At 41.3% G+C, this 57671-nt stretch carries 57 protein-coding genes and 2 pseudogenes (1 of these 59 running past the window's edge); 38 read left to right on the top strand and 21 right to left on the bottom strand.

Annotation, left to right across the window (positions count from 1 at the left end; translation table 11 throughout):
- The 3 genes from FTV04_RS12225 to FTV04_RS12215 all read left to right on the top strand — a co-directional run.
- Window positions 1–121, top strand: the 3' portion of a protein-coding gene (locus FTV04_RS12225) for a pirin family protein (RefSeq protein WP_180039790.1). Its footprint begins 827 nt before the window's first position; only the last 121 of its 948 coding nucleotides appear in the window; its start codon lies off the left edge, out of view; its stop codon occupies window positions 119–121.
- Window positions 122–189: 68 nt separating this feature from the next.
- The gene (locus tag FTV04_RS12220) at window positions 190–588 is read left to right on the top strand and encodes an OsmC family protein (protein ID WP_111885787.1); all 399 of its coding nucleotides are present in this window, start codon (window positions 190–192) and stop codon (window positions 586–588) included.
- Between the two features lie 151 nt (window positions 589–739).
- Window positions 740–1417 (top strand): glutathione S-transferase family protein, encoded by a 678-nt coding sequence (locus tag FTV04_RS12215; RefSeq protein WP_180089708.1) that lies wholly within the window; start codon window positions 740–742, stop codon window positions 1415–1417.
- Here FTV04_RS12215 and phoR read toward each other — a convergent pair.
- The 3 genes from phoR to FTV04_RS12200 form a co-directional block, all read right to left on the bottom strand.
- Complete coding sequence (gene phoR, locus FTV04_RS12210) at window positions 1414–2772, bottom strand: phosphate regulon sensor histidine kinase PhoR (protein ID WP_078191505.1); 1359 nt, start codon at window positions 2770–2772, stop codon at window positions 1414–1416. The genes FTV04_RS12215 and phoR overlap by 4 nt on opposite strands.
- Before the next feature lie 23 nt (window positions 2773–2795).
- On the bottom strand, window positions 2796–3506 hold the full coding sequence (phoB, locus tag FTV04_RS12205) for a phosphate regulon transcriptional regulator PhoB (RefSeq protein ID WP_078191504.1): 711 nt from the start codon (window positions 3504–3506) through the stop codon (window positions 2796–2798).
- A gap of 228 nt (window positions 3507–3734) precedes the next feature.
- Complete coding sequence (locus FTV04_RS12200; RefSeq protein WP_180089706.1) at window positions 3735–4418, bottom strand: TetR/AcrR family transcriptional regulator; 684 nt, start codon at window positions 4416–4418, stop codon at window positions 3735–3737.
- A gap of 224 nt (window positions 4419–4642) precedes the next feature.
- Here FTV04_RS12200 and FTV04_RS12195 point away from each other — a divergent pair, with 224 nt between their 5' ends.
- From FTV04_RS12195 to FTV04_RS12155, 9 genes are all read left to right on the top strand, one after another.
- Window positions 4643–5473, top strand: coding sequence for an SDR family oxidoreductase (locus tag FTV04_RS12195; protein ID WP_180010800.1), 831 nt, complete (start codon window positions 4643–4645; stop codon window positions 5471–5473).
- Between the two features lie 881 nt (window positions 5474–6354).
- Window positions 6355–7836, top strand: coding sequence for a carbohydrate porin (locus tag FTV04_RS12190; RefSeq protein ID WP_180089704.1), 1482 nt, complete (start codon window positions 6355–6357; stop codon window positions 7834–7836).
- A gap of 33 nt (window positions 7837–7869) precedes the next feature.
- The gene (locus FTV04_RS12185; protein ID WP_180089702.1) at window positions 7870–8925 is read left to right on the top strand and encodes an ABC transporter substrate-binding protein; all 1056 of its coding nucleotides are present in this window, start codon (window positions 7870–7872) and stop codon (window positions 8923–8925) included.
- Between the two features lie 9 nt (window positions 8926–8934).
- Window positions 8935–10188, top strand: a complete 1254-nt coding sequence (locus FTV04_RS12180) for an MFS transporter (protein WP_180089700.1) — start codon at window positions 8935–8937, stop codon at window positions 10186–10188.
- Window positions 10185–11033 (top strand): ABC transporter permease, encoded by an 849-nt coding sequence (locus tag FTV04_RS12175; protein WP_168378821.1) that lies wholly within the window; start codon window positions 10185–10187, stop codon window positions 11031–11033. Before FTV04_RS12180 ends, FTV04_RS12175 begins: the two co-directional genes overlap by 4 nt.
- A complete protein-coding gene (locus FTV04_RS12170; protein WP_180089698.1) occupies window positions 11030–11824 on the top strand; it encodes an ABC transporter permease in 795 nt (264 codons plus the stop codon). Before FTV04_RS12175 ends, FTV04_RS12170 begins: the two co-directional genes overlap by 4 nt.
- Window positions 11825–11836: 12 nt before the next feature.
- Complete coding sequence (locus tag FTV04_RS12165) at window positions 11837–12892, top strand: ABC transporter substrate-binding protein (RefSeq protein WP_180089696.1); 1056 nt, start codon at window positions 11837–11839, stop codon at window positions 12890–12892.
- 2 nt (window positions 12893–12894) lie between these two features.
- Window positions 12895–13728 carry an ABC transporter ATP-binding protein gene (locus FTV04_RS12160; protein WP_078191496.1) on the top strand — a complete coding sequence of 278 codons (834 nt, stop codon included), beginning with the start codon at window positions 12895–12897 and terminating at the stop codon, window positions 13726–13728.
- A 20-nt stretch (window positions 13729–13748) separates the two neighbouring features.
- Complete coding sequence (locus FTV04_RS12155; RefSeq protein WP_180089694.1) at window positions 13749–14579, top strand: ABC transporter permease; 831 nt, start codon at window positions 13749–13751, stop codon at window positions 14577–14579.
- A gap of 173 nt (window positions 14580–14752) precedes the next feature.
- On the opposite strand, the gene FTV04_RS12150 is transcribed toward FTV04_RS12155, so the two are convergent.
- Entirely contained in the window at window positions 14753–15847 is a 1095-nt protein-coding gene (locus FTV04_RS12150) for a sigma-54-dependent Fis family transcriptional regulator (RefSeq protein WP_078194038.1), read from the bottom strand.
- Window positions 15848–16077: 230 nt separating this feature from the next.
- Between FTV04_RS12150 and FTV04_RS12145 the strand changes: the two genes are divergently transcribed.
- Together FTV04_RS12145 and FTV04_RS12140 are read left to right on the top strand one after the other, a co-directional pair.
- Window positions 16078–16293: a molybdopterin-binding protein gene (locus FTV04_RS12145; protein ID WP_067765474.1), complete on the top strand. Its 216-nt coding sequence runs from the start codon at window positions 16078–16080 to the stop codon at window positions 16291–16293.
- 45 nt (window positions 16294–16338) lie between these two features.
- Complete coding sequence (locus tag FTV04_RS12140) at window positions 16339–17163, top strand: ABC transporter ATP-binding protein (protein WP_180035131.1); 825 nt, start codon at window positions 16339–16341, stop codon at window positions 17161–17163.
- A gap of 163 nt (window positions 17164–17326) precedes the next feature.
- Here the strand turns inward: FTV04_RS12140 and FTV04_RS12135 are convergent, their stop codons facing one another.
- The 3 genes from FTV04_RS12135 to FTV04_RS12125 all read right to left on the bottom strand — a co-directional run bounded on the left by FTV04_RS12135 (window position 17327) and on the right by FTV04_RS12125 (window position 21613).
- Entirely contained in the window at window positions 17327–18691 is a 1365-nt protein-coding gene (locus FTV04_RS12135) for an LLM class flavin-dependent oxidoreductase (RefSeq protein ID WP_180035132.1), read from the bottom strand.
- A gap of 252 nt (window positions 18692–18943) precedes the next feature.
- Window positions 18944–20311: an MATE family efflux transporter gene (locus FTV04_RS12130; protein ID WP_180089692.1), complete on the bottom strand. Its 1368-nt coding sequence runs from the start codon at window positions 20309–20311 to the stop codon at window positions 18944–18946.
- Between the two features lie 147 nt (window positions 20312–20458).
- Window positions 20459–21613 carry a methionine aminotransferase gene (locus tag FTV04_RS12125; protein ID WP_180089690.1) on the bottom strand — a complete coding sequence of 385 codons (1155 nt, stop codon included), beginning with the start codon at window positions 21611–21613 and terminating at the stop codon, window positions 20459–20461.
- 230 nt (window positions 21614–21843) lie between these two features.
- On the opposite strand from FTV04_RS12125, the gene FTV04_RS12120 reads away from it, so the two are divergent.
- From FTV04_RS12120 to FTV04_RS12105, 4 genes are read left to right on the top strand one after another with little or no spacing between them, the layout of a single operon-like run.
- A complete protein-coding gene (locus FTV04_RS12120) occupies window positions 21844–25158 on the top strand; it encodes a type VI secretion system Vgr family protein (RefSeq protein WP_180089688.1) in 3315 nt (1104 codons plus the stop codon).
- Between the two features lie 11 nt (window positions 25159–25169).
- Window positions 25170–25751 carry a hypothetical protein gene (locus FTV04_RS12115; protein ID WP_180003511.1) on the top strand — a complete coding sequence of 194 codons (582 nt, stop codon included), beginning with the start codon at window positions 25170–25172 and terminating at the stop codon, window positions 25749–25751.
- Window positions 25735–28044 (top strand): hypothetical protein, encoded by a 2310-nt coding sequence (locus FTV04_RS12110; protein ID WP_180089687.1) that lies wholly within the window; start codon window positions 25735–25737, stop codon window positions 28042–28044. Before FTV04_RS12115 ends, FTV04_RS12110 begins: the two co-directional genes overlap by 17 nt.
- Before the next feature lie 3 nt (window positions 28045–28047).
- The gene (locus FTV04_RS12105) at window positions 28048–28668 is read left to right on the top strand and encodes a hypothetical protein (RefSeq protein ID WP_180089685.1); all 621 of its coding nucleotides are present in this window, start codon (window positions 28048–28050) and stop codon (window positions 28666–28668) included.
- 49 nt (window positions 28669–28717) lie between these two features.
- Here the strand turns inward: FTV04_RS12105 and FTV04_RS12100 are convergent, their stop codons facing one another.
- Window positions 28718–29638 carry a Dyp-type peroxidase gene (locus FTV04_RS12100; protein WP_180010769.1) on the bottom strand — a complete coding sequence of 307 codons (921 nt, stop codon included), beginning with the start codon at window positions 29636–29638 and terminating at the stop codon, window positions 28718–28720.
- Between the two features lie 159 nt (window positions 29639–29797).
- Between FTV04_RS12100 and FTV04_RS12095 the strand changes: the two genes are divergently transcribed.
- Complete coding sequence (locus tag FTV04_RS12095) at window positions 29798–30418, top strand: LysE family transporter (RefSeq protein ID WP_180089683.1); 621 nt, start codon at window positions 29798–29800, stop codon at window positions 30416–30418.
- A 105-nt stretch (window positions 30419–30523) separates the two neighbouring features.
- Here the strand turns inward: FTV04_RS12095 and znuB are convergent, their stop codons facing one another.
- From znuB to FTV04_RS12080, 3 genes are read right to left on the bottom strand one after another with little or no spacing between them, the layout of a single operon-like run.
- The gene (gene znuB, locus FTV04_RS12090; RefSeq protein ID WP_180089681.1) at window positions 30524–31324 is read right to left on the bottom strand and encodes a zinc ABC transporter permease subunit ZnuB; all 801 of its coding nucleotides are present in this window, start codon (window positions 31322–31324) and stop codon (window positions 30524–30526) included.
- A gap of 3 nt (window positions 31325–31327) precedes the next feature.
- Window positions 31328–32089 carry a zinc ABC transporter ATP-binding protein ZnuC gene (gene znuC / locus FTV04_RS12085; RefSeq protein WP_373688132.1) on the bottom strand — a complete coding sequence of 254 codons (762 nt, stop codon included), beginning with the start codon at window positions 32087–32089 and terminating at the stop codon, window positions 31328–31330.
- Window positions 32090–32091: 2 nt separating this feature from the next.
- A complete protein-coding gene (locus tag FTV04_RS12080) occupies window positions 32092–32589 on the bottom strand; it encodes a transcriptional repressor (RefSeq protein ID WP_078191481.1) in 498 nt (165 codons plus the stop codon).
- Between the two features lie 139 nt (window positions 32590–32728).
- Between FTV04_RS12080 and FTV04_RS12075 the strand changes: the two genes are divergently transcribed.
- The 12 genes from FTV04_RS12075 (at window position 32729) to FTV04_RS12020 (ending at window position 42469) form a co-directional block, all read left to right on the top strand.
- Window positions 32729–33568, top strand: a complete 840-nt coding sequence (locus FTV04_RS12075) for a metal ABC transporter solute-binding protein, Zn/Mn family (RefSeq protein ID WP_180089679.1) — start codon at window positions 32729–32731, stop codon at window positions 33566–33568.
- Between the two features lie 170 nt (window positions 33569–33738).
- On the top strand, window positions 33739–34137 hold the full coding sequence (locus FTV04_RS12070; protein WP_078194025.1) for an ATP synthase subunit I: 399 nt from the start codon (window positions 33739–33741) through the stop codon (window positions 34135–34137).
- A gap of 102 nt (window positions 34138–34239) precedes the next feature.
- Complete coding sequence (gene atpB, locus FTV04_RS12065) at window positions 34240–35115, top strand: F0F1 ATP synthase subunit A (protein WP_078191478.1); 876 nt, start codon at window positions 34240–34242, stop codon at window positions 35113–35115.
- An 84-nt stretch (window positions 35116–35199) separates the two neighbouring features.
- Entirely contained in the window at window positions 35200–35445 is a 246-nt protein-coding gene (gene atpE / locus FTV04_RS12060) for a F0F1 ATP synthase subunit C (protein ID WP_000424060.1), read from the top strand.
- 38 nt (window positions 35446–35483) lie between these two features.
- Window positions 35484–35954: a F0F1 ATP synthase subunit B gene (locus FTV04_RS12055; protein ID WP_078191477.1), complete on the top strand. Its 471-nt coding sequence runs from the start codon at window positions 35484–35486 to the stop codon at window positions 35952–35954.
- Between the two features lie 12 nt (window positions 35955–35966).
- Window positions 35967–36503: a F0F1 ATP synthase subunit delta gene (locus FTV04_RS12050; protein WP_078191476.1), complete on the top strand. Its 537-nt coding sequence runs from the start codon at window positions 35967–35969 to the stop codon at window positions 36501–36503.
- A gap of 42 nt (window positions 36504–36545) precedes the next feature.
- Window positions 36546–38090: a F0F1 ATP synthase subunit alpha gene (gene atpA, locus FTV04_RS12045; RefSeq protein ID WP_078191475.1), complete on the top strand. Its 1545-nt coding sequence runs from the start codon at window positions 36546–36548 to the stop codon at window positions 38088–38090.
- 88 nt (window positions 38091–38178) lie between these two features.
- Window positions 38179–39048, top strand: coding sequence for a F0F1 ATP synthase subunit gamma (atpG, locus tag FTV04_RS12040; protein WP_180089677.1), 870 nt, complete (start codon window positions 38179–38181; stop codon window positions 39046–39048).
- 29 nt (window positions 39049–39077) lie between these two features.
- Window positions 39078–40472, top strand: a complete 1395-nt coding sequence (gene atpD, locus FTV04_RS12035; RefSeq protein ID WP_078191473.1) for a F0F1 ATP synthase subunit beta — start codon at window positions 39078–39080, stop codon at window positions 40470–40472.
- Between the two features lie 26 nt (window positions 40473–40498).
- The gene (locus FTV04_RS12030) at window positions 40499–40918 is read left to right on the top strand and encodes a F0F1 ATP synthase subunit epsilon (protein ID WP_078191472.1); all 420 of its coding nucleotides are present in this window, start codon (window positions 40499–40501) and stop codon (window positions 40916–40918) included.
- 91 nt (window positions 40919–41009) lie between these two features.
- Entirely contained in the window at window positions 41010–41918 is a 909-nt protein-coding gene (locus FTV04_RS12025) for a YiiX/YebB-like N1pC/P60 family cysteine hydrolase (RefSeq protein WP_180089674.1), read from the top strand.
- 245 nt (window positions 41919–42163) lie between these two features.
- Entirely contained in the window at window positions 42164–42469 is a 306-nt protein-coding gene (locus tag FTV04_RS12020; RefSeq protein WP_180089672.1) for a hypothetical protein, read from the top strand.
- 6 nt (window positions 42470–42475) lie between these two features.
- Here the strand turns inward: FTV04_RS12020 and FTV04_RS12015 are convergent, their stop codons facing one another.
- On the bottom strand, window positions 42476–42919 hold the full coding sequence (locus FTV04_RS12015) for an ATP-binding protein (RefSeq protein WP_180089670.1): 444 nt from the start codon (window positions 42917–42919) through the stop codon (window positions 42476–42478).
- Window positions 42920–43025: 106 nt separating this feature from the next.
- Between FTV04_RS12015 and FTV04_RS12010 the strand changes: the two genes are divergently transcribed.
- Together FTV04_RS12010 and adhP are read left to right on the top strand one after the other, a co-directional pair.
- Entirely contained in the window at window positions 43026–43487 is a 462-nt protein-coding gene (locus FTV04_RS12010; protein WP_180022168.1) for a hypothetical protein, read from the top strand.
- Between the two features lie 317 nt (window positions 43488–43804).
- Window positions 43805–44829 (top strand): annotated as a pseudogene (adhP, locus tag FTV04_RS12005) (alcohol dehydrogenase AdhP).
- Window positions 44830–44928: 99 nt separating this feature from the next.
- Here the strand turns inward: adhP and FTV04_RS12000 are convergent.
- The 4 genes from FTV04_RS12000 to FTV04_RS11985 all read right to left on the bottom strand — a co-directional run bounded on the left by FTV04_RS12000 (window position 44929) and on the right by FTV04_RS11985 (window position 47713).
- A complete protein-coding gene (locus FTV04_RS12000; RefSeq protein WP_180022166.1) occupies window positions 44929–45543 on the bottom strand; it encodes a hypothetical protein in 615 nt (204 codons plus the stop codon).
- Window positions 45544–45687: 144 nt separating this feature from the next.
- Window positions 45688–46065 (bottom strand): RcnB family protein, encoded by a 378-nt coding sequence (locus FTV04_RS11995; protein WP_180089668.1) that lies wholly within the window; start codon window positions 46063–46065, stop codon window positions 45688–45690.
- A gap of 199 nt (window positions 46066–46264) precedes the next feature.
- Window positions 46265–46810: a glutathione peroxidase gene (locus FTV04_RS11990; protein ID WP_180026136.1), complete on the bottom strand. Its 546-nt coding sequence runs from the start codon at window positions 46808–46810 to the stop codon at window positions 46265–46267.
- A 144-nt stretch (window positions 46811–46954) separates the two neighbouring features.
- Complete coding sequence (locus FTV04_RS11985) at window positions 46955–47713, bottom strand: helix-turn-helix transcriptional regulator (RefSeq protein ID WP_180089666.1); 759 nt, start codon at window positions 47711–47713, stop codon at window positions 46955–46957.
- A gap of 122 nt (window positions 47714–47835) precedes the next feature.
- On the opposite strand from FTV04_RS11985, the gene FTV04_RS11980 reads away from it, so the two are divergent.
- Window positions 47836–48717 carry a DMT family transporter gene (locus tag FTV04_RS11980; protein WP_180010747.1) on the top strand — a complete coding sequence of 294 codons (882 nt, stop codon included), beginning with the start codon at window positions 47836–47838 and terminating at the stop codon, window positions 48715–48717.
- 439 nt (window positions 48718–49156) lie between these two features.
- On the opposite strand, the gene FTV04_RS11975 is transcribed toward FTV04_RS11980, so the two are convergent.
- The 3 genes from FTV04_RS11975 to FTV04_RS11965 form a co-directional block, all read right to left on the bottom strand.
- Window positions 49157–49726: an L-threonylcarbamoyladenylate synthase gene (locus FTV04_RS11975; protein WP_111885874.1), complete on the bottom strand. Its 570-nt coding sequence runs from the start codon at window positions 49724–49726 to the stop codon at window positions 49157–49159.
- A 31-nt stretch (window positions 49727–49757) separates the two neighbouring features.
- A complete protein-coding gene (gene dprA / locus FTV04_RS11970; RefSeq protein WP_180089664.1) occupies window positions 49758–50939 on the bottom strand; it encodes a DNA-processing protein DprA in 1182 nt (393 codons plus the stop codon).
- Window positions 50940–51050: 111 nt separating this feature from the next.
- Window positions 51051–52205: a LysM peptidoglycan-binding domain-containing protein gene (locus FTV04_RS11965; protein WP_078191460.1), complete on the bottom strand. Its 1155-nt coding sequence runs from the start codon at window positions 52203–52205 to the stop codon at window positions 51051–51053.
- A gap of 119 nt (window positions 52206–52324) precedes the next feature.
- Here FTV04_RS11965 and def point away from each other — a divergent pair, with 119 nt between their 5' ends.
- The 3 genes from def to FTV04_RS11950 all read left to right on the top strand — a co-directional run bounded on the left by def (window position 52325) and on the right by FTV04_RS11950 (window position 55507).
- A complete protein-coding gene (def, locus tag FTV04_RS11960; protein ID WP_078191459.1) occupies window positions 52325–52855 on the top strand; it encodes a peptide deformylase in 531 nt (176 codons plus the stop codon).
- Window positions 52856–52936: 81 nt separating this feature from the next.
- Window positions 52937–53365 (top strand): DUF2946 family protein, encoded by a 429-nt coding sequence (locus FTV04_RS11955; RefSeq protein ID WP_180089662.1) that lies wholly within the window; start codon window positions 52937–52939, stop codon window positions 53363–53365.
- Window positions 53366–53437: 72 nt separating this feature from the next.
- Window positions 53438–55507 (top strand): TonB-dependent copper receptor, encoded by a 2070-nt coding sequence (locus FTV04_RS11950; protein WP_180089660.1) that lies wholly within the window; start codon window positions 53438–53440, stop codon window positions 55505–55507.
- Between the two features lie 47 nt (window positions 55508–55554).
- Here the strand turns inward: FTV04_RS11950 and FTV04_RS11945 are convergent, their stop codons facing one another.
- Window positions 55555–56760, bottom strand: a complete 1206-nt coding sequence (locus FTV04_RS11945; protein ID WP_180089658.1) for an oxygenase MpaB family protein — start codon at window positions 56758–56760, stop codon at window positions 55555–55557.
- Window positions 56761–56855: 95 nt separating this feature from the next.
- Between FTV04_RS11945 and FTV04_RS11940 the strand changes: the two genes are divergently transcribed.
- A complete protein-coding gene (locus FTV04_RS11940) occupies window positions 56856–57452 on the top strand; it encodes a TetR/AcrR family transcriptional regulator (protein WP_180089656.1) in 597 nt (198 codons plus the stop codon).
- A 108-nt stretch (window positions 57453–57560) separates the two neighbouring features.
- Here the strand turns inward: FTV04_RS11940 and FTV04_RS11935 are convergent.
- Window positions 57561–57671, bottom strand: a pseudogene (locus FTV04_RS11935) (IS982 family transposase); the annotation flags it as partial.

Raw genomic sequence — 57671 nt, 5'->3', positions numbered from 1 at the left:
ATTGAATATTGCCCGTGAGCAGTGGATTAATCAGGACGAACGCTTTGGCTCTATTCCTGACTATGATGGTCCACGACTAGAAGCACCGGCTTTCCCTGATAAAATGCGTCCATCACGTTAACTTAAAAATAAAAATGAACAGCCGTACCTGTGGTGAAAATGGTGCGGCATAACCATGAGGGAGTCATTATGGGTATCGTCGCAACGGCAACAGTAAACACCTTAGAAGCACCATGGTCAGGTGAAATTCAGAGTGGAAAACATCAACTTATTACTGATAAGCCCGAATCATTTGGCGGCGGGGACTTGGGTTTAGCACCGTATGATTTACTGTGCGCATCCTTAATCTCATGCACAATGATTACCTTGCGCATGTATGCAGCACATAAACAAATCCAATTGGGTGAGTTTCGTGTCGAGGCAGACTTTTGTGCGAACCGTGAAGGAGCTGAATGGGTTGAGCGACGCCTGCATTTTCAAACGTCCTTGGATGCAGAATTAGAGCAAAAAATCTTGTCCATTTGTGAAAAAACCCCAGTGACAAAAACTTTATTGCGCAGTGTAGACATTAAAACCACTCTAGTTTAATTTAAATGCAGGTCGCTGCTGTACTGTGCAAAATTTAGTTTTGATATAGCCCTAAGCAGTGATCTGACACTTTTTATGATTTAAGTACTTCAAAATAATAATGGCTTGCTAGAAATAAGAAAATTTTAGACTTCATATAGGAGATGAACCCATGCGGGTGCTACATCATCTAGAAAAATCTCGTTCATTTCGTATTTTATGGGCAATGCAGGAATTGGGACTGGATTATCAGGTTCAGTTTTATCCGCGACAGCCAAATTTGTCTGCTCCCCCTGAGCTTAAAGTCATCCATCCTTTAGGGAAGTCGCCCATATTGCAGGATGATGGACTGGTCTTGGTAGAATCTGCAGCGATCTTGGAGTATTTACAAGAGAAGTATGATCGGCATGATTTTTTTGCAGCCAAGGCGGAACATTCAAAACAACAATATCGCTTTTGGATGCATTATGCCGAAGGTTCTCTAATGCCGTTGTTGGTGATGCAGTTGGTCATGAGCAATGTGCCACGTCATGTACCTTGGGTCATCAAACCCGTAGCTAATCGCATTTGTGATGGGGTCAAAAAAGGTTTTGTACGACCTCGCTTAAAAGAACATATCGAGTTTTTAGAAAACCATTTAGCGGAAAATGAATATTTTGCGGGACCGTTTAGCTTTGCGGATATTCAGATGACGTTTCCATTAGAAGCCGTCATGACCAGAACTCAAGGGCGATATCCACAAATTCAGGCTTTCTTACAACGGATGCAACAGCGTCCTGCATATCGCCGTGCCAAACAACAAGAACAACAGTTGGAAGCACAGCAAGACCGGCAGGATGATTCTGCTTAGCTCACGTGATATAAGCGTTCTTTAGGGAAAACGACTTTAAACAGCGAACCACGGTTTTCTTTGGATTCAATTTCAAGGTGTGCCTGATGTTGCATCAAAACGTGTTTCACGATGGCAAGACCTAAACCTGTTCCTCCCGTTTGGCGACTACGTGCGCTGTCCACACGGTAAAACCGTTCCGTTAAACGGGGTAAGTGTTTCGGGTCAATCCCGATACCCGTATCTTCAACGGTAAAATAACCATGCGTACCATCATCATGCCAACCAATGGTCACAGTACCGCCTTTGGGGGTGTATTTAATAGCATTGGTGATGAGGTTGCTAAAGGCACTCGCCAATTCCATATCTGATCCGATCAGGTCACAGTGACTATCAATCTCGAGATTCAGTGTATGTCCATAATCCACATTGTAAGCATGTGCATCGTCATATAGTTGGTTCATTAGGCTGGGCATTTCAATGATTTGATTTTTAGCAACTTTTTTATCATTTTCCAGACGAGATAATAATAACAAGTCATTAACCAAAGCATTCATACGGCGGGTTTGAGACTGCATTTGATCGAATGCACGTTTCCAGCGTGGATTTAAATCTTCCTGATCGGTAAAGGTTTCGATATAGCCACTTAAAACCGTAAGTGGTGTGCGTAGCTCATGTGAAATATTATCGACAAAGTCTTTACGCATTTGCTCAAGGTTATGCATGCGCGTGACGTCATAAGCCACCAATAAACGACTTTCGCGACCAAAACGGGTTAATTTGACTTGTACATAATGGTCTTCAAGTACCGATGATTTCATTTTTAAACCATCGGGGGCTAAATCGATATTGGTAAAGTATTCGATAAAACTAGGCTGTCTTAAAATACTTAAAATATTGCGCCCTTGATCGAGCTGTTGAATCCCCAAAAGCTTTTCTGCGGCAGGGTTCCACCATTCGATTTGGTGTAATTCATCAATCAATACCACAGCTTCAGCAAGTGCCACTAAGGAAGATTGAGCGCGGTCGATCAGACCAACCATTTCAGCTTGTACAATGCGTTCTTGACGCTGCGCACGGTATACATTAAAGAGCAAAGCCCCCCAAATACCGTCTAAATTCGGCGGGACATCATAGGGACGGTTTGAAATCCATTCGTTGACCAAGTACAGCGAACGCATTTGCAATGCAAAGAACACTGCAAAGGCAATTAAGATGCAGATCCATAAGTACCCGATACCAAAGCCGATGAGTGCAGCAATGAGTAGGAAAAATGCCAGCAGTCTTAAATCCTGCTTGGCAAAAGTCCATAAACTGCTGTAACGGAATTTTTTATGTTCACTGGCAAGTTCAGGGACGGGATACGGTTCGTACATAGAAAATTAAAGACCTAAAATGACTAACCCATCACAGCGTCTGCACGGGTAGAGAAACGGTAACCTGTACCACGAACAGTTTGGACATAACGATCGGCTTGGAAAGGTTCAAGAACTTTACGCAAACGACGAATATGCACGTCAATGGTACGGTCCTCAATATACACGTTTCCACCCCAAACCTGATCTAATAATTGAGCACGGGTATAGGCACGTTCAGGATGAGTCATGAAGAAGGCCAGTAAACGATATTCAGTCGGTCCCATATCTAAAATGGTGTTACCAAAGCTGACACGTTGGCTGACTGGATCGAGGATTAAACCATTGGCATCAATGGTTTTTTCACCACCCAATGCATTTGAGCGACGCAGCACCGCTTTAATCCGTGACACTAACTCACGGGTGGAAAAGGGTTTGGTCATGTAGTCATCTGCGCCTGCGTCTAGACCTTGGACTTTATGGTCTTCTTCACCGCGCGCAGTGAGCATGATGACTGGAATTTCTGACAAATTTTCATCGCGTTTTAAACGACGACATAGGTCTACACCACTCACGCCACCAGGCATCATCCAATCCAATAAAACCAGTGCAGGACGCTGATCCACAATCATTTGGTGCGCTTGTTTGGCATCTTCAGCTTGCTGACATTGAAAACCAGCCATATCCAGTGAAGTATGGATCATTTCCCGAATCGGGAGTTCGTCGTCGACGATTAAAATATAGTCATCTTTCACAGCGCAATACCCTATTTTATGTAAACGGTAGACCGTTTTATATTTATGACAGGCTTATTACAAAGATTAATTATGACAGTATCATTGCAAAAATGATCTTTCATTGGGGTTTAGAAAGAAATTGTGACAATTTAAATCCTGAAATATTCAACAACATGGGCTTTGCATCATGCTGTTGTCACAAAAAATCATTCAAAAAATTGTAAAGATCAGTGTTGAGGACAAAATTTATTTCCTGGGTTTTTCAGAAAAAGCATCCAACAAGGCCAAAAAGACCACGCTACATGACGATAAAACTTCGTCAATCGGTTGTTTATAATCACTCATGACCCAGCGAATCGCGATTTGGGTGACATAACCATTGAGACCTGTTGCGACCATTGAAATTTCGCGTTCTGAACGATCAATATTCGGCATCATGAGCATGACAAAGGCATGAATCATACGGTCAAAGCGCATCATGGTTTCATGAATTGTGGCTTGGTTATGTAGCTCTTGTACCAACATGGCATCGATGTAAATGATGCGCGCCATATGGGGATTATTTTTTAAAGTTAACAATAGGGCGGTTAAACCCGCTTCAATCATTTTTTTAGAATCGGTAGATGCTTGCATGATGGCTTGCATCACATTTTGTTGCAGTTCATCGATTAATTTTAAAAAGATGGTCTGGAACAGTTGCTCACTTTTCTTAAATGATTCATAAAAATAGCGTTCGGTCAGCTTGGCTTCCAAACAAATATCTTTCACAGTCACTGAAAAAAAGCCATGTGTTCCATAGGCTTCTATACCGGCTTCAATCAGTTTTTCACGTCGCGCTTGCTTACGTTCACTGAGAGAAAGCCCTTTAAATTGACGTTCCTTCACATTTTTTGCCTGTTGTTGTTCTGTGTGATTTGTTGCATCTGTCATGAAAATATACGCTGAACTAAAGCAGAATTTTGTCTTATTTTAGCAATAATTTCAGTTTAAACCTATGTTTAAGCATTGGCGATTTCAACAGCTTAGCACGTCCCAAGATGACATTGACAATATGTATTGTCAAAACTATATTAAGTCGACGAACTGCACACATTGGCAAATGAGATCACGCTGTGATAAAGCCAAGCGGCAGCATAAAGGAATAAGGAATCACAATGAAAAACTTCAAAAATAAAGTGGCTGCCATTACAGGTGCAGGTTCAGGTATTGGTCAGCAATTGGCTGTGCTTTTGGCTAAACAAGGCTGCCATCTGTCTTTAAGCGATGTGAATGAACAGGGGCTTGCGGCAACCGTTGAATTGGTGAAAGCCAGCAATGTACGTGTAACGACGCAAAAACTCGATGTGTCAGACCTTGCAGCAATGAAAGCATGGGCAGCACAGACTGTTAAAGATCATGGTTCGGTGAATATGATTTTTAACAATGCGGGTGTGGCATTGGGTACGACCGTTGAAGGGGCAAGCTATGAAGAACTGGAGTGGATTGTCAATATTAACTTTTGGGGCGTGGTTTATGGCACCAAAGAATTTTTACCGTATATCAAGCAAAGTGGTGAAGGTCATATCATCAATATTTCCAGCTTGTTTGGCTTAACAGCACAGCCAACACAGTCGGCATATAATGCCACTAAATTTGCAGTACGTGGCTTTACCGAATCTTTACGCCAAGAATTGGATATTGAAAACTGTGGCGTGAGTGCGCTATGTGTACATCCGGGCGGGATTCGTACCAATATTGCCAATGCCGCAAAAATGAATGACAGCTTGAAAAGTTTAGGCATGAACCCACAAAAATCGGCACAGTCGTTTAATAAATTCTTGCGTTGCCCACCTGAAGAAGCGGCTCGTCAAATCATTGCAGCAGTACAAAAAGATAAGCGCCGTTTATTGATTGGTAATGATGCAAAAGCGATTGATTTAATTCAACGTTTGCTACCGACGGGTTATCAAAAATTAACTGCCATGGCGACTAAATTTGGTCAATAAGCGGTAATTAAAATCAATTGAAAAGAGCCCACGTCAGTGGGTTTTTTTATGCTCTAGTAATATCAGTAGCGCAATTTGATCCAAATAAAAGAACGATACGCGGTAGTGTCATCCGCAATTGTTTGAGACAAGACGATTTTTAATCAAAAATGTTTTTGCGATCCTTTGAATCATTTGATGGTATTAAACGAGTTTTGTCGGTAAGGTGTATTGCACCGCAAGATGGTTTCCTTGCGAAGCACGCTTCTCATTTTGTCGAATGAGAAACAACGTTTCGTAAGAGTACCTCCAGCCGAAGGCTAATCCCGTTATTCAATCCCTAGATGTAAGACTCCATCGAATAGATTTAAAAATCATTTTAAAAATCCGAAATTACTTTTACAGGCGTAACATCAGTTATTAAAAGCCCAAAGCGTATTTCTTATTTCATAAAATGAGATATAAAAATGGAAATAACTGATGATTTGAAATAAGCAACTGTTGAATAACCAACAGTTTTTTGGCGTTAAAACCAACAGAATTTATCAGATTTAAATAATAAAACTTTAAAAAAATAAATACTTAAAATGTTGGCACAGTTGTTGCCATATTAGAGTGAACAAAACTCACCACTGTATGGAACATTTATGAGTACTTTTACGCATCGATATCTTTCTGCTTTTCGTGTCCTACAACAGGCATGTTGTTGTGCTATGACACTCGCGATGATGCGCGCTTAAATTCTAAAAGCTGTCTTCGAGTTTCGGTCGTGCATAAGTTGAATAAAACCTACGACCACTCAGATTAATTTTTAAAAAACCCACGCAGTACATTCACTTCATGCACCTTGCATGGGGTTGGGGGATTTTGCGCTTTGGGAAAAATGTTAGTGAAACCAAATCATGAAAAAAACCACATTAACCGTTGCGGTCGGACTGATTTTATCCGCAACCAGTCAGCTGAGTTTTGCATCGGATGAAGCACTTCAGCAAGAACTGAGCAGCTTAAAACAACAAATTGAGAGTTTGCAAAAACGCTTAAATGCCGTGGAATCTGGTGCGATGAAAAGCCAAGTCGTCGAAACGGCCGCTGTGACGACAGACGATACGAGCAACGCCGCTGATGTTGAAGGTGAAACGCAAGTTGCAGAAGTGACCACAGCAACATCCGAAGATATCGATGGCTTACGTGCAGATATTGAAAACTATAAGTACGATCAGTCACGTCAATATGAACGTCAAACCACCAAATCGACTCGTGATACAACCCTGTATGGCACGGTTCAACTACGTGCGAGTGCGCTCGATGAAACAGGTGTCTTAGGTGCAACCAAATCGACATTTGATATTGGGACTGCGCTGATTGGTGTGCGCGGGAATTTATTTCGTGATTATAACGAAGGCAAAAACCTCGATTATCAATTGTCCTTTGGTTATGGCAAACGCAATGATGGCACCAATAACAGTAACTTTAACTTACTAGATGCCTTTGTTCGCTATAACGCTTTTGCCACCAATGCGGGCCCTGAAACTGCCAAACTCAACTTTACGCTCGGTCAGCAGTTATTGCCCTTTGGTCTAGATGTGCAGTCTCCTGAAGATTTGCGTCCGACCATTAGTACCGCTGCAGCTTCGACCTTTTTAGGACTGTTTAACCGTCAAAATGGCTTTATCGTCCGTGGTGATGCCAAACCTTTTGTCGACTTTGCATCGAACTACCGTGCGCCGCTGTTTGAGTATGCCTTAGGGGTAACCAATGGGAATGCCAGTAATAAGGCGGATGACAACAACGGCAAAGATTATATCGGTCGTGTGGCTTTTACCTTGCCAGTAGACTACGCCAGCATTTTCCGTGAATTGAAGTTCGGTGCCTCTTATATCAAAGGCGAATCGAAAATTTCAGCCGGGGGAATCACTGACGATGCTGCAAAACGTGATCGTTTGGGTTTCGATATTTATTATAACCACGCCCCATTTGGTGTGACTTATGAATATGTGCAAGGCAAGACCGATTATGTCGACACCGTAGCCCAAGACATCAAAGAAGCCAAAGCGGAAGGGCATACTTTTACCGCTTTTTACACCTTGGGCGATCAGTTCTACAACAGTATTAAATCCAATGCCAAATTTGATGATTTCTGGCCAAAGTCAGTCCAAGGCTATTACCGTTTTGACCGCTATAACCCGAATAAAAACAACGCAAGCTATCTCGACACCGCGAGCGGTCGTATTGGTGAATATGACATTCACTCTTTGGGTTTAAACCTATTTTTTGCGCAAACCACAAAATTCCAATTACAGCTGAATCACTACCTGTTCGATGTCGAAACGGCAAATCAAAAAGACACCAATGAGCTGCAAGCTCAGGTTCAGTACACCTTTTAATTCAAATATTTAAACCATTAAGGAACATTTAAAATGAAAATTATCTCTAAAAAAATCGCAGCCACATTCTTGGCACTTTCAGCACTTGGTTTAAGCGTTCAATTGCATGCTACCAATCCCAAAGAAATTCGTATTTCTGTATCAGGCGCGGGTGAGGGGGGTAAACCCAAAGTGGGCGGTAGTTTTGTAGCTACAGCACATTTACGAGGTGTGCTCGAACAAGAATTTAAAAAAGATGGCATTAAGGTGAATTGGCTGTTCTTCCCAGGAGCAGGCCCTGCAACCAATGAAGCTTTAGCCAATGGCAAAGTGGACTTTGCATTGCATGGCGATTTGCCCTCATTGGTTGGACGTTCGACGGGATTAAAAACCAAAGTGTTGTTTTCAACAGGGCGTTTTGGCCCAACTTATGTGGTGGTGCCTGCCGGCTCTAATGCCAAATCCTTTGCAGATCTCAAAGGCAAAAAATTCTCCGTCTTTAAAGGCACCAATGGTCAGATCGTCTTTAACCGTGTATTAGCAAAATACAATTTAACTGAGCGCGATTTACGAGTGATTTCGCAAGATGCCTATTCGGCGCGTACTGCGTTAGCGACAGGTGATATTGATGCCACGATTACTTCACCGTTTAGTTTGCAAGCGCGTGGTGTGGCAAAAACATTACTAGAAATTAAACATCCCAAAGTTGCGCCGATTGCGCACTTTTGGGTGACAGAAAGTTTTGAAAAACAATATCCAGAGGTAGTGCAACGTGTCGTGACGACACTGATTAAACAAGCGCAGTGGAGTTCTCAAGAAGCTAACCGTAGTGCGCAATATAAACTTTGGGCACAAAGTGGCATTCCGTTGGTGGATTATCAAAAAACGTGGGATGGCTGGAATTTAAAGGACCGTACTACACCGCTACTAGACGAGTTCCATCGTTCACAAATTGATAGTGCTTTAAAAATTGCCAAAGACGCTCGCTTAATCCGTCGTGATGTAGATACCAAAACATGGTATGAGCCGAAGTATCTAAATAATGCCTTGAAAGAGCTGAAGTTAGAGGGTTACTGGCGCCAATTTAATGCTCAAGGTCAACCGAAGTAAGTCGCAGCCATGAGTCGTCCGATTGAAAGCAATGTAATTGCCAGTCCATTAACCACCAAATTTATGAGCAGTTTTGTGCTGCTCACGATTTTGGCTGGACTGGGTGTGGGTGTCGCACGGGTATTAATTTCCTTGTATGCCGTGCATTTAGAAGCCACCGAATTGCAATTGGGGCTAATTTCTGCAGCGCAAAATTTTGGCATTTTGATCATGGCATTGCCGATTGGTGTGTTGGTACAGCGCTCTGGATCTTTGAAAATATTCTGCATCGGCAGTGTGTTGGGCGCCGTGGTGTATAGCTTAACGCCACTCAAAGCCGGTGCATGGTATCTCTTTGCAGTCACAGCCTTAGTAAGTTTTGTCTTACCCATGCGCTTTGTTTCGATCAATACCGTTTTTTTGAGCAACTTAAAACGTTTAGGTCCAGCCCGTGCGGGTTGGTTTCGCGGTTCGCACATGATGGGATATTTCCTGATTGCGCCTGCATTGAGCGTGTTGTTGATCGAGCATTTCGGCTATGGCGGAAGTTTTTATGTGGTGTCTTTGCTTTTTTTAGGCACCTTGCTGTTGGCTCCGTGGTGCTTTCAACGTAGCACTCCACAAGCGACGAATCGCCCGCATTTTCAATGGCGAGATATTGTGGCGCCTTTGGCACTCATCAAAACCCATGCCTCACTGCGGATTGTCTGCATATTGGAATTTTTGAGCAGCGTGGCAAATAACTACTTTGGCTTTTTCATTGTGGTGATTGCTATCCAAAGTTTTGCACTTTCAGAGCCAATGGCGGTGATGCTGCTGACCGTACAAGGCATCGTCTTTGTGGGATCGCTATTTAGCATGGGCGGTTTGGCTGAGCTGATGGGTTATCAAAAGTTTTATTTGATTGGCCTAAGCCTGATGGCAACGGCATTACTGATTTTAGCCTTAACCAAAATCACGCTGTTGATGTGGCCTGCTTCGGTCATGTTTGGACTTGGACTCGGTATGTTGCATATCGCCAATTTTATGTCTTTCGCCCGAGTGGGTGAGCAAACCGCGATGGCTAAGATTTCTCCAATTTTAGCCCTCGTCGGACCTTCGGGTGGACTGTGGGGTGGCTTGATAGGCGCCGTATTTGGTGCACAGGTTGGACTACAAAATTTATTTTTACCGATCGGGCTGGTGTTTATTGGTCTGATTATTTTGATCAGCAAAGATCAGGAATTTATTCAATTTTTAAAACCTGATGTCTCAGAACAGAGCGTAAAAGGACAAGAATTATGAGCCTTACGGATGTATCTGCACATTCGGTTCCCTTGCAAAGTGACCGAAGTGCGTTGGATTTTTTTAAGACCTATTTAAAACTAACTTTGCAAGTGGCGTGTGGACTCCTGATGCCAGTTTTGTTGTTCGGTCTATGGTATGTGGCAACACTGAAACAGTGGTTGCCGGAGCAGATTTTACCTGCACCGAGTCTGGTGTGGCAAAGCACAGTCGAATTATGGCAAAGCGGTGAATTGAGTTTTCATTTTGCTATCAGTGCCAAACGGATTTTATGGAGCGTCTTGCTTGGTGCCAGTGTCGGGATTTTGCTTGGTACTGTGTTGGGACTGGCAAAGCGTAGTCGGGACTTTATCTTTCCGACAGTGAATCTTGTTGCGCAATTTCCGATAGTTGGCTGGATTCCATTACTGATGATTTTTTTAGGCATCGATGAAGCTTTGAAGATTGCCGCTATTTCATTGGCTGTGTTACCGCCGCTGTTGATTGCAACCTATAAGGGCATCACGCATGTGCCGAATAGTTTGATGGAAGTGGCAGAGGTTTACCAATACAGCAATTGGCAGAAACTCAAAGAAGTGATTTTCCCAGCTGCACTACCCAGTGTGATCAGTGGTTTACGTCAAGGCATTATGCAGGCGTGGTTGGCATTGGTTTTTGTCGAGTTATTAGCAAGTAGTGAAGGAATTGGTTATCTCATGGTGTGGGGACGTCAGCTGATGCAGATGGACTTGATCTTCATGGCGATCATTCTGATTGGTATTACGGGCTATGTCTTAGATACCTTTCTGGCTTGGTTAGAAAAAACAGCACGCTTTCACGCAACCCGAGTAGGAGGCAACTCATGAGCATTCTTTCATTACACGGGGCAGCGCGCCAAGTCTTAGTTAAAGCAGCAAAAGCACTCGTTCTACCTGTGGCATTTATCGCACTGTGGGCAGTGGCCTCACAGCAAAATTGGGTCGATCCGAAGTTGATTCCTAGTCCATGGCTCGTGCTGCAAAAAGCTGTGACCGTGCTCCAACAACCGAGCTTTTTGACAGGCTTTGGCGAAAGTTTGGCACGAAATTTTATCGGCTATGGCATAGGTGCGATAGCGGGTGTGCTGTTTGGGATCTTGATCGCGAGTTCACGCCTTTCGAATTGGTTATTTGCACCGAGCTTTCATGTATTGCGTCAAATTTCGCTGTTCGCATGGTTGCCACTAATTTCGACTTTTTTAGGTGAGGGGCATGGCGCCAAAGTGCTGTTTATTACCTTGTCGGTTTTTTATCCCGTGGCGTTACACACCTTTGAAGGCGTGAGCAGTATTTCACATAAATATCGTGAAGTGGCCGAAGTCTATCAATTTCCCAAGGCTTATGCGTTTCGTAAATTGATTTTGCCTGGCGCGTCGGCACAGATTTTTGTCGGTTTACAACTTGGGCTGATTTTCGCATGGCTTGCCACCATTGGCTCTGAATTTTTATTGGCGAACTATGGCAATGGTCTGGGCAATATCGTGATTCAAGGGCGTCAGGCTTTTGATGTCGAACTGATTATTTTTGGCATGTTGCTGATTGGTGCTGTAGGCGTGTTGCTCAATACGGTACTGACTTGGGTTGAACGTAAAGTTTTAGCTTGGCAGCAGGTTGGATAGGAGAACATAACAATGAAAAAAAAGACAATCCATAACATTCCCCAACTCTGGCGTAGCCTATTTTTAGCTGCCTTGATCGGTGGCACAGCCTTGGTTGGTTGCAGCACGCAGCGAGTGGATGAACCTCAGCAAGTGGCTTTAAAAGAACTACGCTATCAAAGCTATCCGGGACTGGTATCTTTGCCTGAGTTGGCACAAGACTTGGGCTATTTAGGCGACATTAAACTCAGTTATGTCGGCACAGTACAAGGTGGGCCACAAGATTTACTCACCTTGGTGGCAGGAGATGTTGATTTTGCCGGCGCCTTTAATGGCGCTGTGGTGAAAGTTATTGCCGCGGGTCTAGATGTGGTCCCCGTAGTGGCATCTTATGGCAGTGATGCTGAACAAAATGTGGGTTTCTACGTGCTAGAAAATAGTCCTATTCGTGGCCCACGAGACTTTATCGGCAAGAAAGTCGCAGTGAATGCCTATGGGGCACATTATGACTTTGTGGTGAAAGATTATTTGGCTCGCCATGGATTAACCGATGATGAAATCCGTCAGGTCGAACTGATTATGTTGCCACCCGTGAGCTCAGAACAAGCTCTACGGAATGGGCAAATTGATATTGCAGTGTTCTCTGGCATTTTGGAAAAACGTGCCTTAAAGCATGGTGGTGTACGCAGCATCTTTAAAGATATTGATTTATACGGGCCCTTTACCGCAGGCAGTTTTTCGATGCGCGGAGATTTTATTCAAGCGCATCCTGAGTTGGCTCGTACTTTTGTCAGTGGCGTGGCCAAAGCTCAAGAATGGCTACACAACACGCCAAAAGAGCAAATCATTGCCCGTATGGAAAGCATTATTGAAAAACGTCAACGCAATGAAAATACAGCACTTATTCCATATTACACAGGCACAGGTGTCCACGAAGTCGGTGGCGTGCAAAAAGATCAAGACTTTGCCCCATGGGTGAGTGCCTTAGAAAAAGAACACAAATTAAAACCAAATCAAATTGAGGTCAGTCGCATCTATAGCAATGAATTTAATCCCTATGCGCAAGACCAAAAATCAAAAGGAATATAACAATGACCAGTGCATTACATTTAGATCACGTGCGTAAGGTATTTCCTGCACAAAACCATGTCGGCAGTAAAAACTATAAGCCTGAATTTGTTGCTGTAGAAAATGTCACTTTGGATATTCAGCCGGGTGAATTTGTTTCAATCGTGGGGCCAAGTGGCTGCGGAAAATCTACATTATTAGACTTAATTGCGGGTTTAACCAAACCGTCGGCAGGGCAGATTTTACTGAGTGGCAAGCAGATTACTCAACCGGGTTTAGACCGTGGCATTGTGTTCCAGCAATATGCGCTCTATCCATGGTTAACCGCACTGGAAAATATCGAATTTGGTCTAGAAGCCAAAGGCGTAGCAAAGAAAGAACGCCGCGAAAAAGCCGAATACTATTTGCAGCTTGTGGGTCTCAGTGGCTTTGAAAAGCATTATCCGAATGAGCTTTCCGGCGGGATGAAACAGCGGGTTGCGATTGCCAGAAGTTTGGCTTATGAACCAGAAATTTTATTGATGGATGAGCCTTTTGCGGCCTTAGATGCGCAAACCCGTGAAACCTTACAAGCCGAGTTGATCAATATTTGGAAAAGCTCGAAAAAAACCATCGTTTTTATTACTCACAGTATTGATGAAGCAATTTATCTGAGTCAGCGCGTGGCGATTATGACCTCAAGACCGGGGCGGATTAAGGAAGTAATTGAAATTCCGCAAAGCCTGCGCAGTTCTAGTGAAGATGTCCGTTCATTGCCTGAATATGGCCGAATTCGCCATAAAATTTGGTCATTGCTCAGTGAAGAAGTGATTAAAGCGCAAGCCCTCGAAAAACATAAACAGCTTGCACATAACTAAAATATTCAGAGGATTTATTTATGTTATCGACTAAACAAGCCATCAGTTATACGCAAACCTATAACGACATTAAACCCAGACTACAATTCACTTGGTTAAACACGGTCTTTAAACGCACCATTGCCATTGTAACTTTTTTCTTGCTGTGGGAGATTCTGCCGCGGAGTGGTGTGGTCAATCCGGCTTTTTTACCGCCGTTATCTGTAGTGTTGGAAACCACATGGCAGCTATATCAAAGCGGTCAATTAGGCATCCATTTCTTGGCCAGTATAAAGCGTTCAATTATTGGTTTCATTTTGGCCCTAGCGATCGCTATTCCTTTGGGTCTCATCATCGGTTGGTACAAGCTCGTGGCTGAAACCTTAAATCCATTGTTAGAACTGTTTCGAAATACCACAGCACTAGCATTAATGCCGCTGTTCATCTTATTTTTAGGCATTGGTGAAACCTCAAAAATCAGTCTGTTGGTGTATGCATGCACATGGCCGATTTTATTGAACACTATTACAGGCGTACAAACGGTCGATCCTTTACTGATTAAATCGGCACGAACCATGGGCCTAAAACCCTATCAATTGTTCCGAAAAGTGATTCTGCCTGCGTCGATTCCGACGATTTTTGTCGGTATCCGTCTGGCAGGGGCGATTTCGATTTTGGCCTTAGTGGCAGTAGAAATGTTTGGTGCCAAAGCAGGTCTGGGATATCTGATTATTTATTCGCAATTTAGCTTTGAAATTCCACAAATGTTTGTGGGCATATTAGTCATTACCCTCGTGGGTTTATCCTTTAACTACTTCTTGATTGGACTAGAAAAATACTTTACAGCATGGAAACGTAACCCTGTGGAATAATCTAGACGAAATGGAAATTAAATAAAAACCTCGGGATATACCGAGGTTTTTTATTGCTGATTTTTTATATTTAAAATAATGCAATGAATAAAGAATGATGTGGATGAATATTTAATTGGAAGTTTTTTTCTGGATTATTATTTTAATGTAGAGAAAATAAAAATATGACTTATTTATAATAAGCCATATTTAATTAGGCGAGTGCGAATCACGTTCCTTGTCACTCCAAGCAAACGAGCCGTATGCACTTGATTGTATTGACAGTGCTGATACGCACTTCGGATAAATTTTTCTTCAATCAGCTCATTAATATTGTCATGCTTAAGTTGATTTGCGGCTTGAAAAATTTGTAAAAAGGTCTGCTCAAGTAACTGTCCAGCATCTTGAATATCTTTGATGTTGGCTACAGCAGAGGTGGCATTTTGTAAGTTAAAAGGTTCTGCACGCGAAAACGACGATGCACTTTGAATACTCGAAAAACTAATATCTTCTGGTTCAATCACACCTTTTTCACTGACTAAAATCGCATGTTGAATGGTATTTTCTAATTCGCGAATATTTCCCGGCCAGCTATGTAAATGGAGTTTCTTGAGCGCCAATGGGCTGAGGCGTAATGGTGTGTCATGTGGGTTGGTTTGATAGACCTGAATGAAGTGTTTAACCAAAGGCAAAATGTCACCACGACGCTCTGAGAGACGTGGAATGCGTAGCAACGCCACATGTAAGCGGTAGAATAAATCTTCCCTGAAACGCCCGTCCTGTACGGCATGCTCTAAATCGACATTGGTTGCGGCTATGATTCGGACATTAATTGGAATGGATTTGAGTGAGCCGACTCGAACGATCTCTCTTTCTTGTAAAACACGGAGTAATTTGACTTGCATAGGCAAGGACAGGTCACCAATTTCATCTAAAAATAAGGTGCCATTATGGGCTGCTTCAAACCAACCGACACGGCTATTAATTGCCCCTGTAAAGGCTCCTTTTTCATGTCCAAATAATTCGCTTTCGACTAATGACTCGGTAAAGGCACCACAGTTCACTGCGATAAATGGACCTTTGGCACGATGGCTCAATTGGTGGATTTGGCGTGCAACCAATTCTTTACCTGTGCCTGTATCACCAATGATGAGTGCATTGGCCTCACTTGGTGCAATTTGTTCAATTCGAGACAACAACGCTTGCGATAACGGATCTGCAAAGACCGTTGCTGTTGCCCGTTTATGTTTCAGTGCAGAGGGCACTGCAGGGTGGGTCAAAATAGACATATCGTTTCTTATAGTTGTTGAAAATGCAGATCATGATGAAAGATTTAAAAATAAAAGATAAATAATAATTCGATATTTAAATATCAGTTTCACCGATAAATTCATGCGTGGATTATTTATCTGATTTTAAGATAAATAAAATCGGGATAACTAAAGGATAAATCAAGATATAGCAAGTGATTGAACTGTTTTATAGTAAAGCTCTCTTAATAACAAAAGGCATAATTAAAATGGCGATTACTTCAGTAAATGTGCGAAACCAATTCAAAGGCGTGATTAATGAAATCGTAGAGGGTCCTGTGGTTTCAGAAATTGATGTGGAAACCAAAGCGGGCTTTTTTACGTCCGTGATCACGACGCGTTCGGTGAAGGATTTAGACTTAAAAGTAGGTTCAGAGGTAGTGGTGTTAATTAAATCGACGGAAGTGTCACTGGCTAAACTCTAAGGTTTAGTCCAGCAAAGTTTGTCAGCACAAATAGAGAATAATGATATGAGCGTAGAACAAGCTGGTTCGGTTTCTATTCAGCAGCTAACGAAACATTATCCCACACAAAAGCAAGAAGACTTAACCGTACTTGAGGACATTAACCTGAATATTCAGCCGGGTGAGTTCATCAGTATTGTGGGAAGTAGTGGCTGCGGAAAATCCACATTATTACGGTTGTTGGTTGGTCTAGAGCGTCAGTTTCAGGGCCAGATTTTGGTTGATGGTCAGCCTATACAGGGCACGAGTTTGGAACGTGGTATCGTGTTTCAAGATCATCGCCTGTTTCCATGGTTGACGGTAAGAGAAAATGTACGGATTGCCTTGCATAAAAGTCAGTTTAGCCGTGCAGAAGAAGATGTATTGATTGATGAGCATCTGGAGTTGGTCAAATTAACCCAATTTAAAGATGCTTATCCTTCGCAGTTGTCTGGTGGGATGAATCAACGTGTGGCGATTGCCCGGAGTTTGGTGAATCGACCACAGATTTTATTACTCGATGAACCCTTTGGCGCACTCGATGCATTGACGCGGCAAAATTTACAGGATGAATTACAGCGAATCTGGCAAAGTGAAAAAATCACCATGATTATTGTCACCCATGATGTCGAAGAAGCGGTATTTTTGGGTGATCGGGTAGTGGTCATGCAGCCACATCCGGGACGAATTAAACGTATTGTAGATATTCATTTAGCCCATCCGCGTAAACGCGAAGATGTCCGTCTGATCAATATTAAAAATGACATTTTGACTGACTTTAGTGATCCAGTAAAAGATCAGTTGCTTGAACCTTTATCTCACCGATTTGCCGATTATAAATTTGCATGGTAAGTCTGAATTGACCATCACCTAAACTTTTAAAAGCCCTGAATTCAGGGCTTTTTTAGGCTTATCAAATATAGGTCAGTATGATCATCGCTTAAGTTGGATTAATATCAGTCCATAAAAATGCCCCAGTTGGGGCATTTGTTTTTCAGTTTTATTAAACGTTGGTTTATGAGGCTTGGGAGGTATGTCTTTTTTCTAAAACATATTGGTTTTCAGGTCGTTTTAAACCTAAGTTTTCTCGTAAGGTCTTGCCTTCATAAGCCGTTCGGAATAGACCGCGACGTTGCAGTTCAGGAACGATGAGATCGACAAAATCATTTAACCCCGCAGGTGTTGTTGGCGGTAGGACATTAAAACCATCGGCAGCGTCATTCTCAAACCATTCTTGCAGTTGATCTACGACTTGTTCAGGCGTACCAATCAAGGTCCAATGTCCACGGGCTGAAGCGATATATTGATAGAGCTGACGAATACTAAAATTGTGCTTACGGGCAATATCAATCATCATTTGCTGACGACTTGAGAAATTAATGTCTGCATCTTCGATTTTCGGGAAAGGGGCATCTAGATCAAATTTGGCCAGATTAATGCCACCTGCCAAAGCAGACAATAAACTTAAACCCAATTCTGGGTGAATTAAACTATTTAAAAAGTCATATTTTTCTTGGGCTTCTTGCTCTGTCTTGGCAACAAAAATCGAAACGCCCGGCATAATTTTCAGGTCATCCGCATGGCGACCATACTTCACTAGGCGGTTTTTGACATCACGATAAAAGGCTTGCGCATCTGCTAAATTCTGCTGTGCTGTAAAAATCACTTCGGCATATTTACCGGCTAGTTCACGACCATCTTCAGATTGCCCAGCTTGAACAATCACTGGATAGCCTTGCGGTGGGCGAGAGACGTTGAGAGCCCCCAGTACCTGATAATATTGACCTTGATGATTGGGCTGATGTTGTTTGCGGGCATCAAAAAATTGCCCGGTTTCTTTGTTGTAATGGAAGGTATCATCCTCCCATGAGTCCCACAGTTTTTGAGTCACCTCAATAAATTCATCGGCACGTTCGTAACGTTCTTTGGGTTCAGGGTGCTGCTGAATGTTAAAGTTTTTTGCGGCATCGGCAGAGGCTGTCGTTACCACATTCCATGCAGCACGACCTTTAGAAATATGATCTAAAGAAGCAAATTTACGCGCCAAAATATAAGGGTCTTCATAAGTCGTGGACGCCGTGGCAATAAAGCCAATATTTTGCGTCACTGCCGAAAGGGCAGCAAACAATGTGACAGGTTCAAAGCCGACGCCTTTATCGCCCAAACCTTTTTCACCTTCGACAGCAGAACTCCAACGGACAGACAGACCATCGGCAAGAAAGTAGGCATCGAATAGACCACGCTCTGCGGTTTTTGCCAGTTCAATTGCATAATCAATATTGAGATGATCTTGTGGGCGCGATTCGGGGTGACGCCAACCCGCGACATGCTGTGAGGTGGTTGGAATAAAAGCCCCAAGCTTTATTTGACGTTTAGACATAAAAATTTCTCATCCTAATTATTCTTAAAAGATACTTGGGATAAGAACAAGAACTATGCCAAACCGTAATTGTTTGAAAATATGTAACTTTTAAATCTATTGTGTTTTAAGTGTAGATAAATCAACAGGATATAAAATCAAATGTTGAAAAATAAACAGCAGTTTAACGGCAAACTTTATGCATGGATCTGTACAAGATTTTCCATATGTAAACTTAAAGCGTGTATTGGCATTGAACGCTATTAGCAAATTTTATAGCAATACTTTGATGGCTTTTCGTTTCCATATCAGTTGGTAATACAGCCCTTGTAAAATACATAAGCTGACAAAAGCCAAAGCATAGGCATACCAAATGCCTTTTAAGCCCCACCATTCACTGAATAGGTAGGCACACGGCACTTCAATGCAAATAATCGCCATAATATTAATAATCATCGGCACGGTCACTGTTCCGCTGGCCCGCATGATGGAAGCAAAAATCGCACTGGCACCAAAAAATAAAATCGACCAAAGCACAATGAACAGCAATTCTTGACCGAGAACCACAACTTCAGGATCTGTAATAAACAGCGCCATTAAATGTTTAGAGAATAAATAGCCCAATGCCACCAAGATACCAGTAATAATGAAATTCATCCCGATGGCCGTACGTTTCACACGATTAATTAATTCAGAATGACCTGAACCGATGGCTTGTGCTGCAAAAATAGAGGCCGCAATCGCGATGGACAAGGCAGGGAATTGGATATAATTCAAAACCTGATTGACCGCGCCATATGCAGCAGTGGCATCAGCACCATGGCGGTTCACTAAACCGACAATCACGAGACCAGCCACAGAGGTCGTGACCATCTGAATACCCGTTGGAATCCCCAGTCTTAAGATAATTTTACTGAGATCATGTTGATGGCGAATATGACGGAGTAACGCGAAGTCAAGTTTGAGCGGGTGATCTTTCTTTTTTAAGTAGAAATATAAAAATATCAAAGCAATTAAAAAGCCGATATGACTGGCAATGGCAGGGGCAATAATACCTAAACTTGGAAATCCAAATTTTCCTGCAATTAGTACTGGTGTAATGATCAGCCCTGAACCAATGGTCATACCTGACGCAATCAGCGGTGTTGTACTGTCACCGACCCCACGCAAAATCGAGGTGTAAATAATATAAATAAAGAGTAGTGGGCTACCGGCAAGCATCCATTGCACATAAGGCAAAGATAAATGCATCACGTCAGGGGCTGTGCCTAAGGCCAATAAAATGGGCTTGGCAAATATCACCCCTAAAAAGGCAATAATGCTGCCACCAATCAAGGTCATAAAAAGGGTGGAACCCACCACAGTACGAACTTTTTCAAGATTCTGCGCGCCCCAAGCTTGCCCCACCAACACGGTTGCACCTGCCGAGAGTCCAATCACAAAAGCCATTAAACAGAACAAGATCGGGAAAAATACCGCAACGGCTGCAATGGCATGCACCCCAAGCATCTGACCGACAAAAACGGTGTTAATGGTCCCAGATAAATTCTGCAAAATATTGGTGGCGATCAAAGGCACCAGAAAAACTAAAAACGTTTTCCATAAATTTTGCTGAGTAACGAGGGACTGTTGTTTTGACATGCTCAGGTCCTAGACGCGGCTTTTTATGATTTTAAGTTACTGATAACACTATCATGTTGGCATTCAAAAAAGCCTTAGTTTTTGAGTAACCAAGGCTTCATTATTTCTACATGTCTGTTTTAAAAAAACGTTTGGGCAGATACGGCTTTAAACCGCGGAGAGAATCTCTGCAGCTCGATCTAAGGTGGCATCTTGTTTGGCAAAACAGAAACGTAATAAGCGTAAATTTTCCGGAGGTTTTTGATAGAACACCGAGACTGGAATCGCTACGATTTTATGTTGCTCTGCCAACAACTGACACATCTCCACATCGCTTAAATCTGGGCGTATGGCACTGTAATCAAGGTTTTGGAAATAGGTACCTGCCGATGGAATCAACTCAAATCTAGAGTGTCTTAAGCCGGCATTGAAACGGTCACGTTTGGCTTGGTAAAAATCGGCCAATTCAGCAATATGCTCAGGATGTTCTGCCATAAAGTTAGCCAGTGCCATTTGTACGGGCGTAACACCGCAGAAATTGGCAAATTGATAGATTTGGCGAAACACTTGCATCAAGGCTGGCGCTGCAATGCAATAACCGGTTTTCCAACCTGTGACGTGAAAAGTTTTACCAAATGAACCCACGACAAAACTACGTTCACGCAGCTCAGGAAATGACAAAGCAGATAGATGCTGACGACCATCAAAAATTAAATGCTCATAGACCTCATCCGACAGCACAATAATATTTTTATCTCGAATCAGTTCGATCAAGTTGAGCCAGTCCTCACGCCCCCAAACAGCACCTGTTGGGTTATGCGGTGTATTGACAATAATCATCCGGGTTTTATGGTTAATTGCAGCGGCAACACGATTCCAATCCACAGTAAAATGGGGCGTCTCTAAGGCAATGTGAATGGGATGAGCCCCAACCAATTTTACACTGGGCGCATAACTGTCATAGCTCGGATCAAAAATAATCACTTCATCATCCGCATGAACCACGGCTTGAATGGCACTAAAAATACCAATGGTTGCACCCGGGGTAATGGTCACTTCGGTGTGAGGGTCAATATTTAATTGGTCTCGATGGGCAAACAGTTGGACCAATTGCTCACGTAAATGCATCAGTCCATCGCCGGGTGCATATTGGTTAAAACCCTGTTGCGTCGCATCACTTAGCGCATTTAACAGCGCTGGAGGTGCAGGAAAATCAGGAAAACCTTGAGATAAATTCAGTGCATTTAGACGCTGCGCCATTGCGCTCATGACGCTAAAAATAGTCACACCTTGTGCAGGCAGTTTGGATTCAATTGTGATCATGGAGCTTAAAAATTTTTAATAGGTTGCATTTTGAGTGTAGCAGCATCTCAGCGACTGCGAAAAGTTAGATCCGTAAAATTGATCCTGCATTGATGATCCTATTCACTTGAATACTAAAGTGTTGCAAAAGCCAAAAAGAAGAATTCAACAAATTATTTGCAAAATGGGGTAGACGAAAAAACAATCATTTCCTAAAATGCCGTCATTAAAAAATTAAATACATAATAACAATGCTTAAAAATATTCACGCCATGGTGGAAAACTTTGGCTTTAGCGTACAGAAACGTGCGCTACACATTCATTTCTCAAATGAACACCTAAATTCTGAAGTTTTTATTCAACGGATTGAAGGTCAACACCGTATCAATCAAGGCTTTCGTGCGGAAATTATTTGTCTCTCGACCAATGCTCATCTTGCTTTAAAGCAGTTTATAGGCGGCCGAGTGGCTGTCGATCAAGTGACAGATTTGGGACAACTCAGTCGCCTGACTGGTGTGATTACTGGGGCTAGCCAAGGTCAAAGTGATGGTGCACTGACCGTTTATAAACTGGTGATTGAGGATGCGACAGCACTCTGGCATAAGCGTCGTAATAGCCGTGTCTTTATGAACAAATCGGTACGGGAGATGACCGAGATTATTTTTAGTGAATGGCAGAAAAAAAGTGCGCTGTTTGCTGCCAGTTTAAGCTTGAACTTAGAGGGGCTGGCACGTACTTATGATGTGCGTCCATTCACCATGCAGGCGAATGAAAGTGATTATGCATTTTTAACCCGCCTTTGGCGCAGTGAAGGGATCAATTGGTTAATTGATGAAGCAGAGTTATTTGTTGCATTTTCGGCTGCACCGATGCAAGCACAGCAACTGCGTTTAATTGATACGAATCAGGCTTATAGTGCTTTAGAGCGGAAAAAAATTCGCTTTCATCGGAGTCATGCCACGGAACGTTTAGACACGATCACCAGTTTTGTGGCAGAACGTTTTTTACAATCGACCACGATTCAAACGCAGCGTTGGCAAGCTCAATATTTGGCACAAGACCAAAGTAATCCGCTCTTAAGCGCCCATGCACAGAGTGAGCAACAGCACAATGAAACCTTAAGTTTAGAGCAGGCTTGGACCGTAAGTTCGGCTTGGACAACTGACCTTAAAGGTGCAGATCAGGCGACCACTTCAAATACACAGCAATTGGATCAGTTGAATCGGCAACTCAATCAATATCAGGAATTACAAGCCAAATATTTTACCGCCAGCAGTAGCGTAAGGGATGCACAAGTTGGGTATTGGTTTGAATTAGAAAATCATCCTGAAATTGATCAACATCAAACGACAGATCGTGAATTTCTCATATTGGGCAAAGCATTTTATAACCAGAATAATTTACCCAAAGATATTTTGGTTCAATTAGAGAAGTTACTTGCCGCGAGCCGTTGGCTATCTTTAGGGGATGAACGGCAGGCCAATGACCTATATGTGGTCCGTCGGCAAATTTCCGTGGTTCCTGAATATGATCCTTTATTACATCGGCCACCTGCGTTTCCACAGCGTGCCAAAGTGGTCGGTCCAGAAGGTGAAAGTATTTATGTCGATGCTTGGGGGCGTATCAAAGTTCGGTTTACGTTCACCCGCAGCGATGACCACAGTCATGATGGTGGAGCAGGGAGTAATGATAATGACAGTGACTCGGCATGGGTTGATGTACTGACCCCATGGGCGGGAGAAGGTTATGGGGCACGTTTTCATCCTCGTATTGGCGAGATTGTGGTGATCGACTTTTTTGAGGGCGATGTGGATCGTCCCTTTGTAGTAGGACGTATACATGAGGCTGAGCGATCTCAGACCATGTTTGACCTCAAAGGTCAGCTTCCTGAAACCAAAAAACTCAGTGGTATCCGCTCGCAAGAAGTTGCGGGAGCAGGCTTTAACCAACTGCGCTTTGATGACACGACGGGGCAGATCAGTACCCAATTACAGAGTAGTCATGCAGCGACACAGCTGAATTTAGGTAATCTCAGCCATCCTAAAGAACAAGACAGTAGCCATGGTCGTGGTGAGGGGTTTGAGCTGCGAACGGATGCTTGGGGAGCAATGCGTGCAGGTAAAGGTTTACTCATTAGTACCTATGCGCAGGATAAAGCAGTTGCCGATCATCTTGCTGCTGCTGAAGCTCAGTCTCTTTTAAATCAAGGGCATCAGAGCATGAATATGCTGAGCGGCGTAGCCGTAAAGCAACAGACCGATGCATTGAATGTGATTAACCGTTTGCCGAAGTTAATAAACTCTTTAGAAATCAAAAGTACTACTGAAGGTGTCAAAGCGACTTTAAATTTGTTCAAGGAGGAGCTAAGTCGAGACCCATTGGCAGCGTTAAAAAACTGCAAAAGTTTTGTCAAAGAAATGGGCTCAATCGCACATGATGTCAAAAGTACAGTAAAAGAATTTAAAGCATTTTTTAATGATGCCGAAGATGCCTTTGATAACTTAAAGTCTGTCATAGATCATATTGAAGAAAATGGTAAGGATGTGATTCAAGGGCGGGTTGCAAGTCTGAAAAGTAACCTAAAAGAAGATCCATTAAAAGTATTAAAAGATGTGGGTAAATTGATCGAAGACATCAAATTTAACCCTGATGATTTGTTGAATAATGGTGGTTTTGGTTTGCCACCAGCGATGACACCCATAAAAGCATTAGAAAAAGTACAAGGCTTTATGGAAGGCTATGCGCAAGGTTTAGAAAAATCCAATACAGCGGCAAAACAAGAACAAGGCAAATTATTCCGCCAAGCGTTGATGTTGCTTGCATCACCTAATGGTATTGCACTCACTACACCGGAAGATATTGTATTACAAGCCTCACAGGATATTGCAGAAAGTGCACAAGGTTCGATTAATTTCAGTGCTCAAAAGAATATTGTTGGTCATGCACAAGACAAAATCAGTTTGTTTGCGGCTCAAAAGGGCCTGAGTGCTTATGCCGCAAAAGGGAAAGTTGAATTACAAGCCCAAGATGATGCTATTGAAGCAATTGCACGAAAGGTGATTAAGCTCATTTCAACGGAAGATAAAATTGAAATTACCAGTCCTAAAGAAATCGTACTGACCGCAGGGGGCTCGCAACTGAAAATTAATGGCAGTGGAATATTTACAACAACAGGCGGCAAGTTTGAGAGTAAGGCGGGGCAGCATAGTTTTGTGGGGGGAGCGACTGTAAATGCACAATTGCCTAAGCTGCCTGAAAGTGGGCTGTATAGTATGAGATTTGACTTAAGTCAAATATTTGATACTAATATATTAAAAAATATGAAATATAAACTTATTAACCATTCTAAAAAAATTGAAGCTGAGTACCAGTTTGAGCAACAAAGTAGTGCACGTATTTATAGTGATGCTATTGAAAATGTAGAACTGGCATTAGTACCAGGTGCTTATATAACTCTATATCAAAAAAATGCAGCAATGGATGCAGAGTCTTTAGATGAAGAAATTCAAGGTTGCGGATGTGATGACGAAATGCATCTTTGTGATGAAATTAATTTAGAAATATAGAAGGTATTATCTTGAATAAATATATTTTAATTGGATTGTTTTTGATAAATTTCTTTTCTATCAACAATATAATATACGCCAAAGGGCCTGATTTTGAAATAGTTTCAAAATGCACAGACGAATATGAATCAAGTTGCAATATTTACAGAGTAGTTGATGGGGACAATAAATTATTGCTAGAAGATGTTAAGTCTCCAATTATCACAAAGATTAATAGTGATATATTTAGGGTTAGAGTTTCGTGTGGATCTCCATGCCAAGTAAACTTTTTTTATGGAGAAACTAGTGAAGATTCTACTAATGAATTTATTGCTTTTAATGAAAATAATCATTGTTTGATAGAAAGTGATAGTGTTAAGAAGAAAATATATGCAAGGATAATTTTCACTGGTAGGAAAAAAATTATTGCTGATTTAAATGATAAGGAATACTTGGGGTTAAATCAAAGATTTGATTATTATAATTATTTTAAAAAGAAAAGTAAATTTTTAGAAAATGGTAATTTAATATTGTTGGCAGATGATTATTCAAGTTTATTAATTAAAAAAACAATAATAAAACCATGCGGAGAAAATAATGAAGTATTCAGATGAATTTATAGCATTTGTTGCAACAATCTCTGGAGAAGCAGGTGTTTGTAGCATTACTTCAAAAAAAGCAGTTGCACATTGTATTATGAATCGATTAGGGTTTGGTGAGTGGGTAGGTCATCCAAGCATTATACAATATTTATATGATGATTTTGATGCTTTAACTGAACAAACGGCTGCTGTAAAAAAGGTTAAAGCTGAAATGAATTCTAATAAGGTTTCAAAGGATACTCAAGATATTATAGATGCTGTGTACCCTATTTACATGAGGGAAGAAGAAGATTTCACAAATGGAGTGGTATTATATTATAGCCCAAAAGCTCAAAAATTTTTGAATAATAAGGACCCAAAAAATTATAAATATCCACCAAATTTTGTCAACGAATTAACAGAAGAAGTGAAAATAAATGGTACTGAAAATGATGATATGTGCTGGATAAGGTATAAAGGAACTTCACGATTTTTTATTAAATTCATCGATCAATCTGCTAAAAAATTAATGGGATCAAGAGTCAATGTAAGTTATAAGAAGACAAAATATATTCCAACAATGAGTAATTTGTTAATAGATGAAGAGGGCTTTATTAGATCTATTTTAGTAAAGGGTGGATGGGGAGCAAGATTTTCTGTTGATGGTTCATCTGTGAAAGATGAAAATAATAAAGAATTAATGTTGATTGCTGATGGAAAAAACCATCATGTCATAATTGTAGTAGATAATGGAATGGGTGGTATAAAAACACGAACAGATAAACATAACCAGGAGCTACCACAAAATAATAAAGACGGAAGAGGAAATACTGAAAATAGTAATAATCAAGAAAATAATTCTAATAAATTGGATGTAAAATTTGATCTTAGAGTTTTAGATAGTGATGGAAAACCGATTTCAAGAATTTCTTATTTTTTAAAATATAAGGGAAAAGAGAAAAAACACTCAACTGAAAATGATGGTGTTGAAAAAGGTATTCAGGCAGAAAGTGGAGAAAAAATCGCAGTTTTAGTTAGTGGAAGAGATTCCAAACAAGAAGTTGGAATTTTCACTGTATTAAATGATAAAAAAATATATGATATACAAATTAAGTTACATAAATTTGAAATAATTTTTAGGCATAAAAAAAGTGGAAAATCTATAAAAAATTTAAATTTAGTACAATGGTACAGAGGTAAAGAATACCCTAAAAAAACTAATGATGAAGGTAAGATAATTGTAAATGCTATGCCAGGTTTTGATTTAAATTATAAATTAAGAAATGGTCAAAATTTATTAACAATAAAAGTCGATAAAAATAAAACTATTAGATTCATAGATGTTGACTCTCAGGTGTTAGAGCAAGCAAGTAAAGATTTAGATTTGATAAATGCTGAAAAAAAATCATCAAAAACCAAAAATACTAGCCAAGAACAACAAACTCGAGATGAAACTCCCAAAAGAGATCAAACACAAGCAACAAGTCAAGATGGACATCCAAAAACTGCAGTTAATGACAATAATGAAGAAGCAGAATTCAGTGTTCTTACATATGATAAAAAAACTGATCAGCTATTTAGTGGTGGTAATTATTTAATACAATATAAAGGTAATAAGAGAAACCATTCAAGTGGTACTCATGGATTAGGGAAAAAAACGCATAAAGCTATAATTGGTCAGAATATAAAAGTTATCACACTTGAATCTGAAAAGGAGATTGTCCATTTTAATGATGTAATTAGAAATGGAATGAAAGATATAGGTTTAAAAATAGATAAGCCAACATTAGAAGTTAGTGGTAGTCATTGGTACAACAGGTTTATGTTTAGCACAGACTTAAATGATCTAGCTGAACCATTTTGTAGTAATGTTAAAAAATTTGTTAATTTTCTTAAATCTGAAGGGTTTACCGTAAGAGTTAATACAACTCATAGACCCGATGCGCGTGGTTATCTTATGTATTATTCAACGATGATTTCACGAGGAAATATTGACTCTAACAATGTACCTCCTTGGGAAGGTGTAAATATAGATTGGAGTCATGGAGGTAATAAAGAAAAAGCAAAAAAAGCGGCTATTGAAATGCATGCTTTGTACCAAGTAGGTAATAATCCAATTGCGCGTCCTGGTCGATCAAATCATAATCCGGCTAAAGCCTTAGCTGTTGATATGAAAATTAGCGGAATTGATGGAAAAACCATAAAAATAAATGGTAAAAAATTTATTGTAAATACTTTGGCTGATTTGGCACCTGTTGGTAGGGAGTTTGGAGTATTTTGGTTTGGTAATAGTGATAAACCGCATTGGTCTCATGATGGGCGTTAAACTATGAAAAATATATTTATCTATGTCGTAATATTAGCTATTGTGGCTTGTTCAACAGATAAGATTTTTGAAACTAATGCTGATGAAAATACGAAAAAAAACATAAATATAGATAATTCACATAATAAAAAAATCTATGAAATTGGTAGAGTGCAAATTTTGGATTTAAGTTGTATAGGAAGTAATCAATCATTAAATAATAAAGAGGTCATCTTATTTAATTTTGATTTGGATAGTGATGGAAAAGTTAAAAAAAATGAATTAGTTAAATCTGAAGTAATTTCAAAAGCGAATCAAAATTGTATTGAAGTTTTGAAAAGATCAAGTATAGATCATGATTTTAAAAATTTTTATAAAATAAAATCACTGAATACACTTGGTGTCGTTAATCACTTTATTGTTGGCGATAAAGAGATATTTTTAAATGGACCTAAGGGTATAATATCATTAGATATTAATAATGATAAAAAACCAGATTATATAGATATGTGCTACTCATCTGAAGGATTACATTTCAATATTTGGGATTCACCACAGAAGACAAATAAATTGTTTCATGATTATGTTTATTTGAATTTTGAAACAATTGATAACTGTGGTGAAAAAGATTACGAAGAAAAATAAATTGCTACAAACTTAATAAATAAAGCCGACTCTCGTCGGCTTTATTTATTTAACCTTCTAAAACTTCTTCTAATAACTCTTCACTCGGTGCAAAGTAATACGCTCCGTCCATTGGCGTAACAAAGTGAAGTAAGCGGTCATGAATGCCGTCACCACTGGTGCCAAACATACGTACTAGCATGCTGTCGATAATGCTTAAATCATTGGTATATGCCACAAAGAACAAGCCTTGATCGCCACGGCCATCACCATAAGGGAGTGAATGACGCAAAATCGCCATTTCTTCACCTTCACCATCTTCTACAACTGTACGTGATACATGTGAGTTTTCAGGCTGTTCATCTTCATCTAACTCAATAGACTCAAGTTTAGTACGGCCAATTACATGCTCTTGCGCATCGACTTTCAGCTTTTTCCATTTATCCAAATTATGCGCATAACGCTGTGCAAAAATAAAAGAGCCATTGGCAAATACGCCAGCTTCTTCAGCTAGTAATGCTGTTTCAGCACGATCATCTGGAAATTGCGGATTTTCAGTTCCGTCAATAAAGCCGGTTAAATCACGGCCATCAAAATTGCGGAAGCACACACGTTCATCCAGTACGTCAACTTTATCTTGAATACCATCAAAGAATGCTTGGCTCAGCGCAAAGCAAATATCTGTACGCTGTGCTGCAATATGGATAAATACATCTGCTGGGGCTACAGGCATGTTAAATGAACCTTGAATTGGATCAAGTTGTTTAAAGCCTGCCGGGGATTGACTGTAAAGTTGTGCCCAAAGTTCTGGTCCAAAAGCCACAGCCGTTTTAATCTGTGCATTTGGATGTTGGGTAATCAGACGATCACGAGTATTAAGTAAGTCTTCAAGTTGTTCTTTTAATTCGCTAATCGTTAAATCTTTTAAACGTAAAACAATAAAACGAGCATGATCTGAGGGTAATGGCAAAATTACAGATTGAGCAGACATTCATGGCTCCTAAAAATTATAATTTCTGAGTGGCTGTGTGTATTGTGCCTTAAGCAGCGCTGAGAGTGTAGCCTTCATTTGGCCTTTTAGCGTGCATTATTGTCATGAAAATAGAGTAAATGTCATATAATACAGACCCATTTCAAACTTGAGCTAATGATGTCCTATCAAATCTGGATTGCATATATGTTGGCATGTTGGGTGATTAGTGTTTCCCCAGGTGCAGGTGCAATTGCGTCTATGTCGAGTGGTTTGAATTATGGGTTTAAGCATGGGTATTGGAATGCAATCGGCCTGCAATTGGCACTTTTGGTTCAGATTGCCATTGTTGCAGCTGGGGCAGGAGTCTTATTTGCGACGACACCATGGGCATTTCTGATCGTGAAATGGTTTGGTGTGGGCTATTTATTGTATTTGGCTTATTTACAGTGGACAGCGCCAACACAGTCAATTGAAATCCAACAAAATTTACCAAATAAATCACGTTTAAAATTAGTTGTACATGGCTTTTTGGTCAATATGAGCAACCCTAAAGCGATTGTATTTTTGTTGGCGGTTTTGCCGCAGTTTTTAGATTTATCCAAACCCCAATGGATTCAATATGTCATTATGGCTGCAACAATGATTAGCATCGATTTGATTGTCATGGCGGGGTATACCGGTCTCGCTGCAAAAGTGCTGCGGTTGTTAAAATCATCCAAACAACAAAAATATTTGAATCGTACCTTTGCAGTTCTATTTGCTTGTGCGGCGAGTTTATTGAGCTTAGTTCATCAATAAATCCAGTGAGATGATTCTGAGCATCGTATTTGACGTGCAAAAAAAGCCATGCAACTGCATGGCTTTTTTTTGATATGTCGCGAATTGAGCAATGAACGTTGCTACTCAAGCGACTTTCTTAAATTTTTGTAGAATAAAAATCAGGGCAAAGAGCAGCGCCATAGTTAATACAATGGTCAGTCCTGTAGAGGTGTTTAAACCAGCACTTGACCATAAACCTACAGTTACACCGACTTGGGCAATGATGAAAGACCACAGCACCATTTGCTTCGGTGAATTCGCCAATAAACGAGCGGTTAATGCAGGAATCACTAACAATGCACCCATCAGCAATGAGCCGACAGCACGTAAAGCCAATACGGTAAATAATGCCAGTAATAACATAAAAATCAGACGTTGCCATTTAGCGCTGACACCTTCACTGACCGCAATATCGGGGTCAATGGCAATCTGAATCTGCGATTGCCAACTTTTATACAGCACGGTCAGTGCCACAATGATCACCACTGCAAAGACAGGCAAATCTGACCAAGAAATGGTGAGTAAATCACCAAATAAATAGCTGAGTAATTCAGGTCTTAAGCTTGGCAAATGTTGTATGAAGAGTAAGCCTGAGCACAGGAGTGTAGCCGAACAAAGCGCGAGCAAGGCGTCATTGGGCAAGCGTGGATCGTGTAACACCCATAAGATTGCAACCAATAAGAGCGCAATCAATGTAACGCCCGTCCAAAGCGGTAGACTCATTGCACCGGCAATGGCGACACCGAGTAAGGTGCCATGTGCCATGGTGTCCGCAAAAAATGACATGCGACGCCATAACATTAAACAGCCAAGCGGTGCAGTCAGGAACACCAGCAAAGTGCCCATGATCCATGCTGGCAAAAGGAGTTGTAGCCATTCCATCATGGATTATGCTTCCGGTTCAGGGTGAATATGAGGACGAGAGTCATGCTGGCAAGGCGTTGCACTATCGCCATGCGCACAGTGATCATGATGGTGTTGATAGAACACACGGTTTGTCCCAAAGATCGCTTGATATTCAGGATGTTGCTGCACATTTTCAGGCAAGCCACTACAGCAAATATGCTTATTGAGGCAAACCACACGATGTGTTCCTTGCATGACCCACTGTAAATCATGAGAGACCATCAAAACTGCACAGCCATATTTTTCAGGCAGGCTACGCACGTAGTCATACAGTTCCGCTTCAGACTGGATATCTAGACCTTGCATAGGTTCATCCAGAACCAATACATTCGGTTGACGCAATAAAGCCCGTGCAATCAATACACGTTGACGTTCGCCGCCCGATAGTTGCTGAACTTTAGATTGTTGTAACTTGGCAATGCCTGTATCACGAATAATTTCTTGCTTAATGCTGGCATCACATTTTTCTAATGCCAATAAATCACACACACGTAGCGGTAAGCTGTGTGATGGATTAAATTTTTGTGGCACATATGAGAATTTTAATTTTTGTATGCTGATCACTTTACCAAATACAGGTTTTACAATACCCAATAACACTTTGATGAGCGTGGATTTGCCTGCACCGTTAGGACCAATCAAGGTGACAATTTCTTTTTCGTGTAAGGCGAAATCTACATTTTTTAAAATGTCACGTTCATCGATTCGGACATGAACATGCTCTAAAGCCACAATGGGCTTCATATTTAGTGTTTGCTGCGGCACTGCTGACAGATCCCTGAAATTTCAATAATACTGTGATGTGCAGTAAAGCCATCGGATGCAGACAATTCATCGAGTTGCGCCATCAAGCCTTGAGCAGATGCTTCTTTGACTATTTTACAATCGGTGCAAATCAGGAATGCGGCTTGATGTCCTTCGCGCGGATGACAACACGGGATGTAAGCATTAATCGACGTTAGACGGTGAATCAAACCTTTTTCAAGCAGAAAATCCAGCGTACGGTATACCGTCGGTGGCGCTGCAGGTCGGTCAGACTCACTTTTGATTTTAGCCAAAAGGTCATAAGCACCCATTGGTCCCGTTGCGTTCAAGATCAGTTCCAATACTTCTTTACGCAAGGGCGTAAGTCGAGCACCCGTCGCGCTACAGAGACTCTCAGCTTCAGCAAGGCGCTGTTCGACATTATGATGATCGTGTACACCATGCAAAGCATTATGATGTTCGTGTGAACATGCGCTCATAGCCAACCTCGAGTACGAAACTGTATAAAGAAAAAGACTTTAAATCTTAACATGAAGCGTAAGGACTTACGAACAGACGTAGGTTTTTTTACGATTTTGTTATATTATAACACTATTCATTTTATGGTGCTCTCTCCCCATGTCCCGTATAATTCTTTTTTGTAGTTTGGCTTTATTCAGTGTGATGAGCTGGGCGCAAGGTCTCGTTGTTTCTACACAACCGATTTATCTAATCGCAAAGGATGTACTCAAGGGTGTAGAGCAACCGAAATTACTGCTTGACCATCAATCTGGACATGATGTGAGCTTGACGCCTGCACACCGTAAAACCGTGCAAGATGCCAATCTCGTTTTATGGTTAGGTCACGCGCACGAAGCACCATTGGCAAAAATGTTGGGTGAAAGTGGCAAAAGTATCGCTATTTTAGACTCAGGTATTATCAGTGCTTTGCCATTACGTGATGTCCGTGGCAATGCATTAAAAGGCACAATCGATACGCATGTATGGCTTGAACCAAACAATGCTGTTCGAATCGGCTTTTTTATAGCCGCGTTACGTTCACAACAGTTTCCAGAACATCGTGAAAAATATTGGGCCAATGCGCGTGCATTTGCGCAGAAACTCTTGGTCACTGCACAAAAAACCGATGTGTCGAGCCGTGCTCAACCTTACTGGTCTTACCACGATGCCTATCAATATCTTGAGCGCTCACTGAATTTGAAATTTACCGGTGCGTTGACAGATGATCCACATGTCGCGCCGACATTGGCACAAATCAAATACCTGAAAGACCATCGCGCGCAGCCAAAAGTATGCTTACTTGCAGAAGCACATGCCAGCCAAAATCAGTATCAAAAGCTCGGTGGTATCGTCTTTCAGCCGGTTGACGAAACGATGAGTGGGGCAGGGGATTTTGTAACAGCATGGAAGATGTTGGCTGATGAAACCCTGAAATGCACACTAAATGCACGAAAGTAAAGTAAAAAATAAACAACTATTGATTAGTTTGAAAGCAGTTTGCCAATTTAAAAAAACACGACTAAGGTCGGGAAAAGATTGCAAGTTAAGGGGTGTAACTCTATAATGCCTGCGATTAAAAATAATCATCAGTTAAACTTGTCAAGCAGAATTGCTGTGAGTGAACAAAAATGAGTCGAACTAGTCGCATGATTGATCGACGATTAGCGAAAGCTTTAGTCATCTTACAAGCAGTAATGATTCCTGTTTCAGCCCTGATTGGTTGGGTCCTTAAAGACACAATCACAGCATATAGTGCAGCTTTGGGTGCGTTGGTATGTTGGCTAGCAAGTAGCTACTTTTCATGGCAGTCGTTTCGTGCGGCTGGTGCCCGTGCCTCTAAACAGGTGCTGTCAAACATGTATCGTGGCTTAATGGGCAAGTTTGCAATCGTGATTGTTGGATTCATTTTGATTTTGATCAATGTCAAGCCGTTGTCAGCGGTGGCATTGTTTTGTGGTTTTATGCTCGTACAAAGTATGTCGTGGGTCGCTCCTTTTTGGGCAACACGCTTAAAAAAACGAGTATAAACACAACAAAAAATTGAAAAGTTTTTTGGAGAGTAACGAGATATCAGGCAGCACGCGATATTCGTTTTCTCTATTAGTTTTGACATTGACCAGGTGTGATTTATGGCTGCTGAAGAACATGCCCTTACTTCGACCGAGTACATTCAGCATCACTTGACTAACTTGACCTATGGCAAAATGCCAGATGGTACTTGGAAGTTAGCTGAGACTGCTAAAGAAGCTCAAGAGATGGGGTTCACTGCTATTCACTTGGATTCAATGGGTTGGTCTATTGGCCTTGGTATTGTTTTCTGTTTGTTGTTCTGGGTTGTAGCGAAAGCTGCAAACTCTGGTGTTCCGACCAAGTTCCAGTCTGCAATCGAAATGATTATCGAGTTCGTTGACTCAAGTGTCCGTGACACTTTCCATGGCAAATCGCGCTTAATTGCGCCGTTAGCGTTGACCATCTTCGTGTGGATTTTCCTCATGAACTTGATGGACTTGATCCCTGTTGACTGGATTCCTTATACAGCTCAATTGATCGGTGCTAACGTGTTTGGTATGGATCCTCACCACGTTTACTTCAAAATCGTTCCATCTACTGATCCTAACATTACCTTGGGTATGGCATTATCAGTATTTGCGTTAACTATTTTCTATAGTATCCGTGAGAAAGGTCTTGTCGGATTCGGTGCAGAATTTGCACTTAACCCATTTAACCCAAGTAACCCAGTTTTAAAAGCATTACTTATTCCAGTAAACATTATTCTTGAATTAGTAACTTTTATTGCACGTCCAATCTCATTGGCTCTTCGACTGTTCGGTAACATGTATGCGGGTGAGTTGATCTTCATCTTGATCGCATTACTACCGTTCTGGATCCAGTGGGCGTTGTCTGTGCCTTGGGCGATCTTCCATATTCTTGTTATTACGTTACAAGCATTCATTTTCATGATGTTGACTATCGTATATATGAGTATGGCTAGCGAAAAGCATTAATGGTATTGCTCAACTGTCAAAGGGTGGTTGGGCACACAATTTTTTAACTTAATTTGGTATAAACCTAACCTCTGAGGAATTATCATGGAACTCACTTTAGGTCTAGTTGCAATTGCATCTGCTATCTTGATCGCTTTTGGTGCTTTAGGTACTGCGATTGGTTTTGGTCTTCTAGGCGGCCGTTTCTTAGAAGCTGTTGCTCGTCAACCAGAATTGGCTCCACAACTTCAAACTCGTATGTTCTTAATCGCAGGTCTTCTTGATGCTGTGCCTATGATCGGTGTTGGTATTGGCTTGTTCTTCATCTTCGCTAATCCATTTGTAGGTTAATCAGCTTAATTCCTAAATTAAACTATTGAGGAATAGCAATGAATATCAACCTCACATTGATTGGCCAAGCGATTGCATTTGCGATTTTTGTCGCATTCTGCATGAAGTTTGTATGGCCACCACTAATCAATGCGATTAGTGAGCGTCAGCGTAAAATCGCTGATGGCTTAAACGCTGCTGAAAAAGCAAAAGCTGACCTTGCGGATGCGCAAGCACAAGTGAAAGCTGAATTAGACGCGGCTAAAGCACAAGCGGCTCAATTGATCGAACAAGCGAACCGTCGTGGTGCGCAATTGGTAGAAGAAGCGCGTACTCAAGCTGCGGCTGAAGGTGAGCGTATTCGTCAACAAGCGAAAGAAGCTGTTGATACTGAAATCAATGCTGCTCGCGAAGAATTACGTCAACAAGTTGCTGCTCTTGCAGTTACTGGCGCAGAAAAAATTCTGAACCAGCAAGTTGACGCAGAAGCTCACAATGCCATGCTGACTCAGCTGGCTGCTAAACTTTAAGAGAGGCGGATTATGGCTGAACTCTTGACGTTGGCACGCCCATACGCTAAAGCAGCATTTGCTTACGCTTCTGAGCAAAATGCAACTGACGCTTGGTCAAATGCATTGAACTTGCTCAGTGCTGCGGTGCAAGACGAAGCATTTTCAGCTTATCTAAATCGCCCTGAGCTTACTCCTGCTGAGCAGGTAAGTGTTTTCGCAAAAGTTTTAGGTGAAGACCAGACTGCAGCAGTGTCAAACTTTTTGACATTGCTTGCCGATAATGACCGTCTGGCACTTCTTCCTGAAATTTCAGAAGAATACGAACAGCTCAAATCACAGAATAACAATACTGTGGATGTAGTGATTGAATCTGCATTCCCATTGACTTCTGTACAAGAACAATTACTTGCGCATGCATTAGAGAAAAAATTCGAAGCTGCCGTAAATGTTTCTGTAGAAGTTAACCCAGCGTTAATCGCGGGTGTAGTTATTCGTGCAGGCGACCAAGTGATAGATGATTCTGCGCTTAACAAGCTTGAAAAAATGCGGACTCGTCTTCTTGCTTAACAGCTCGAAGACTGAACTTTAAAAAGATTGAGGTATAGCGCAATGCAACAACTGAATCCATCCGAGATCAGTGCGCTCATTAAACAGCGTATCGGCGATCTGGACACCAGCGCGACCGCTAAGAACGAAGGGACCATTGTTATGGTTTCCGACGGTATTGTGCGCATTCACGGCCTTGCTGATGCAATGTACGGTGAAATGATCGAATTCGACGGCGGCTTATTTGGTATGGCACTGAACCTAGAACAGGATTCAGTGGGTGCCGTTGTCTTAGGTAACTACTTAAGCCTTCAAGAAGGTCAAAAAGCTCGTTGCACAGGTCGTGTATTAGAAGTTCCGGTTGGTCCAGAACTTTTAGGCCGTGTAGTAGATGCTTTGGGTAACCCAATTGATGGTAAAGGCCCTATTGACGCAAAACTTACTGATGCTGTTGAAAAAGTAGCACCAGGCGTAATTTGGCGTCAATCAGTGGATCAACCTGTACAAACTGGTTATAAATCAGTAGATACAATGATCCCTGTTGGTCGTGGTCAACGTGAGTTGATCATCGGTGACCGTCAAACTGGTAAAACAGCTATGGCGATCGATGCGATCATCGCTCAGAAAAACTCTGGCATTAAATGTGTATACGTAGCAATTGGTCAAAAACAATCGACTATCGCTAACGTTGTGCGCAAGCTAGAAGAAACTGGCGCTATGGCGTACACAACTGTTGTAGCAGCTGCTGCAGCTGATCCTGCAGCGATGCAGTATCTTGCTCCATATGCTGGATGTACAATGGGTGAGTACTTCCGTGACCGCGGTGAAGACGCGCTTATCATTTATGATGACTTGTCTAAACAAGCTGTTGCTTACCGTCAAATTTCATTGCTTCTACGTCGTCCACCAGGTCGTGAAGCATATCCTGGTGACGTATTCTATCTACACTCACGTTTACTTGAACGTGCTTCACGTGTATCTGCTGACTACGTTGAGAAATTCACTAACGGTGAAGTTAAAGGCCAAACTGGTTCATTAACTGCATTACCGATTATTGAAACTCAAGCCGGTGACGTATCTGCATTCGTACCTACAAACGTAATTTCGATTACTGACGGTCAGATCTTCTTAGAAACATCATTATTCAACGCAGGTATTCGTCCTGCTGTGAACGCGGGTATCTCTGTATCACGTGTTGGTGGTTCTGCTCAAACTAAGATCATCAAAAAATTGTCAGGTGGTATCCGTACCGCTCTTGCGCAATACCGTGAATTAGCTGCGTTTGCTCAGTTCGCTTCTGACCTTGACGAAGCAACTCGTAAACAGCTTGAACATGGTCAACGTGTAACTGAGCTTATGAAGCAAAAACAATATGCTCCATACTCAATTGCTGACCAAGCTGTTTCAATTTATGCATCTAACGAAGGCTACATGGCTGACGTAGAAGTGAAGAAAATCGTTGCATTTGATGCTGCGTTGATCTCTTACTTCCGTTCAGAAAATGCTGCGTTAATGCAAAAAATTGACGAGACTGGTGCTTACGATAAAGAAATCGAAGCAGCAATCAAAGCAGGTATTGAAAGCTTTAAAGCGACTCAAACTTACTAAGATTCAACTGTGTTGAATCTGGTTTTGGTTTGGTTCACGGATCAACCTTCGGAAGCTCGAAAGGGCTTTCGAATACTAGGTTAAGCGTATGGCAAATTTAAAAGAAATTCGCGCCAAAGTAGCTAGTATCAAAAGCACGCAGAAAATTACTCGCGCGATGCAGATGGTAGCAGCTTCTAAGATGCGTCGTGCGCAAGAGCGCATGGCTCAAGGCCGTCCGTATGCCGAAAATATGCACCGTGTAATTGCTCATTTGGTACAAGCGAACCCTGAATATAAACACCGTTATATGGTTGAACGTCCTGTAAAGCGCGTTGGCTATATCATTGTTTCTTCAGATCGTGGCCTTGCTGGTGGTTTGAACATTAACTTGTTCAAAAAAGTGGTAAAACACGTACAACAGCAACAAGAGCAGTCAATTGAAGTTCAATTTGCTTTAATTGGTCAAAAAGCGGTTTCGTTTTTTAAAAACTACGGCGGTAAAGTTCTTGGTGTAACTACAAACGTAGGTGATGCTCCGAGTCTTGAACAGTTAACTGGTTCTGTACAGGTGATGTTAGACGCGTTTGATAAAGGCGAGTTAGATCGTATTTATCTAGTGTCAAACGGCTTTGTCAACGCCATGACTCAAAACCAAAAAATCGAACAGCTTGTTCCTTTAGCAGCTGCTGAGGAAAGCGAAGGTCTAAACCGTCAATACGGTTGGGACTATATCTATGAACCAGAAGCTGAAGAGCTTTTAAATGGTTTATTGGTTCGTTACATTGAGTCTATGGTTTATCAAGGTGTGATTGAAAACATCGCATGTGAACAGTCTGCTCGTATGGTTGCAATGAAAGCTGCAACGGATAACGCGGGTGAATTGATCAAGAGCCTACAACTTATTTATAACAAGCTGCGTCAAGCCGCGATTACTCAGGAAATCTCTGAGATCGTTGGTGGTGCCGCTGCCGTTTAACATTATTAGTTTGAATTGAGGAGACAGCAATGAGTAGCGGTCGTATCATTCAGATCATCGGCGCGGTTATCGACGTCGAGTTTGAACGTAACAGCGTTCCTAAGATCTATGACGCTCTCCATGTTGATGGTACTGAAACTACATTAGAAGTTCAGCAGCAACTTGGTGATGGCGTAGTTCGTACTATTGCAATGGGTTCTACTGAAGGCCTTAAGCGTGGTCTTACTGTAACTAACACTGGCGCGCCTATCTCTGTACCTGTAGGTACTGCATGTTTAGGTCGTATCATGGACGTTCTTGGTCGCCCGATCGACGAAGCTGGTCCTGTTGGTACTGAAGCTCGTTTACCAATTCACCGTCAAGCGCCTTCTTATGCAGAACAAGCGGCTTCTACTGACCTTTTAGAAACTGGTATTAAAGTCATTGACTTACTTTGCCCGTTCGCTAAAGGTGGTAAAGTTGGTCTGTTCGGTGGTGCCGGTGTTGGTAAAACTGTAAACATGATGGAGTTGATCAACAACATCGCGAAAGCTCACTCAGGTTTATCTGTGTTTGCTGGTGTTGGTGAACGTACTCGTGAAGGTAACGACTTCTATCACGAAATGAAAGACTCTAACGTTCTAGACAAAGTAGCAATGGTCTACGGTCAGATGAATGAGCCACCAGGTAACCGTTTACGCGTAGCGTTGACTGGTTTGACTATGGCTGAGTACTTCCGTGATGAAAAAGACGAAAACGGTAAAGGCCGTGACGTTCTATTGTTCGTCGACAATATCTATCGTTATACACTAGCGGGTACTGAAGTATCAGCACTTCTAGGTCGTATGCCATCTGCAGTAGGTTACCAACCGACTCTTGCAGAAGAGATGGGTGTTCTTCAAGAACGTATTACGTCTACTAAGTCTGGTTCTATTACGTCAATTCAAGCGGTATACGTACCTGCCGATGACTTAACAGATCCATCGCCTGCTACTACCTTCGCTCACTTGGACGCGACTGTTGTATTGAGCCGTGACATCGCATCTTCTGGTATTTACCCAGCGATCGATCCACTTGACTCTACTTCACGTCAGTTAGATCCACTTGTAGTGGGTACTGAGCATTACGAAATCGCTCGTTCAGTTCAAAACGTTCTTCAACGTTACAAAGAATTGAAAGACATTATCGCAATTCTTGGTATGGACGAATTGGCAGAAGAAGACAAACTTACTGTATACCGTGCACGTAAGATCCAACGTTTCTTCTCTCAACCGTTCCACGTAGCTGAAGTGTTTACTGGTGCTCCTGGTAAACTTGTACCGCTTAAAGAAACAATTCGTGGCTTTAAAGGTCTTCTAGCTGGTGAATACGACCACATTCCAGAACAAGCGTTCTACATGGTTGGTGGTATTGACGAAGTTATTGCTAAAGCTGAGAAACTTTAATTAGTTACCTAATTTAGGAGATTCTCATGTCAACTATGCAATGTGACGTTGTAAGTGTTAAAGAGTCTTTGTACTCTGGCACTGTAACTATGCTAATTGCTAAAGGTGCTGGTGGTGAGTTGGGTATTATGCCTGGCCATGCACCACTAGTAACTTTGCTCAAGCCGGGCGCAATCCGCGTTCTGCTTGAAAATGGTACAGAAGAATTAATCTATGTATCAGGTGGTGTACTAGAAGTTCAACCGCACGTTGTTACTGTACTTGCAGATACTGCAGTACGTGCTGACAACCTTGATGAAGCAGCAATTATTGAAGCTCGTAAACAAGCTGAACAATTGTTAGCAAATCAAAAGAGCGACTTGGACTCAGCTGCTGCTTTGGCTGCTCTTGCAGAAACTGCTGCTCAGTTGGAAACCATCCGCAAAATCAAAAACCGCGCTCAATAAGACGCAGTTTGAGATTGAAGAAACCACCCGAAAGGGTGGTTTTTTTATGGCAAGTATATTATTGAAATGTAAAATGATTGGTACGAATTAAATGAATATTAATAATGAGAATGGTGAAATTTATAAAAATGCTCTATCTAATTTAAAAATCGGAGACGTAATTTTAGTAGAGGGGTGTAATAAGATATCGCCAAAATTAATTGCTGCACAAAAACTATTTTATATGAAGGCATGCAGTAGTCATGTAATGATTCATATAGGAGATGGAGTGGTTATACATGCAACTGGTGGTAAAGGAGTGCATCTTTCACCCCTATTCATAGAGTTGGAAAATTGCAAAGCTAATTGGAGAGTCATTAGAAATAATAAACTTGCCGAAATGGATTCGGATTTAGTATTAAAACATACACTTCAATTTTATGCTCAGAGTTACAGTACTGAAGTATATAAATCTAAAGATGTTAAGTTTGTAGAAAGTGAAAGTTCATTCTGTTCTGAGTTAGTGCATAAAATCTATTTATCTTTGGGAGTAGAGATGCAACCAACTACTATTAGGAAGCTTTTCCCTTGTGATTTAGATCGTTTGGCAGATGATATATGTCCTGAAAGTGATTGGATGATAGTTACAGATAGTTATAAAGAAATTTTCAATCTACTTGATTTAGATGATTATAAATTTAGTTTGGAAATGCATACTTTACACATGGATCTCCGTCTTAAAAAAAGATTTCACTTATCAAAATCTAGAGAGTTCACATTTGGAACAGCTTTAGCTGAAGCTCAAAAAAGTGGGTCAACTAAATGGTTAGAAACATTAGATTCGATAAAAAGTGGTTTAAAAAATAGGCAGTTGAAATTTTGGTTTGATAAGGATGCTCAATTTGGAGAGCGTCCAATACCATCAATGGTAGAGTCTATATCGGGTGTAGAGGAATTATTAAAGCTACAGTTGGAAGGTATGCAACGAATGATGGAAATAATGGCTAAATACAAAAAATAATTTTAAGGAGAGTTCTTAATCTAAACTAACTAAGAACTCCCCATTCCCTACAATTGTTACTTTAAATATTTCATCAAACCCTTCATCTAAATTTGGTACTTCTAGCTTTTTATACGTTGCTCGTACATCGACTTTAGAAATATTGTTTTTACTAAATTTAAAGTAAATGACGTGATCTAAAGTTGCATATATTTCATGCAGCTTTTGTCTTAATCTGCAATAAATCATCTGCCTAATAAATTCTTATGAACCTTATTGCCTTCGAACCCCACTTCTGGGAACTCTATCAAGACTTTGATCAATATTACTTGAGCATTGCGGTTGATCTAAGTTCTGTCGTGTCATGTTGGGATGTTGAACTCACCCATGAAGAAGTTCAACAATATGAACACCGTGGGCGTATGAGTATTCAAGAACTGGCAAAATCGATGGTCGCTGCTGCCTATAAAGGTGATTTTGCTTCATTAGAAAGTCGTTTAGTGAAACCATATGAGCGTCAGGCCATGCAATCGGCTTTTAAAAAATGGCAAGATAGCCAAAAAGCAGGTTAATGGTCGTTATTCATGCATGGGTAAAATTGAAAACTCGCCGTGACTGATAATTTTAATTTTAAAAATTTGATCAAAGCCTTCATCCCGTGACGGAACTTGAAGCTTTCGATAGGTCGCATGCACACCAACTTCTGGAATATGAGCTTTGCCTTCACGTAAACTGTTGCGCTTTAAGGTGCTGTCCAAATCGGTTTCAAAATAATAAGCAATGACTTCAAACCCTGCATCAACTGCGCGTTGGATATAGCGAGCACGAGCTTCCCGATTTGGGTTGGTATTGTCAATCACCATTTTGGTTTTGGATGCCAAACCTGCTTCAAAGATCATATTTTCCCGATGTCGGGTTTTCAGCATATCAAGATTAATACGCAAATGACTGTGATATAAATTCAACATATAAAATGTGGATTTACCCGATGCTTGTACACCGGTGAAAATAATCAGTTGCATAGTGGATGAAAAAATCTGTAGACCTTATATTACATATTAAAGCAGCTACGGGCTTTTGCTACAATTTTTGCACTGCCAATAACAACAAAATAGGTCAGGACTTTTTATGTATACACTTCGATTATGTTTCTGCTTATTGCTGGCAACGCCGCTGCTTGCCTGCCAAAGCCAATATGTCACCACACCGAATGTCGCGACTGAAGCCGCATTGGTAGCGGAATCAGTGGATAATGGCATCAGTACAGAACTTGAAATTCCCTATTTATCCGCTTTTCGCAACCTAAGACAAGCCTATAACCACTGTGTGGCGTTCACCTCAGCAGAAGCTTATGTGTATACTGACAATCGACTGGAAGAACATTTAGAGCAGGGCACGCTGATGGCGCGTACAGAAAATGGCGCTTTTCTACATAAAATGTTGGTGGAGGGAATGGGAGCTGACAAAACTCGAATTACCCTGTTTCTGCCAGCCAAATTTCATTTTGCCCAAGCCCGTTTTAAGCAAGATGTGCAACGTGCACTTGGACAAGATAAAAACTGTAATACCTATGAGTTTGCTCAATCTTAAAATAGGAAAAAGAGGCAGTTGTTTATTTTCTGGTTGGGAGATTTTCTATGCTTAAAAATTCTATGCGTTTCAAATATTTGAATATCGGTTCTTAACACTATGTGGGAAGTTTTAGATTAAAAAATATTGTGAATTTACAGCATGGCACTTTGTGATGTGTGGTCGATCAACCGATCATCAGGTACTGAATCACAAGAAGTAGCAAACCGAGAGAATTGCTTACAAATTCATCACGCCGACCAATTTATTCTTCCTCTATAGTAGAGCTAGGTTGTTTAAAAAATAATCTCAACACTTATAAGATGGAGAGAATAAATATGGCAACAATGAAAGCAGCCGTAGTGACTGCATTTAATCAACCACTACAAATACAACAAGTCGAAATTCCTAAAGTCACGCCGGGCAAAGTCTTGGTCAAAATTATCGCGACAGGTGTCTGTCATACCGACTTACATGCCATGCATGGCGATTGGCCTGTTCAGCCAACCTTACCTTTTATCCCTGGACATGAAGGTGTCGGTGAAGTAGTTGAAATTGGTGAAGGAATTGAACATTTAAAAGTTGGTGATATCGTCGGGATTCCTTGGTTATATTCAGCGTGTGGGCATTGTGATCATTGCTATGCGGGCTGGGCTTATGTAAACAACAACAGAACTCAGGCTATTCAGTCAACGGCAGCTTTGCAGAATATTGCTTAGCAGATGGTGATTACGTCGGTGTGATTCCTGAAGGTGTCGATCTATTAGAAATCTCACCTATTCTATGTGCTGGTGTCACTGTTTATAAAGGATTGAAAATGACCGAGGCCAAAACTGGGGATTGGGTCGCCATTTCCGGTATTGGTGGTCTAGGTCATGTGGCAGTGCAATATGCCAAAACAATGGGCTTTAATGTCGTAGCGATTGATGTTGATGACTCAAAACTTGAATTGGCCAAAAATCTCGGTGCCGATGTCGGCATTAATGCCTTAAAAACCGATGTAAAAGAAGCAGTGTTGCAGGCAACGGGTGAAGGCTGTCATGGTGTCTTGGTGACGGCGGTTTCTCCGAAGGCCTTTGAGCAGGCTGTTGCCATTGTCCGTCGTGGAGGTACCATGGTCTTAAATGGTTTGCCACCCGGAACTTTTGACTTGTCGATCTTTAATATGGTGCTGGAGGGAATTACGGTACGTGGTTCAATTGTTGGGACACGTCTGGATTTAAAAGAAGCACTAGATATCGCTGCGCGCGGTAAAGTCAGAGCACATATTCATGTTGAACCGCTCGAAAATATCAACGATATTTTTGATCGTATGGAAAAAGGTAAAATTGATGGCCGTATCGTGATTGATATGCGGCTTTAATGCAAAATCCCACAGGCAACATAACATAGAGCAAAATCAAGACAGACCGATTCAGTATGATTGAAAGGTCTGTCTTGCATGTTTAGAGCTAAGAGAAAATTAGCTTTCTGATGTTTTTTCTTGAGCTGAATGATCTGAAATGATCATGCTGGCAAGTTTAACCATCTCCAGTTGGATATTACCCATTTGATTTTTAATTTTCTGAATATCGACTTGAGTTAAATCCATTTGACCATTTAAAAAGGGTGAAGCCAAAACTTGCTGATTGGCAGCTTGTAAATTGCTGCGAATATCATTGATTTCAGTACTTTTTAGGTTCAGTCCACTGAGTGCCTGATTAAAACCTTTCAATTGTTGTTGCAGCTGATCGGCTGCTTTTTGTAGTTGAATCGGGTCTTGGCTATTGACTGCCGTTTCAATATCGCTTTGGGTTTGTTTCAATTGCTCAACATAGCTGCCCGCTTTCAATTGCATGTCGGCGACATCACGGACAATGTAAAACATATTGCCGCTTTTTAGATTTTGTTGCTGAGCCGCTGATTCTGTTTCAGTTGCTTCATGATGCTCAGAGGAAGCCGTATTGGATAATTCAACTTCTTCAGTGGTAGTTTGAATGTCTTGCTCAGGTGCTGTTGCAGGGTCACAACCGATCAGCACCAAAACACCACTAAAAATGGCAAAAGGGAGAAGGGCATTCTGCACTAGCTTTTTCATTCAATCATCACTATGTGTTAAGTCTATGCTTTGAATATAGGGGCAGAATGTGGATTAAAAATAGATTGTTGCAAAGCAATAACAAAATAATCGCTTGAACAAAAAAAAAGAGGGCATTTGCCCTCTTTTGATGTTTTGGTGGGTTTAACCCGCAATGATTTTGATAATGGCGTGGCTGACGGCATTCATTAAAATGTAGTCGCCATTCACTTTAATCCATTGTTGGTTTTTGCCTGGTTTAGATAATTTTTTGTATTTGGTGTGGTCTACTTTGTAGCTATGACCACGGTATTCAGAAGGTACTTTTTGTCCAGAACGCCAATCATGTGAAGGATTTACGGCTTTTTTCTTGTTCTGGCTTTGGTTTTTTACCGGTGTGTTTTGTTTAGTGTGTTGTTGAGCTTTCGTATTTTGGTTATGCGTAGGTACATGTTGTTGGCTATTTTGCGGTGCAGCCATTGCTGGAGCAGCAACAAGTGCTGTCGAAATAGATAAAACGATAGCTTTCATTAATGTATTCATAAGTTCACCTGTTTACTGCTGGATGTGAATTGATAAGACTCATCATAATGAGTATTTACAGGGAAGCTTTGAACAATGTGTATGTGAAATATTAAAATAATGGATAAAATGTGTAAATTATCAATATATGATAATTTAAAATGATCAATCTCAGTTAAAATCACAATAACCTTAACTGAGAGACTGAGACATTATCGAATTATTTGGCTAATTCAGCATTAATGGCATCGACAATACGAGCATCATCTGCCTTGATGTCAGGTGCAAATCGAGCCACAACGTCGCCTTGTTTATTCACGAGGAATTTTTCAAAATTCCATAAAACTTCAGGCTTAGGATTTGGAGTTAAACCGTATTCAACTAAATCATCCCACCATGGGCCTTCACCAATGCGTTCAGGGATGGCTTGGGTTAAGGTTTGATAAAGTGGGTGTTTATCCGCGCCTGCCACAGAAATTTTTGCAAAAAGTGGGAAATCAACCTTGTAGTTGATTGAGCAAAATTCTTGAATTTCAGCTTCAGAACCAGGTTCTTGTTCTAAAAAGTTATTGGCAGGAAAACCTAAGACTTCAAAACCTTGTGATTTCTTCTCTGTATAGAGTTTTTCTAGGCCTTCATATTGCGGTGTTAGCCCACATTTAGAGGCCACATTGACCAATAATAAAACCTTGCCTTGGTATTGATTGAGTGTGGTGTCATCACCTTGGATGGTTTTTACCGGGATATCGTAAACTGAAGCTGACATATTCGTTCCTAATTGAAGTTGTGCCTTTCATCCTTGTTTTAAAGGGAAATCTGGTGAACAGCAAGCTTTTATCGATAGGATTTTCGCATAATTTTTGTAGTAGTTTGCAGAATTCGAGCTGAGGCTTGCTTGAGTGCTTGGCATTTAACTAGTGGCACGGTGTTGGTTTGGGGTTTTTCCTGTATAGCGTTTAAAAAACTCAATAAAGCTTGAGCTGTGTTGATAGCCCAATTCATAGCTGAGAGCTTTAATAGACTGACCAGCACGGAGTTGTTGAATGGCATAAATAATTTTTGCACGGTTTCGCCATTCAGAAAGACTCATTTGCAGTTCGTTCTGACTCAGCCGCAGTAACTGACGCCCACTCAAACCGACATTGGATAAGCATCGTTGTAGGCTCAAACTAAAATGATCTACATCTGCAAGCTGCGCCAAGATCGGCTTTAACACCGCATCATGGCTTTGCGGTAAATAATGTTGATGTTTGGGTGCAGTTTTTAACTGGTCGAATAAGACCTGTAGTAGGTATCGATAGGGTGGTGTGGTATGTTGCTCTGTAGGAAAGGCCAAAATTTCTTGCACCAACAAACGAAAGAAAGGCTGGATGCTAAATACTTCCGTCTGCTTGGGGAAATTTATGCAGAGATCAGGTGCCAGTCGGATTGCCACATAATGAATAGGTTGCTCATCAATCGCGACTGAGCAATGTTCTGTATGTGGGGGAATCCACACCCCATAACTGGCAGGTGAGAGATGGTGTTGCCCTTGTATCTCATATTCGAAAATACCATCGAGACAAAAATTAAAATCACCCCAAAGACAACTGTGCGGATAGACCGTATCTAATGTGGTGTAGTGCGCTTCAAAAAGCTCGATTTGTTGTTCAATCGGTGCTGATGTCATATATGCCTAGGTGTCGATGTCTGAACTACAATATAAATGTCTGAAATCATGTATTTCAATTAAAACAGACATCACTCAAAATACCTAGACCAATCTTTGCACGATATATTGAGGAGTCAGACATGTTGCTTCAAGCGCGTTGGGCGAAATTTGCAATTTGTTTGCCTCTGATCGCAGTATTTATATGGTCGTTAAATATTACCGTCACCCGCTATGTAACTGATTATATTTCACCAGTCAGTATCAGTTTTTATCGATGGTTTATTGCATTTTTGATCCTAACCCCCTTTATGCTCAAAACCGTTTGGCAGCAAAGACAGCTTATCGGGCAGCATTGGCAGCAATTGGCTGTGCTGAGTGCTTTTGGCATGGTGTTATATCAAGGCTTGGGCTATACCGCTGCGCATTATACGACGGCGACCAATATGGGCATCATCAATGCCTTTATCCCTGTTTTTACGATTGCCGTTGCATTTTTCATACTGAAAGATGTGCCTAATCGCTATGCCATCTTGGGCTGTGCGATTTCATTTACGGGGCTATTGTTTGTCATTGCGCAAGGAGATTTCAGTCAATTACTGAATATGGGCGGACATTTCGGCGATATCCTCATGATCTTCGCAGTGTTCTTTTATGCCTTTTATGGGGTGTTTTTAAAAAAATGGCAATTGAAACTTCCGCTACTGTTGAGCTTATATGTACAAATTTTCTTTGCCGTTTTATATCACTTGCCATTCGTATTGTATTTAGGCATAGACGCGATTAATCCTGCCAATGCGCCAAGTGTATTTTATGCGGCAATTTTTCCATCACTGATTGCACCGTTGGTATGGATGTTGGCTGTACAACATCTCGGCCCGAATCGCACCAGTATTTTTATGAATTTGATGCCGGTATTTACCGCGATCGTTGCCTATTTCTGGTTGGCTGAGCAGTGGATGTTTTATCATAGTGTCGGCACAGTGATGGCGATTACTGGGGTGATCTTGGCGCAGCGTAAGTAAATCCAGTAAAAAGTTGAAAATTTACGAGAAGTGTTGATTAAAAAATAAGCAAACAAGCTTATTTTTTTTATAGGGCAAATCTTTTGAAAATGGATTTTTGAGTGTAAAACTGAATTAAAAAAACAAATGCTCGTCTTAAAAATCAATCAAAAATAGATACATATTTTGACTAAGTGGTTATAAAATCACAAATAAAGTGCTTATCAGTAGTTTTATTTATATAAAAAATCTATTTGTTAAATTTAAAAAAATATTACATAATACTTTCATCGTAAATGAGGAAGTAATTCTTAATAATTACTTGATATTTACCCAGAGATTGCAAGACCCTCTGGATGTGATTTTATACACATCCTTTTTTATGCTCAGCCATCCCTATATGGCTGAGCTTTTTTTTGTTTGTATTTTCTAAAAGGCAGGTATAGACAGGCATCCGAGCTTATGCGCGGATGATTTCACCTGTTTCAGCATCAATAATTTTGCTTGGTTCTTGGCTTAGGCCGAGATCACCATTTAAGTAATTGAGTTCATTGGCAAAATACTGATTGGCTTCTTGTAAGGACCGTGCAGGGGTTAATCCTGCAGGATTGGCACTGGTAGACACAATAAAACCATTAAAAGCTTGGCATAAAGCCACACATAAAGAGTGGGTGGTCACACGGACTGCGACTTTTGGATGATTGCCTTTAATCCATGTTGGAATATGGTCGCCAGCTGGTAATAACCATGTGGTTGCACGTTCATTGGGTTTACGGTTGGTCCACGTCGCAATGACTTGCTGACGCATATCTTCTGTTAAGCCTTGGAGCAGGTGTTCAACTTGAGCGACATTGGCAGCCAATAAAATCACGCCTTTTTCAATGGGACGTTGTTTTAAGCGCAAAATTTCGAGAAAGGCTTGCTCATTGTAGGGATCACAGCCCAATCCCCAAACAGCCTCTGTAGGATATGCGAGAACCTGACCTTTTTTAAGACAGGAAGCTGCTTCTGCAACAGAGGTGGTAATCATTTCTATAGACCTTATCTGATTCGACAAAGGACTATTGTGAACCTAATTTACCCATTCTACAACGTAAGTAGTGTCCGGCTTGTTGTGTGGCATAGCCCATTAACTCTAATTCCATCAGTTGACTGGTCAATGTCGCGGTATCAATTTTGAGTTGAATGGACAATTGATCAAGGCTTTGGCCGACCCAATCGAGTTGCCGATACAGCGCAATTAAATGTTCTGGGATGGGGTCGGGTGGTGGAGTGTCCGGTGTTGCTGTTTCGGGTGTCGCTATTTCGGTGGTTGTTAAGGTTTCGGCAGCTTGTGATTGCCACTGTGTTGCCAATGCTAAGTCTTCAATGACCTGTTGTGGATGATCAATCAAAATTGCACCTTCGCGTATGAGTTGATGGCAACCTTGATGCGACTCACTATAAATATGGCCTGGGATGGCAAAAATAGATTTGCCTTGTTCGGCAGCGCGTTGAGCTGTGATCAGTGAACCACTTTTTAATGCCGCTTCCGCCACGATGACACCAAGGCTGAGCCCACTGACGATACGATTTCGATGTGGAAAATGGTGTTGCAGGGGTGGAGTGTGTGGAAGAAACTCACTGATTACGGTCCCACCATGTTGGATGATCTCTTGTCTTAAACGCTGATGTGCGGTCGGATAAGTTTGATCTAAACCTGTGCCCATCACGGCAATGGTTCTGTGGTGTTGTATGGCAGCGCGATGTGCCGCTTCATCAATTCCTTGTGCTAAACCGCTATTGATGTAGAACCCTTGCTCACTTAGATAATAAGCAAAATCATAAGCAATTTGCCGACCTTGGGGACTAGGTTTGCGGCTACCAACAATCGCAATTTGGGGTTGCATCAAGGCTTGGGCATTACCTTGCCCAAATAGAATGGGCGGCTTGTCGCTATAAGGTAAAAGCTGTTGAGGATAGTTCAGGTCTTCAGGAATCAGTACAAAGTCACTGTATTGTTGAATATCCTTGAGACATTTTTCAAAGCTAAGCTGTCCACTTGGACTATGAAATTCTTCAAAGCGCTGTAAATGATTTTTATGCAGTCCTAATTTTTGCCAAGTGGTGATTTGATCAGGCTTAAGGGCGTGGTGTAGGACAGGATAGTGCTGCTGAATTTTATAGAAACTACGAAGTGAGTGTTGCACCACAAACCACAGGCGAATGTAATCTAAATGCAAGTCAGTTAATGAGTTGAGCATAATGAGACCTTTGAAAATGTCTTCTTTTTATGGTTTAAAATGATCAGTGATATCGTTGTTGGATAATAAAAAATGAGGCTGAAATACAGCCTCATTTTTATGGATTTGGTCTTAGTCATCCATCAGTGGTGGCTGAATCGTTGCACCCACTTTGATTGGTAATTCGCTTTCAAGTACATAAGCATAGCTTAAGTTATCAAATGTTTTGAATACCATGATGTTGCCAATACGTTGTCCTGGAAGTTGAACACGTTCTTTGGTTTTCGGATCAGTCACGATTTCACCTTTTTGGTTCACGCTAAAGACTTGACCAGATTGAACGCCTTGCAAGCTACCACGGTCGATCGTCACCACACTGTGAACCGCTGCAGTACCAATCGAGCCCATGACACGAACAATACTACCGCCAGCAGTGACATTTTCTGCATTGGTTGGATAGAACAGCGTTGGCAGCATTGGGTCATATTCAGGAAGAACACGATCGCCACGACGAACTTCGGCATTATAAGTATCGGTCAGTTCTAAAGTGGTAATGTCATTTTCACCACGAACGGCAACACCTGAAGCGACTTGAGTCAGTTCTAAACCTGCGTTGTATTTTTTGCCGTTTGCATCGGTAAAGATGTACGGTTCGCCTTCACGGTAAACAGCATATCGTTGACCGACTTGCATGCCTTGGCCGCGTGCATAAACTGTTTGGCCTTTGGCAGCTAATACACGTTGATCAGCTGTACCTAAAATGTAAGGTGTGCCTTCCACAGAATCAGCTGCAACAATCATGCTGCGCTCAAGCCATTGCTTAATATATTCCAATGGAATAACCGGAATCGCACTATTTAGGGATTCAACACGAACTTGTGGTTGAAGTTTAGTGCCACCTGTATAGCGACGAATGATACCTTCACAGCCATCACCTTCATCTTTACCGATGATTGGGCGGCCATTGTAGGTACACATTAATAGGCGGTCACCTGGGAAAATCCAATGCGGATTTTTCACGTGTTTATTGCTCGCCCAGATTTCAGGCCAGCGCACAGGATTTTTTAAGAAACGCTTGGAAATATCCCACAACGTATCGCCTTTTTTCACCACATAAACTTGAGGCGCACCTGCCTTCAATGACGGTGGATTGACGTTACGAGCAGGGGCAGCTTCTGCAACACTGACCATTCCCATCCCCACACTTACACAGACTGTAAGTGCCAATAATTGTTTTTTAAACCCCAAGGCACTAAAAGTTGGCATGCCCTTCAAAACCTTTTTCATTATCATAATTCCTAAAATTATGTATGTAACTGCGTTATAATAACGATATTACACACAATTTTTTGATGAAGCATTCCTTCATTTTGTTTTTTGATCAATGGCATAAGTGAGGACGTCGTATGGCCTTATTACCTATTTTAAGTTTCCCCGATCCCCGTCTTCGTACCATTGCAAAACCAGTCGAAGAAGTTACTGATGAAATTCGTCAGTTAGCAGCCGACATGTTTGAAACTATGTATGAAGCACCGGGAATTGGCCTGGCAGCAACACAGGTAGATCACCATATTCAGCTGATAGTCATGGATTTATCTGAAGAAAAAGATCAACCCATGGTGTTTATTAACCCCAAAATTACGCCATTGACGCAAGAGACGCAGCCCTATGAAGAAGGCTGTTTATCAGTGCCTCAAATATACGATAAAGTTGAGCGCCCGTCACGTGTAAAAATTCAGGCAATTAACCTTGAAGGTCAATCATTTGAAGTGGAAGCGGACGGACTTCTCGCAGTTTGTATCCAACATGAAATGGATCACTTAAATGGTAAGTTGTTCGTCGACTATCTATCGCCTTTGAAACGTCAACGTGCACGTGACAAAGTGGAAAAATTGGTTCGCCAACGTCAAAAAGATAAAGTCGCAGTTAAACGTTAATTGATCGCGGTTAAAAAATACCTGAGAGAAGCCCAATTTCGATTGGGCTTTGTTATACTTGGGTCAGACAAATGTTAGGGTTTGCCTGTATTGTTTCGTAGTGGAGTGCTGCTGTCCTTTGCAGCCGTTTTTTTGCAGATTGCTGTTTTTTTACAGCCATTGTTGCCCAAGCAATATCAAGTTGCTCCGGTCTGCGAAACCATTACGCGTGCACTTTTACTTCCCAATGTTCATGCTGAACATACCGCAAATTCACACCATTCATCTTCCGCTCATGTAGAGCAAGTTCAAGTCGATCATACTGCCCATGAACATGATGCCAGTCATCAATGTCAGTATTGTACGGTCTATGGCAATTTGGTTTTGCCCCCTGAACTTGATGTGAAAGAAGTGCTTGATCGAATTCAAGTTCGTTTAATTGCTTTTCAAAAAGCTTTCAAGCATGTCTGGTTTGTTCTTCAACAACTCTTTTTACTTCCGCAAGGTCGAGCCCCGCCACTCGCTGCATAAATCCGACGTTTTTTAAACTTGGGTCTTTGAGGACTCAGGTACGCCTTTATTTATGTATTTTGTGAGATAAACATGGCTCAGCCTAAATTTTTTCTACAGCCTCTTGCGGCTGCAATTTGTATTGCCTGCTATTCAACTACGGTGATGGCTGACGAGATGTCCGTAGAGATGACGGAAACCAATGCCGTACAGACTTTGGCACCGATTGTGGTGACATCACATCAGGGGAATGATGCCAATGGCCTGATTGTTCGTGCCAATCCCAAACAGCCGATTCAACCGATACCTGCCAGTGATGGGGCCGATTATTTAAAAAGTATTGTAGGTTTTAGTGCTATTAAAAATGGGGGAACCAATGCAGATCCAACCTTCCGTGGCATGTTTGGTTCACGCATTAAAATTTTGACCGATGGCACAGAAAATCTCGGGGCGTGTCCGAGTCGTATGGATGCACCAACGTCTTATATTTCCCCTGAAAGTTATGACCGAATTTCAGTGATTAAAGGACCTCAAACGGTTCAATATGCCAATACAGGTTCTGCTGCAACAGTCTTGTTTGAACGCAAACCTGAACAGTTCGATGCTGATAAAAACTACCGTGGTCAAGCCAGTGTGATGATCGGTTCTTATGGTCGTTTAGATCATAATATCGAGGCGGCCGTAGGGGATGAATACAAATATGTCCGTCTAAATGCCAGTCGTTCTGTTGCAGATAGTTACCAAGACGGAGATGGTAATACTGTGCCGTCAGACTGGGAGCGTTGGAATACAGATTTGGCTCTCGGTTGGACGCCAAACGAAGATACATGGGTAGAACTTACCGGAGGTAAAGCCGATGGTGAGGCGGTATACGCAGGCCGTTCAATGGATGGTTCGCAATTTGCCCGTGAAAGCTTAGGCCTTCGTGTCGAGAAAAAGAATGTCACAGAGGTGATTAAAAAAATCGAAGCACAGGTCAACTATAGTTTTAATGATCATGTCATGGATAACTTCAGCTTACGTGAGTTTCAACCAAGTGGCATGATGAATATGCCAATGGCATCGAATGTTGCTCGCAGAACATTAAATGCACGTATGGCTGTGACATATGAATGGGATAAGATTGACTTTGTCACAGGCATTGACACACAGAAAAATGAACATAGCATTCGCAAAGGGATGCGCAATAGCTATAAAGACAAAGCACGTGAAACCGATATGAAGTTTCAGTCATATGGCGGTTTTGGAGAAGTCAGTTATCAATTGAGTGACAACAATAAGTTGGTTTCGGGACTTCGTCTCGATCAAGTGCAAGTGAAAGATGAGCGTGCCGCTTCGAAAGCGAGTGGCTATAACACGGAGCTGAATGAAACTTTGCCAAGTGCTTTTATTCGTTTTGAAAATAAGCACCCTGAACATGACAATGGTAAAACCTATATCGGTCTAGGCTATGTAGAGCGCATGCCAGATTATTGGGAATTATTCAGCCCAAGATCAGGAAATGGTCATAACAATACATTCAATCATATTGATACAGAAAAAACGCTTCAGTTAGATATGGGTTATCAACATGAACATGGCGCTTTGAATTCCTGGGTATCGGCTTATGCAGGTTTAGTGAGAGATTATATTTTAACAAGTTATAAGTCTGGATCAGGAATGATGAAGGGTATGGAAGCACATAGCCGAAATGTGGATGCCACCATTGCGGGAGCTGAAGCAGGGATTGGCTATCAATTTAGCGATCATATTCAAGCCGATGTCAGCGCAATGTATGCGTGGGGTAAAAACACCACAGATGGCAAGCCATTACCACAAATCTCACCGTTAGAAGCACGTATCAACTTACGTTATATCCAAGATAATTATACTTTGGGAGCATTCTGGCGTGTGGTTGATGGGCAAAATCGTATCAGTGCGCACCAAGGCAATATCGTGGGTTATGACCTGAAAGAAAGTGCAGGATTTGGCACACTGTCTTTAAATGGTACTTATCATATTAATGAGGGTGTAGATGTATCTGTGGGTGTGGATAATCTCCTGAATAAAACTTATACCGAACATCTAAATAAACTGGGTGATGCAGGGACAGGTTTAGCGACTGATCAACAGTTTAATAATATCGGTCGCAATTATTGGGCACGTATTTCGATGAAATTCTAAGCCCTGACATTTGTCATCCAAAAAGCAGAGCGATCGCTCTGCTTTTTTTATTGGTGCATACTGGCTAGTTGTTTGGCCTTACTTTGATACAGTGCTAAACCGAGTTTTTGAATCGCACGGCCTTTTTGCTGTAATTTTTGATTTAAACTTGGGACATGCTTAGCGCCTGAATACAGGACAAGATTTCTAGCCAATAAATAATAGGCAAACCATGCGGCGGATTGTGGTTTGAGCCCTAATTTATGCATGCGTTTTTTGCCAATAAAAAATTGTGTCAGCTCCAGATGTTGTCGATAAGCCAGTTTTTGCTGAAATGGTCGGAGGTATTTGTATTGTCTTTCAAAAGGTTCTTTAGAGAGACTGGCGCCGAGAGCCATACTGCTTGCATCAGATTGAGGGTGTACAAATTGCATCCAATACAGCAGTTTCCAACCATCTGATTCTTTTTCAATTAACCATTTTTCATCAATACCCATTAACCACCCCACATAACGCCAAAAATGTAAAAAGCTTTCAGTTTCTTGTTTTGATGGAAAAATTCCTAAAGCGCGAATGCCCAAAAGTACCACACTGCTAAAGGCAAGATTGGTCATCGCCAAGTCAAATTGATTCATCGGCGCCCCCCACGTTGCAAAATCCCAGTCTTTGCCTTTTTGGAGTTGATGCCGTACCAAAGCATGAATAAAACGCACATAAATCGTCGATGTAAATCCCGCATGCAAACGTTCGAGTCCGCATTCTTCAGTGATATCTACCCACCATTTAGTGGTTTCAGCCAGACGTGTACCGGCTTGTTTATTTAAAGCACCGGTCAGCATGAGCGGTTGATTGAAACCGGGGAAGAGATAACCGACCATGAGTGAAAGGTCTCGCAAAATAAAGCCATTGTTAATCCCCAGGCGATGAGTGAATTCAATGGCCTGCTGTATTTTTTCTGGTTCTAACCACGGCGGTATTTGTTCAACATGCTTAAAAAAATGCTCGAGTTCAGGAATAGGAAAGGGAAGCTGCTCGACACCTTTAAATAAAGCGATTTCAAAATATTCACGATGCTGTTTAGGGTTCAGCATCATCCACGTGAGCACTTTTTCCATCTGTGGATCACCACATTGCAGGGCTTTATTGAGGGCAAGATATTGAGGGTAATTCGGCTGTGCAGCTTGACCCGTCAAATGAGACAGCAGAAAACTCAGCAGATTAGATTGCTGCGTGGCCTGAAATGAAGACAGCCGGGTATTGAAGTGGGTGGTCATGTTTTGATCTTCAATGTTATTGTTGCATACCACACTAATATGAATATTTATTCGCATTCAATTCGCATAACACTATCGCATTGGAGAGCAATAGAATGAGAAAAAGACCACAACAACAACGCGCGAAAATGATCGTGGAAAGCATTTTGCAAGCTGCGCAGTTGTGTATTGCAGAACAAGGTTTACTGGAGCTGACGACGCCCAAAATTTCGGAAAAATCTGGCGTGAGCGTTGGGTCAATTTATCAATATTTTGAAAATAAAGAACAAATCGTAGAAGAATTACTGCTCAGAAAATCAGAACAATTGGGGTTAGCACTAAAAAATATAGTCGTGGAGCAAGAGCTGCACAGTATTTATGAGGTGATCCCACTTTGTATTCAATTTGGCTTTGATATGTTGAAAGCTGATCGCGGCTTCTTCATTGAAATCTTGAAACATTGGCATCAATACAGTCAATCAGATGCCTCTCAGGTTTTGGAAAAGCATTTTTTTGAAGTCGGGATGTATTTATTTAATCGCTACTATTCGCATTGGAACTTTGAGGCGCTGAAACATCGCTCTTTTGTGATCATTAATAGTACCTTATTTACCATGATGCGCTATGTGAGCAATAATAGTTTTTTAATCACAGAACAACAGCTTAAAGTTGAATTGTCAAAGATGATTTTGGCGTATTTAGATAGTGAATAACACTGAAAAAAATAAATTTGTCTATTAAAGAATCTATTTAATTCAGATCCAAGATATGTGAAGATAGATCAATAATAAATCAATAACTTAAGATAACCCGAATCCCGCTTAAGCCAATGATTCCATAATTTGAATTGTTGGTTTATTTTGATGATTAAGTTGATATGCACATAACGATGCGTAAATCCCACTCAGAAATCCATGAATACTACGAGCTTT

The sequence above is a fragment of the Acinetobacter sp. YH12219 genome, assembly GCF_013417875.1.
Lineage (GTDB): Bacteria > Pseudomonadota > Gammaproteobacteria > Pseudomonadales > Moraxellaceae > Acinetobacter > Acinetobacter amyesii.
This window is presented reverse-complemented; position numbering and strand designations above follow the sequence as displayed.

Coding starts and splice junctions, on each gene's coding strand:
- FTV04_RS12220 (WP_111885787.1), top strand. CDS start 190: ATGGGTATCGTCGCAACGGCAACAGTAAACACCTTAGAAGCACCATGG.
- FTV04_RS12215 (WP_180089708.1), top strand. CDS start 740: ATGCGGGTGCTACATCATCTAGAAAAATCTCGTTCATTTCGTATTTTA.
- phoR (WP_078191505.1), bottom strand. CDS start 2,772: ATGTACGAACCGTATCCCGTCCCTGAACTTGCCAGTGAACATAAAAAA.
- FTV04_RS12200 (WP_180089706.1), bottom strand. CDS start 4,418: ATGACAGATGCAACAAATCACACAGAACAACAACAGGCAAAAAATGTG.
- FTV04_RS12195 (WP_180010800.1), top strand. CDS start 4,643: ATGAAAAACTTCAAAAATAAAGTGGCTGCCATTACAGGTGCAGGTTCA.
- FTV04_RS12190 (WP_180089704.1), top strand. CDS start 6,355: ATGAAAAAAACCACATTAACCGTTGCGGTCGGACTGATTTTATCCGCA.
- FTV04_RS12185 (WP_180089702.1), top strand. CDS start 7,870: ATGAAAATTATCTCTAAAAAAATCGCAGCCACATTCTTGGCACTTTCA.
- FTV04_RS12180 (WP_180089700.1), top strand. CDS start 8,935: ATGAGTCGTCCGATTGAAAGCAATGTAATTGCCAGTCCATTAACCACC.
- FTV04_RS12175 (WP_168378821.1), top strand. CDS start 10,185: ATGAGCCTTACGGATGTATCTGCACATTCGGTTCCCTTGCAAAGTGAC.
- FTV04_RS12170 (WP_180089698.1), top strand. CDS start 11,030: ATGAGCATTCTTTCATTACACGGGGCAGCGCGCCAAGTCTTAGTTAAA.
- FTV04_RS12165 (WP_180089696.1), top strand. CDS start 11,837: ATGAAAAAAAAGACAATCCATAACATTCCCCAACTCTGGCGTAGCCTA.
- FTV04_RS12160 (WP_078191496.1), top strand. CDS start 12,895: ATGACCAGTGCATTACATTTAGATCACGTGCGTAAGGTATTTCCTGCA.
- FTV04_RS12155 (WP_180089694.1), top strand. CDS start 13,749: ATGTTATCGACTAAACAAGCCATCAGTTATACGCAAACCTATAACGAC.
- FTV04_RS12150 (WP_078194038.1), bottom strand. CDS start 15,847: ATGTCTATTTTGACCCACCCTGCAGTGCCCTCTGCACTGAAACATAAA.
- FTV04_RS12145 (WP_067765474.1), top strand. CDS start 16,078: ATGGCGATTACTTCAGTAAATGTGCGAAACCAATTCAAAGGCGTGATT.
- FTV04_RS12140 (WP_180035131.1), top strand. CDS start 16,339: ATGAGCGTAGAACAAGCTGGTTCGGTTTCTATTCAGCAGCTAACGAAA.
- FTV04_RS12135 (WP_180035132.1), bottom strand. CDS start 18,691: ATGTCTAAACGTCAAATAAAGCTTGGGGCTTTTATTCCAACCACCTCA.
- FTV04_RS12130 (WP_180089692.1), bottom strand. CDS start 20,311: ATGTCAAAACAACAGTCCCTCGTTACTCAGCAAAATTTATGGAAAACG.
- FTV04_RS12125 (WP_180089690.1), bottom strand. CDS start 21,613: ATGATCACAATTGAATCCAAACTGCCTGCACAAGGTGTGACTATTTTT.
- FTV04_RS12120 (WP_180089688.1), top strand. CDS start 21,844: ATGCTTAAAAATATTCACGCCATGGTGGAAAACTTTGGCTTTAGCGTA.
- FTV04_RS12110 (WP_180089687.1), top strand. CDS start 25,735: ATGAAGTATTCAGATGAATTTATAGCATTTGTTGCAACAATCTCTGGA.
- FTV04_RS12105 (WP_180089685.1), top strand. CDS start 28,048: ATGAAAAATATATTTATCTATGTCGTAATATTAGCTATTGTGGCTTGT.
- FTV04_RS12100 (WP_180010769.1), bottom strand. CDS start 29,638: ATGTCTGCTCAATCTGTAATTTTGCCATTACCCTCAGATCATGCTCGT.
- FTV04_RS12095 (WP_180089683.1), top strand. CDS start 29,798: ATGTCCTATCAAATCTGGATTGCATATATGTTGGCATGTTGGGTGATT.
- znuB (WP_180089681.1), bottom strand. CDS start 31,324: ATGATGGAATGGCTACAACTCCTTTTGCCAGCATGGATCATGGGCACT.
- znuC (WP_373688132.1), bottom strand. CDS start 32,089: ATGAAGCCCATTGTGGCTTTAGAGCATGTTCATGTCCGAATCGATGAA.
- FTV04_RS12080 (WP_078191481.1), bottom strand. CDS start 32,589: ATGAGCGCATGTTCACACGAACATCATAATGCTTTGCATGGTGTACAC.
- FTV04_RS12075 (WP_180089679.1), top strand. CDS start 32,729: ATGTCCCGTATAATTCTTTTTTGTAGTTTGGCTTTATTCAGTGTGATG.
- FTV04_RS12070 (WP_078194025.1), top strand. CDS start 33,739: ATGAGTCGAACTAGTCGCATGATTGATCGACGATTAGCGAAAGCTTTA.
- atpB (WP_078191478.1), top strand. CDS start 34,240: ATGGCTGCTGAAGAACATGCCCTTACTTCGACCGAGTACATTCAGCAT.
- atpE (WP_000424060.1), top strand. CDS start 35,200: ATGGAACTCACTTTAGGTCTAGTTGCAATTGCATCTGCTATCTTGATC.
- FTV04_RS12055 (WP_078191477.1), top strand. CDS start 35,484: ATGAATATCAACCTCACATTGATTGGCCAAGCGATTGCATTTGCGATT.
- FTV04_RS12050 (WP_078191476.1), top strand. CDS start 35,967: ATGGCTGAACTCTTGACGTTGGCACGCCCATACGCTAAAGCAGCATTT.
- atpA (WP_078191475.1), top strand. CDS start 36,546: ATGCAACAACTGAATCCATCCGAGATCAGTGCGCTCATTAAACAGCGT.
- atpG (WP_180089677.1), top strand. CDS start 38,179: ATGGCAAATTTAAAAGAAATTCGCGCCAAAGTAGCTAGTATCAAAAGC.
- atpD (WP_078191473.1), top strand. CDS start 39,078: ATGAGTAGCGGTCGTATCATTCAGATCATCGGCGCGGTTATCGACGTC.
- FTV04_RS12030 (WP_078191472.1), top strand. CDS start 40,499: ATGTCAACTATGCAATGTGACGTTGTAAGTGTTAAAGAGTCTTTGTAC.
- FTV04_RS12025 (WP_180089674.1), top strand. CDS start 41,010: ATGAATATTAATAATGAGAATGGTGAAATTTATAAAAATGCTCTATCT.
- FTV04_RS12020 (WP_180089672.1), top strand. CDS start 42,164: ATGAACCTTATTGCCTTCGAACCCCACTTCTGGGAACTCTATCAAGAC.
- FTV04_RS12015 (WP_180089670.1), bottom strand. CDS start 42,919: ATGCAACTGATTATTTTCACCGGTGTACAAGCATCGGGTAAATCCACA.
- FTV04_RS12010 (WP_180022168.1), top strand. CDS start 43,026: ATGTATACACTTCGATTATGTTTCTGCTTATTGCTGGCAACGCCGCTG.
- FTV04_RS12000 (WP_180022166.1), bottom strand. CDS start 45,543: ATGAAAAAGCTAGTGCAGAATGCCCTTCTCCCTTTTGCCATTTTTAGT.
- FTV04_RS11995 (WP_180089668.1), bottom strand. CDS start 46,065: ATGAATACATTAATGAAAGCTATCGTTTTATCTATTTCGACAGCACTT.
- FTV04_RS11990 (WP_180026136.1), bottom strand. CDS start 46,810: ATGTCAGCTTCAGTTTACGATATCCCGGTAAAAACCATCCAAGGTGAT.
- FTV04_RS11985 (WP_180089666.1), bottom strand. CDS start 47,713: ATGACATCAGCACCGATTGAACAACAAATCGAGCTTTTTGAAGCGCAC.
- FTV04_RS11980 (WP_180010747.1), top strand. CDS start 47,836: ATGTTGCTTCAAGCGCGTTGGGCGAAATTTGCAATTTGTTTGCCTCTG.
- FTV04_RS11975 (WP_111885874.1), bottom strand. CDS start 49,726: ATGATTACCACCTCTGTTGCAGAAGCAGCTTCCTGTCTTAAAAAAGGT.
- dprA (WP_180089664.1), bottom strand. CDS start 50,939: ATGCTCAACTCATTAACTGACTTGCATTTAGATTACATTCGCCTGTGG.
- FTV04_RS11965 (WP_078191460.1), bottom strand. CDS start 52,205: ATGAAAAAGGTTTTGAAGGGCATGCCAACTTTTAGTGCCTTGGGGTTT.
- def (WP_078191459.1), top strand. CDS start 52,325: ATGGCCTTATTACCTATTTTAAGTTTCCCCGATCCCCGTCTTCGTACC.
- FTV04_RS11950 (WP_180089660.1), top strand. CDS start 53,438: ATGGCTCAGCCTAAATTTTTTCTACAGCCTCTTGCGGCTGCAATTTGT.
- FTV04_RS11945 (WP_180089658.1), bottom strand. CDS start 56,760: ATGACCACCCACTTCAATACCCGGCTGTCTTCATTTCAGGCCACGCAG.
- FTV04_RS11940 (WP_180089656.1), top strand. CDS start 56,856: ATGAGAAAAAGACCACAACAACAACGCGCGAAAATGATCGTGGAAAGC.